This is a genomic window from Pectobacterium quasiaquaticum (assembly GCF_014946775.2).
GTDB lineage: Bacteria > Pseudomonadota > Gammaproteobacteria > Enterobacterales > Enterobacteriaceae > Pectobacterium > Pectobacterium aquaticum.
In genome coordinates, this window is the sequence record NZ_CP065177.1 from 3,225,020 (window position 1) to 3,282,690 (window position 57,671).

54 protein-coding genes, 1 other RNA gene and 1 pseudogene (1 of these 56 cut by a window edge) are annotated in these 57,671 nt (G+C 50.7%); 23 read left to right on the forward strand and 33 right to left on the reverse strand.

The genetic code is table 11. From position 1 onward, the window contains the following. The first annotated feature begins 148 nt into the window (after positions 1–148). Together tomB and IG609_RS14765 are read left to right on the forward strand one after the other, a co-directional pair. Entirely contained in the window at positions 149–517 is a 369-nt protein-coding gene (gene tomB / locus IG609_RS14760) for an Hha toxicity modulator TomB (protein ID WP_193397543.1), read from the forward strand. Between the two features lie 52 nt (positions 518–569). Further along, positions 570–773 carry an HHA domain-containing protein gene (locus tag IG609_RS14765; protein WP_005976087.1) on the forward strand — a complete coding sequence of 68 codons (204 nt, stop codon included), beginning with the start codon at positions 570–572 and terminating at the stop codon, positions 771–773. 461 nt (positions 774–1,234) lie between these two features. Here the strand turns inward: IG609_RS14765 and ffs are convergent. Further along, an RNA gene (ffs, locus tag IG609_RS14770) (signal recognition particle sRNA small type) lies at positions 1,235–1,331 on the reverse strand. Positions 1,332–1,516: 185 nt separating this feature from the next. Here ffs and IG609_RS14775 point away from each other — a divergent pair. Further along, positions 1,517–1,837, forward strand: a complete 321-nt coding sequence (locus IG609_RS14775) for an MGMT family protein (protein ID WP_010282239.1) — start codon at positions 1,517–1,519, stop codon at positions 1,835–1,837. Positions 1,838–1,856: 19 nt separating this feature from the next. On the opposite strand, the gene IG609_RS14780 is transcribed toward IG609_RS14775, so the two are convergent. After that, positions 1,857–2,438: a YbaY family lipoprotein gene (locus IG609_RS14780; protein ID WP_193397544.1), complete on the reverse strand. Its 582-nt coding sequence runs from the start codon at positions 2,436–2,438 to the stop codon at positions 1,857–1,859. A gap of 210 nt (positions 2,439–2,648) precedes the next feature. On the opposite strand from IG609_RS14780, the gene tesB reads away from it, so the two are divergent. Beyond that, positions 2,649–3,512 (forward strand): acyl-CoA thioesterase II, encoded by an 864-nt coding sequence (gene tesB / locus IG609_RS14785; protein WP_193397545.1) that lies wholly within the window; start codon positions 2,649–2,651, stop codon positions 3,510–3,512. Positions 3,513–3,663: 151 nt separating this feature from the next. Here the strand turns inward: tesB and amtB are convergent, their stop codons facing one another. The 5 genes from amtB to IG609_RS14810 form a co-directional block, all read right to left on the reverse strand. Then, positions 3,664–4,950, reverse strand: a complete 1,287-nt coding sequence (gene amtB, locus IG609_RS14790; protein WP_167469165.1) for an ammonium transporter AmtB — start codon at positions 4,948–4,950, stop codon at positions 3,664–3,666. Positions 4,951–4,989: 39 nt separating this feature from the next. After that, entirely contained in the window at positions 4,990–5,328 is a 339-nt protein-coding gene (gene glnK / locus IG609_RS14795) for a P-II family nitrogen regulator (protein WP_002208627.1), read from the reverse strand. Positions 5,329–5,688: 360 nt separating this feature from the next. Beyond that, positions 5,689–7,467 carry a SmdB family multidrug efflux ABC transporter permease/ATP-binding protein gene (locus IG609_RS14800; RefSeq protein ID WP_193397546.1) on the reverse strand — a complete coding sequence of 593 codons (1,779 nt, stop codon included), beginning with the start codon at positions 7,465–7,467 and terminating at the stop codon, positions 5,689–5,691. After that, complete coding sequence (locus IG609_RS14805) at positions 7,460–9,229, reverse strand: SmdA family multidrug ABC transporter permease/ATP-binding protein (RefSeq protein ID WP_193397547.1); 1,770 nt, start codon at positions 9,227–9,229, stop codon at positions 7,460–7,462. The genes IG609_RS14800 and IG609_RS14805 overlap by 8 nt, the downstream gene beginning before the upstream one ends. A gap of 77 nt (positions 9,230–9,306) precedes the next feature. After that, a complete protein-coding gene (locus IG609_RS14810) occupies positions 9,307–9,768 on the reverse strand; it encodes an Lrp/AsnC family transcriptional regulator (protein WP_193397548.1) in 462 nt (153 codons plus the stop codon). Between the two features lie 335 nt (positions 9,769–10,103). Between IG609_RS14810 and IG609_RS14815 the strand changes: the two genes are divergently transcribed. After that, positions 10,104–11,180, forward strand: coding sequence for a PLP-dependent cysteine synthase family protein (locus IG609_RS14815; RefSeq protein ID WP_193397549.1), 1,077 nt, complete (start codon positions 10,104–10,106; stop codon positions 11,178–11,180). Between the two features lie 159 nt (positions 11,181–11,339). Next, positions 11,340–12,035 carry a 7-cyano-7-deazaguanine synthase QueC gene (queC, locus tag IG609_RS14820; protein WP_193397550.1) on the forward strand — a complete coding sequence of 232 codons (696 nt, stop codon included), beginning with the start codon at positions 11,340–11,342 and terminating at the stop codon, positions 12,033–12,035. 94 nt (positions 12,036–12,129) lie between these two features. On the opposite strand, the gene IG609_RS14825 is transcribed toward queC, so the two are convergent. From IG609_RS14825 to bolA, 9 genes are all read right to left on the reverse strand, one after another. Then, on the reverse strand, positions 12,130–12,528 hold the full coding sequence (locus IG609_RS14825) for a YbgC/FadM family acyl-CoA thioesterase (protein WP_193397551.1): 399 nt from the start codon (positions 12,526–12,528) through the stop codon (positions 12,130–12,132). Between the two features lie 105 nt (positions 12,529–12,633). Next, entirely contained in the window at positions 12,634–12,999 is a 366-nt protein-coding gene (locus IG609_RS14830; RefSeq protein ID WP_193397552.1) for a helix-hairpin-helix domain-containing protein, read from the reverse strand. A 138-nt stretch (positions 13,000–13,137) separates the two neighbouring features. Further along, a complete protein-coding gene (gene ppiD, locus IG609_RS14835) occupies positions 13,138–15,018 on the reverse strand; it encodes a peptidylprolyl isomerase (protein ID WP_193397553.1) in 1,881 nt (626 codons plus the stop codon). A 270-nt stretch (positions 15,019–15,288) separates the two neighbouring features. Beyond that, complete coding sequence (gene hupB, locus IG609_RS14840) at positions 15,289–15,561, reverse strand: nucleoid-associated protein HU-beta (protein WP_005976031.1); 273 nt, start codon at positions 15,559–15,561, stop codon at positions 15,289–15,291. 194 nt (positions 15,562–15,755) lie between these two features. Further along, positions 15,756–18,140, reverse strand: a complete 2,385-nt coding sequence (lon, locus tag IG609_RS14845) for an endopeptidase La (RefSeq protein WP_102116768.1) — start codon at positions 18,138–18,140, stop codon at positions 15,756–15,758. A 191-nt stretch (positions 18,141–18,331) separates the two neighbouring features. Continuing rightward, positions 18,332–19,606, reverse strand: coding sequence for an ATP-dependent protease ATP-binding subunit ClpX (clpX, locus tag IG609_RS14850; protein WP_102116769.1), 1,275 nt, complete (start codon positions 19,604–19,606; stop codon positions 18,332–18,334). A gap of 163 nt (positions 19,607–19,769) precedes the next feature. Next, positions 19,770–20,393: an ATP-dependent Clp endopeptidase proteolytic subunit ClpP gene (gene clpP / locus IG609_RS14855; RefSeq protein ID WP_102116770.1), complete on the reverse strand. Its 624-nt coding sequence runs from the start codon at positions 20,391–20,393 to the stop codon at positions 19,770–19,772. Positions 20,394–20,908: 515 nt separating this feature from the next. Then, positions 20,909–22,213 (reverse strand): trigger factor, encoded by a 1,305-nt coding sequence (tig, locus tag IG609_RS14860; protein WP_193397554.1) that lies wholly within the window; start codon positions 22,211–22,213, stop codon positions 20,909–20,911. Positions 22,214–22,528: 315 nt separating this feature from the next. Further along, on the reverse strand, positions 22,529–22,843 hold the full coding sequence (bolA, locus tag IG609_RS14865) for a transcriptional regulator BolA (protein WP_193397555.1): 315 nt from the start codon (positions 22,841–22,843) through the stop codon (positions 22,529–22,531). Positions 22,844–23,225: 382 nt separating this feature from the next. Here bolA and IG609_RS14870 point away from each other — a divergent pair, with 382 nt between their 5' ends. The 8 genes from IG609_RS14870 (at position 23,226) to IG609_RS14905 (ending at position 32,171) form a co-directional block, all read left to right on the forward strand. After that, positions 23,226–23,804 carry a lipoprotein gene (locus IG609_RS14870; RefSeq protein WP_193397556.1) on the forward strand — a complete coding sequence of 193 codons (579 nt, stop codon included), beginning with the start codon at positions 23,226–23,228 and terminating at the stop codon, positions 23,802–23,804. Between the two features lie 59 nt (positions 23,805–23,863). Then, positions 23,864–25,351: a muropeptide MFS transporter AmpG gene (gene ampG, locus IG609_RS14875; protein WP_193397557.1), complete on the forward strand. Its 1,488-nt coding sequence runs from the start codon at positions 23,864–23,866 to the stop codon at positions 25,349–25,351. Between the two features lie 421 nt (positions 25,352–25,772). Beyond that, on the forward strand, positions 25,773–26,735 hold the full coding sequence (gene cyoA / locus IG609_RS14880) for a cytochrome o ubiquinol oxidase subunit II (RefSeq protein WP_193397558.1): 963 nt from the start codon (positions 25,773–25,775) through the stop codon (positions 26,733–26,735). Positions 26,736–26,739: 4 nt separating this feature from the next. Beyond that, the gene (cyoB, locus tag IG609_RS14885) at positions 26,740–28,731 is read left to right on the forward strand and encodes a cytochrome o ubiquinol oxidase subunit I (RefSeq protein WP_193397559.1); all 1,992 of its coding nucleotides are present in this window, start codon (positions 26,740–26,742) and stop codon (positions 28,729–28,731) included. After that, the gene (locus tag IG609_RS14890) at positions 28,721–29,335 is read left to right on the forward strand and encodes a cytochrome o ubiquinol oxidase subunit III (protein WP_193397560.1); all 615 of its coding nucleotides are present in this window, start codon (positions 28,721–28,723) and stop codon (positions 29,333–29,335) included. Before cyoB ends, IG609_RS14890 begins: the two co-directional genes overlap by 11 nt. Continuing rightward, the gene (locus IG609_RS14895) at positions 29,335–29,667 is read left to right on the forward strand and encodes a cytochrome o ubiquinol oxidase subunit IV (protein WP_010282099.1); all 333 of its coding nucleotides are present in this window, start codon (positions 29,335–29,337) and stop codon (positions 29,665–29,667) included. Before IG609_RS14890 ends, IG609_RS14895 begins: the two co-directional genes overlap by 1 nt. Before the next feature lie 14 nt (positions 29,668–29,681). Next, positions 29,682–30,572, forward strand: a complete 891-nt coding sequence (cyoE, locus tag IG609_RS14900; protein WP_010282097.1) for a heme o synthase — start codon at positions 29,682–29,684, stop codon at positions 30,570–30,572. 234 nt (positions 30,573–30,806) lie between these two features. After that, positions 30,807–32,171, forward strand: coding sequence for an MFS transporter (locus IG609_RS14905; protein WP_193397561.1), 1,365 nt, complete (start codon positions 30,807–30,809; stop codon positions 32,169–32,171). Between the two features lie 55 nt (positions 32,172–32,226). On the opposite strand, the gene IG609_RS14910 is transcribed toward IG609_RS14905, so the two are convergent. Then, on the reverse strand, positions 32,227–32,718 hold the full coding sequence (locus IG609_RS14910) for a YajQ family cyclic di-GMP-binding protein (protein ID WP_010282093.1): 492 nt from the start codon (positions 32,716–32,718) through the stop codon (positions 32,227–32,229). A 188-nt stretch (positions 32,719–32,906) separates the two neighbouring features. Between IG609_RS14910 and panE the strand changes: the two genes are divergently transcribed. After that, positions 32,907–33,815: a 2-dehydropantoate 2-reductase gene (gene panE / locus IG609_RS14915; protein ID WP_180786185.1), complete on the forward strand. Its 909-nt coding sequence runs from the start codon at positions 32,907–32,909 to the stop codon at positions 33,813–33,815. Next, positions 33,778–34,368 (forward strand): protein deglycase YajL, encoded by a 591-nt coding sequence (gene yajL / locus IG609_RS14920; protein ID WP_010282087.1) that lies wholly within the window; start codon positions 33,778–33,780, stop codon positions 34,366–34,368. Before panE ends, yajL begins: the two co-directional genes overlap by 38 nt. Positions 34,369–34,407: 39 nt before the next feature. On the opposite strand, the gene thiI is transcribed toward yajL, so the two are convergent. After that, on the reverse strand, positions 34,408–35,856 hold the full coding sequence (gene thiI / locus IG609_RS14925) for a tRNA uracil 4-sulfurtransferase ThiI (RefSeq protein ID WP_180786186.1): 1,449 nt from the start codon (positions 35,854–35,856) through the stop codon (positions 34,408–34,410). Positions 35,857–36,108: 252 nt separating this feature from the next. On the opposite strand from thiI, the gene xseB reads away from it, so the two are divergent. The 3 genes from xseB to dxs are packed head-to-tail and all read left to right on the forward strand — an operon-like array spanning position 36,109 to position 39,149. After that, positions 36,109–36,357 carry an exodeoxyribonuclease VII small subunit gene (gene xseB, locus IG609_RS14930; RefSeq protein WP_193397562.1) on the forward strand — a complete coding sequence of 83 codons (249 nt, stop codon included), beginning with the start codon at positions 36,109–36,111 and terminating at the stop codon, positions 36,355–36,357. Continuing rightward, positions 36,354–37,265, forward strand: coding sequence for a (2E,6E)-farnesyl diphosphate synthase (gene ispA / locus IG609_RS14935; RefSeq protein WP_193397563.1), 912 nt, complete (start codon positions 36,354–36,356; stop codon positions 37,263–37,265). Before xseB ends, ispA begins: the two co-directional genes overlap by 4 nt. A gap of 18 nt (positions 37,266–37,283) precedes the next feature. Beyond that, a complete protein-coding gene (gene dxs, locus IG609_RS14940) occupies positions 37,284–39,149 on the forward strand; it encodes a 1-deoxy-D-xylulose-5-phosphate synthase (protein ID WP_193397564.1) in 1,866 nt (621 codons plus the stop codon). A gap of 68 nt (positions 39,150–39,217) precedes the next feature. Here dxs and pgpA read toward each other — a convergent pair whose 3' ends face one another. The 6 genes from pgpA to nrdR all read right to left on the reverse strand — a co-directional run bounded on the left by pgpA (position 39,218) and on the right by nrdR (position 43,431). Next, a complete protein-coding gene (gene pgpA, locus IG609_RS14945) occupies positions 39,218–39,754 on the reverse strand; it encodes a phosphatidylglycerophosphatase A (protein ID WP_010299080.1) in 537 nt (178 codons plus the stop codon). Further along, on the reverse strand, positions 39,729–40,709 hold the full coding sequence (gene thiL, locus IG609_RS14950) for a thiamine-phosphate kinase (RefSeq protein ID WP_193397565.1): 981 nt from the start codon (positions 40,707–40,709) through the stop codon (positions 39,729–39,731). The genes pgpA and thiL overlap by 26 nt, the downstream gene beginning before the upstream one ends. 68 nt (positions 40,710–40,777) lie before the next feature. Next, positions 40,778–41,197: a transcription antitermination factor NusB gene (gene nusB / locus IG609_RS14955; protein WP_010282066.1), complete on the reverse strand. Its 420-nt coding sequence runs from the start codon at positions 41,195–41,197 to the stop codon at positions 40,778–40,780. Between the two features lie 18 nt (positions 41,198–41,215). Continuing rightward, positions 41,216–41,698, reverse strand: a complete 483-nt coding sequence (gene ribH, locus IG609_RS14960; protein ID WP_102116785.1) for a 6,7-dimethyl-8-ribityllumazine synthase — start codon at positions 41,696–41,698, stop codon at positions 41,216–41,218. Between the two features lie 111 nt (positions 41,699–41,809). Beyond that, positions 41,810–42,946, reverse strand: a complete 1,137-nt coding sequence (gene ribD, locus IG609_RS14965; protein ID WP_193397566.1) for a bifunctional diaminohydroxyphosphoribosylaminopyrimidine deaminase/5-amino-6-(5-phosphoribosylamino)uracil reductase RibD — start codon at positions 42,944–42,946, stop codon at positions 41,810–41,812. Between the two features lie 35 nt (positions 42,947–42,981). After that, entirely contained in the window at positions 42,982–43,431 is a 450-nt protein-coding gene (gene nrdR / locus IG609_RS14970) for a transcriptional regulator NrdR (RefSeq protein WP_005975999.1), read from the reverse strand. A 218-nt stretch (positions 43,432–43,649) separates the two neighbouring features. On the opposite strand from nrdR, the gene IG609_RS14975 reads away from it, so the two are divergent. Beyond that, positions 43,650–44,219 carry a SadB/YajI family lipoprotein gene (locus IG609_RS14975; RefSeq protein WP_193397567.1) on the forward strand — a complete coding sequence of 190 codons (570 nt, stop codon included), beginning with the start codon at positions 43,650–43,652 and terminating at the stop codon, positions 44,217–44,219. Between the two features lie 75 nt (positions 44,220–44,294). Here IG609_RS14975 and secF read toward each other — a convergent pair whose 3' ends face one another. The 5 genes from secF to queA form a co-directional block, all read right to left on the reverse strand. Continuing rightward, a complete protein-coding gene (secF, locus tag IG609_RS14980) occupies positions 44,295–45,206 on the reverse strand; it encodes a protein translocase subunit SecF (protein ID WP_226374150.1) in 912 nt (303 codons plus the stop codon). A gap of 72 nt (positions 45,207–45,278) precedes the next feature. Further along, on the reverse strand, positions 45,279–47,126 hold the full coding sequence (secD, locus tag IG609_RS14985; RefSeq protein WP_193397569.1) for a protein translocase subunit SecD: 1,848 nt from the start codon (positions 47,124–47,126) through the stop codon (positions 45,279–45,281). 27 nt (positions 47,127–47,153) lie between these two features. Then, positions 47,154–47,486 carry a preprotein translocase subunit YajC gene (gene yajC, locus IG609_RS14990; RefSeq protein WP_010282033.1) on the reverse strand — a complete coding sequence of 111 codons (333 nt, stop codon included), beginning with the start codon at positions 47,484–47,486 and terminating at the stop codon, positions 47,154–47,156. 109 nt (positions 47,487–47,595) lie between these two features. Then, the gene (gene tgt / locus IG609_RS14995; protein WP_039485440.1) at positions 47,596–48,741 is read right to left on the reverse strand and encodes a tRNA guanosine(34) transglycosylase Tgt; all 1,146 of its coding nucleotides are present in this window, start codon (positions 48,739–48,741) and stop codon (positions 47,596–47,598) included. Between the two features lie 96 nt (positions 48,742–48,837). After that, positions 48,838–49,905 (reverse strand): tRNA preQ1(34) S-adenosylmethionine ribosyltransferase-isomerase QueA, encoded by a 1,068-nt coding sequence (queA, locus tag IG609_RS15000; RefSeq protein ID WP_193397570.1) that lies wholly within the window; start codon positions 49,903–49,905, stop codon positions 48,838–48,840. A 179-nt stretch (positions 49,906–50,084) separates the two neighbouring features. Between queA and IG609_RS15005 the strand changes: the two genes are divergently transcribed. The 3 genes and pseudogenes from IG609_RS15005 (at position 50,085) to IG609_RS15020 (ending at position 52,645) form a co-directional block, all read left to right on the forward strand. Further along, positions 50,085–50,666 carry an acyl carrier protein phosphodiesterase gene (locus tag IG609_RS15005; RefSeq protein WP_193397571.1) on the forward strand — a complete coding sequence of 194 codons (582 nt, stop codon included), beginning with the start codon at positions 50,085–50,087 and terminating at the stop codon, positions 50,664–50,666. Between the two features lie 335 nt (positions 50,667–51,001). Beyond that, on the forward strand, positions 51,002–51,604 hold the full coding sequence (locus tag IG609_RS15010) for a peroxiredoxin C (RefSeq protein ID WP_010299049.1): 603 nt from the start codon (positions 51,002–51,004) through the stop codon (positions 51,602–51,604). 223 nt (positions 51,605–51,827) lie between these two features. Continuing rightward, positions 51,828–52,645: pseudogene (locus IG609_RS15020) on the forward strand (mechanosensitive ion channel family protein). A gap of 231 nt (positions 52,646–52,876) precedes the next feature. On the opposite strand, the gene proY reads toward IG609_RS15020, so the two are convergent. From proY to IG609_RS15040, 4 genes are all read right to left on the reverse strand, one after another. After that, on the reverse strand, positions 52,877–54,253 hold the full coding sequence (gene proY, locus IG609_RS15025; protein ID WP_102116793.1) for a proline-specific permease ProY: 1,377 nt from the start codon (positions 54,251–54,253) through the stop codon (positions 52,877–52,879). Between the two features lie 141 nt (positions 54,254–54,394). Next, positions 54,395–55,714: a branched-chain amino acid transport system II carrier protein gene (brnQ, locus tag IG609_RS15030; RefSeq protein ID WP_193397572.1), complete on the reverse strand. Its 1,320-nt coding sequence runs from the start codon at positions 55,712–55,714 to the stop codon at positions 54,395–54,397. A gap of 472 nt (positions 55,715–56,186) precedes the next feature. After that, positions 56,187–57,293: a cobalamin-independent methionine synthase II family protein gene (locus IG609_RS15035; RefSeq protein WP_193397573.1), complete on the reverse strand. Its 1,107-nt coding sequence runs from the start codon at positions 57,291–57,293 to the stop codon at positions 56,187–56,189. 242 nt (positions 57,294–57,535) lie between these two features. Further along, positions 57,536–57,671, reverse strand: the end of a protein-coding gene (locus IG609_RS15040) for a PstS family phosphate ABC transporter substrate-binding protein (protein WP_193397574.1). It continues 803 nt past the right edge of the window; only the last 136 of its 939 coding nucleotides appear in the window; the start codon falls outside the window, past its right edge; the stop codon is at positions 57,536–57,538.

Below are 57,671 nucleotides of genomic sequence, written 5' to 3' on the forward strand. Positions count from 1 at the left end.
GAACCAATCACAATGGTTCAACGCCCTGTCTGTAACAACATGAATACGAAACAACGTTAACGTTTTATCTTTTAAGCTTCATCAGTCTACCTGTTTACCAGGTGTTAACCGCAGTAACACTGAATAACGGCTTAACGGAGGGATTGATATGGATGAGTACACACCAAAATATTATGATATTGCCCAACTCAGATTCTTATGTGAAAATCTGTGTGACGAAAGCATAGCAACGTTAGGTGATAGCAGTCACGGCTGGGTCAATGATCCGACATCTGCGATCAATCTCCAATTAAATGAACTTATTGAGCATATCGCTACGTTTATTCTCACATTTAAAATAAAATACCCTAACGAAAGTGAGCTTTCAGAGCAGGTTGAAAAGTATTTGGATGATACTTACGTCTTGTTTAGCAACTATGGAATTAATGATGCTGAACTGCGACGTTGGCAGAAGTCCAAAGCAAAATTATTCGGAATGTTCTCAGGGGAGAACATCTGTATGCCTGCTAAAACTTAAGCAATAATTTATTTAAATTTTTAACCACCAGGTACTGCTTGCATAGGCCATTATGAAAAAAATCGACTATTTGATGCGTTTGCGTAAATGCACAACTATTGACACTCTCGAACGCGTTATTGAAAAAAACAAGTATGAACTCTCCAATGATGAACTGGAGATGTTCTTTTCCGCAGCAGATCATCGTCTGGCAGAACTGACGATGAACAAACTCTACGACAAAGTCCCTACAGCAGTATGGCGATACGTTCGTTAATTACTAACGAAACGCATACAAAAACTGACATTAAACACACTGCGCCGATAATATTATCGGCCTTTGTTTTTATTATCTTTTTAGCGTATTAATTGCGTAAGACTTGTAACAAATTGTATTCTTTATATTAAGTAAAAATGAATTATTCCTCACATCCCATACTTATTTCCTCAGCACTCATCGCTTATAACAATCGCATCAATCGTATCCACGCATAGTATATCCCGTGATGAAAATAGAGGATGTAATAATTACCGCAATGATTACTCGCTAAGTAAAGATGCACAATAATGCTCTCTAAGAAGCAGCGATCGGAAAATGACACCGATCGAGCAAAGAATGGCGGTTCAGCATTTATGTATGCCAGCAACCGAGTTTATGGCAGAGAATGTCGTTTATGTGCAGGAGATGAAGACCAGCCTGGCGATGAAGCGGCTACCGAGGGCACAAATTGGTGGAGGCCCTGCCAGCTACATCCCGGCACACACGTCTCCTGCTGCGGCTGCTTCCTTCCGGACCTGACCGAATCCACAGGTTAGTGTTGCGGGAGAACCGACAGGGCCTCCATTGACGACTTTATAACAGCTTGCATATGATAACCGCAACGTGTCACAAAGCGGTTGGCATTATCGGCGATGAGATAGGCAATTGCAAGCTAACCCACACTAACCGTTGTTTTCTTACCCACCTCACTATGCCACTATGATACTCAATCGGTTTAGGAACAGCAGGAACATCCGCTGATGTCAGAAGAAAACGATAATTTCCGCCAGCGCGTTTTTCAAATCGTTGCGGCAATCCCTTACGGAAAAATAGCGACCTATGGCGACATCGCACAGCTTGCTGACTCGCCCAGAGCATCCCGACAAGTCGGTGGGGTATTAAAACGTCTGCCAAAAGACAGCAAACTCCCCTGGCATCGGGTAATCAACCGTAAAGGCGAAATATCGCTGGTTGGTGGAGACTATGTGCGTCAAAAGTCAGCGCTACAGGCGGAGGGCATTATTTTCAATCGTCAGGGAAAAGTTGATCTTGCGAAATACCGCTGGCAATACGCGCCATAACAGCGCGTATCCAGATGAATTACCAGATGGTCTGTGGTGCCGTAGATGACTGGCTAGGCTGCCCCTGAAGCATATGAGGGCTCTGATTCGTCGGGTTAGACATCATTGATCCCTTATTTTTCGCCGGTAAGGGAACTGAGGGGACAGGTACTAACACTAAATCGGCGTTATTTACCCCGTTGCTAATAACCGGTAAGACGTTCTCCGTCACCATCACGATCCGATTATCGATTGCAATCGCAGCGCTGAGTAAGATACGTGCATTGGGCTGGATATCAGTTGGGTTATACGGTAGCTCGAATTGGAAAGGTGCCTGCTTTCCTTCTGTACGCGTCACACGCTGGGTAATCACTTTTGAAGGCGCATCCGCCAGCGATGCATCAGACACGGTAACGGTCAAAACGGCGTTGTGAGGTAGCGCAATCCGCTGACGAATATTCACCGTACCCGTTACCACAGGCATTGCGACAGCCGGACGCTGTGAGGAAACACTGGTGACAGGTGCGCCTGTCTGAGGAGAAACGCCATAATCACTCCTCTGTGCACATGCAGCCAGAGTCATCGATAACGTGATACCACCTAAGATATGCCATAATTTCATTCGGTCAGTCTCCTTTATTATTGTCAGACTACCGGTATCGAAAACCGGCATTCATAAATAGTATGATTCAACCAACACAATAATGATGGTGCAATATTCTGATATTTCCCTGAAATCCACATATTTATTGCAGTAAAATCTACAAAATTAGATTTTATATATTAAAAACAAACAAGTAACTAGCCATTCGCATCCATTGGGGCCGATACCATGAGTCAATCACTACAACATCTTCTCGACCTCCTGCATTTAGAGAAGCTCGAGGAAGGGCTATTTCGCGGACAAAGCGATGATTTGGGGCTGCGTCAGGTCTTTGGCGGGCAGGTTGTCGGCCAGGCCATGTCGGCCGCCAAACAGACTGTCCCTGTCGAGCGCAACATTCATTCATTCCACAGCTACTTTTTGCTACCCGGCGATAGCCAGAAACCGATTATTTATGACGTTGAAAACCTACGCGACGGCAACAGCTTCAGCGCCAGACGCGTTAGAGCTATCCAGAATGGTCGCCCTATTTTTTATATGACCGCCTCATTCCAAAGTCATGAAGAAGGGTTTGAGCACCAAAATGTGATGCCAAACGTCGCACCACCTGAGGATCTGAAATCTGAGCAGGAAATCGCACAAGGCATGCAGCACCTTCTGCCGCCCCGCTTTCGCGATAAATTTATTCAGGCCAGCCCGATTGAGATGCGCCCAGTTAAATTCCATAACCCACTAAAAGGCGAAGTGGACGAGCCAGTGCGACACGTCTGGTGCCGTGCCAGCAGCCCGCTACCGGACGATAAACGTATTCACCAATATCTGCTCGGCTATACGTCTGACTGCAATTTCCTACTCACAGCCTTGCAGCCTCACGGCATTGGCTTTTTGGAACCCGGTATGCAAGTCGCCACAATCGATCACTCTATGTGGTTCCATCGTGATTTCCGGCTGGATGACTGGCTGTTATATACCGTCGAAAGCACGTCTGCATCCGGTGCCCGTGGTTTCGTTCGTGGGCAATTCTATACCCGGGAAGGCGTGCTGGTTGCATCCAGCGTGCAGGAAGGCGTCATACGTCGCCGCCAGCCGTAAAACCTGCGGCAGCCTCGTAACGTAAAAGACTACCGCCGAAAGAGGTGGTTTAAAGCTGATAATAGTTTAAAGCTGATAATAAAACAGGCGTGGAGTTTCCCCACGCCTGCCTACTGTACTCACACGATCTTACTGATTAATTTACGCGATCTTATTGGTTGTAAGCACTCTCGCCGTGGCTGTTGACGTCCAGACCTTCGCGCTCTTGATCTTCAGGTACACGCAGGCCAACAACCATATCCGCGATCTTGAAGGCGACAAATGCCACCACGCCAGACCACACCAGACAAATAATCACGCTAAACAGTTGCACCCAAACTTGGTGTGCCATCGTCACGCCTTCCGCATAGCCAGTACCACCCAGTGATGCTGAGGTAAATACGCCAGTCAGGATACAGCCAACGATACCGCACACGCCGTGAACACCGAACACATCGCACGGGTCATCCACACGCAGCCATCTTTTCAGTACCGTCACGCCCCACAGACCTGCAACGCCACCGGCCAGACCGATGATCAATGCACCGCCGACGCCAACCGTACCCGCTGCAGGCGTGATTGCCACCAGACCAGCGATACAACCAGAGCATGCGCCCAGAAGAGAAGGCTTACCACGTACCATCCACTCACCGCCAACCCATGCTAGAATTGCAGCAGCAGTCGCGACAACGGTGTTCAGGAAAGCCAGAGCAGCGATACCGTTCGCAGCACCGGCAGAACCGGCATTGAAACCAAACCAGCCGATGTACAGAATCGCCGTACCGATAAATACCATGGGCAGGTTATGCGGTTTGAAGGCTTCTTTGCCAAAACCAGCACGTTTACCCAGCAGGTAAGCCCCCACCAACCCAGCAACCGCAGCGTTGATGTGAACCACCGTACCACCAGCGAAGTCCAACGCACCATCCGCAGCAAGATAGCCACCGCCCCATACCATGTGCGTCATCGGCAGGTAGGAGAACGTCAGCCACAGCGCAACGAAGATCAGCACCGCAGAGAAACGAATACGCTCAGCAATCGCACCGACAATCAGCGCGACGGTGATGCAGGCAAAGGAAGCCTGATAGGCCACATGTACAAATTGATAATAGGTGCCGCTGATGGACTCAATCCCGATGCCTTTCAGCATAAAGGTGCTGAAACCACCGAAGAAAGCATTCCCTTCACTGAACGCTAGGCTATATCCGTAAACCACCCACAGGATACAAACCATCGCGAACGTTACGCTCACCTGTGTCATCATGGACAGAACGTTCTTAGAACGAATCAGGCCGCCGTAAAACAGTGCAATGCCCGGTATAGTCATAAAGAGTACCAGCGCGGTACAAATCATAATAAAAGCGTTATCCGCTTTATCAATCGTCGGTGTCGCAGCCATTGCCCAGGACGGGAGTAATGCCGCCACACCGAGACCTAATGAAGAGAGTCGTTTTTTCATTTTCATCCATCCCTATTTACGTATCTACGCTAGGTGTTGTTAAAGTGCGGCTTCGTCAGTTTCACCCGTACGAATACGGATAACTCTTTGCAACTCGGCGACAAAAATTTTGCCGTCACCAATTTTCCCGGTATACGCGGCTTTGCTGATGACATCGATCACTTCATCCAGTTGATCGTCTGCAATTGCGATATCAATTTTTACCTTGGGTAAAAAGTTAACGCTGTACTCCGCGCCGCGATATAGCTCCGCATGCCCTTTCTGACGACCAAATCCTTTCACCTCAGTGACGGTGAGTCCCTGGATGCCGACAGAAGATAACGCTTCACGTACATCTTCCAGCTTGAATGGTTTTATCACCACAGTAACCAGTTTCATTTATCTTCCCCCTAGCCATTACGTTCAGGCTTTCGCCCGTCACTTGTTCGATTACATGCTCTATGAAGTCGGTCTACGTCATGACTAAAGCAAAGAGTGTGCCATAAATTATTTATCTGACATAAATCAGGAAAGAGAACGCGATTAACGATAAGAAAGGGCAAAAGGAAAACAGTATGGGAAAGAAATGCAGGAAGATTTGGGCAAAAACCGCACCAATACAGTGCATGAAGAGTGTTTTCAGTGCAACTCGGGGGGGAGCCAGAATCACGATGCTTATTGATGGTGCGAAGCCACGAATAGACTGTCGGTCTGCACCACACAAGGCGGTGCAGACCGAGATACTATCCCAGATCAGTCTCAGTGCGCAGGACAAGCCTCAGTGCTAGTGGCTGCAAGATCCTCTCCGGCAAGTTGCAATTGATACATTTGATAATAGCGCCCCTGCTGTTGCAGCAGTTGCTCATGCGTTCCCCGCTCAACGGTTTGCCCATGATTGAGAACCATAATCGTGTCGGCCTCAACGATAGTGGAAAGCCGATGGGCGATGATAATTAAGGTCGTTTGTTCCCTGATAATGCGCAGCGCCTTTTGTACCGCCTGCTCCGTACCCGAATCAATATTCGCCGTCGCTTCATCAAGAATCAGGATTTTAGGCGTTTGCACCAGTACTCGCGCAATCGCCAGCAGTTGCTTCTGTCCAGTAGACAGGTTATTCCCCTGTTCACCAATGCGCGTGTGCAATCCTTCAGGAAAAGCCCGAACCAGTTCGGCAAGCTGCACCACTTCCAGCACGTGCCAGACGGCCTCTTCGCTGATATCACGCCCCAGCGTTACATTCACAAACATGGATTCCGCCAGCACAACTGGATCCTGTTGCACCATTGCCACATTTTGGCGCAACACCGCATGGGAGAGCGTCGACAGCGGACGGCCATCAAGCTGAATCTCACCCTCATCTGGCGCGTAATACCCCATAAGCAAACTGGCTAGCGTACTTTTCCCACTGCCGGTATGCCCTACCAGCGCGACGAATCCGCGCTCTGGTATCGTCAGAGAAATATTCTGTAGCACACGTTTTTCTGTGCCATACGAGAAAGAAACTTCATCAATATCGACGCGCCCAGTCGCCAGAGGACGCTCATCATCGCCATAGCGCTGCTTTTTGCCATCCATCAATTCAAAGATACGCTCACCAGCGACGACCGCCTGCTGTAACATGGACTGCTGGGTTGTCAGTTCAATCAGAGGTTCATTCAGACGGCCCAAATAGTTGATAAACGCGTACAAGACCCCGACGCCAACCGATCCCATTGAGCTGAAACCGAATTGGATTAACAAGCCACACAGCACCATCGCGGCAAACAGGCTCAGTAGCGGCCGCAACAGGAAACCTTCTAGACGCAGGGCCTTCATCCGCGCTTTATAATGTTCATAGCTGGCTGCGCCCAGTTTCTTGCCAAAGCGAGCCTGCTGACGAAACTGCTGAATAACGCCCATGCCATTAATTACTTCATTGAAACCATCATTAATGTCGGCCAGATAGCTCCGCACCTTGCGCACAATCGGCGTACTAAAACGATGGTACAGCACCATAACTGTCGCAACCGCAGGGAAAATCATCAACGCAACCAGCGCCATCTGCCAGTTCAGACTGAACATCGCCACCAACATGGCACCAACCAGCGCCGCACTGCGTAATACCGTTGACACCACCATGACGTACAGGTCTTTAACCACCTCGGTGTCATTGGTGACGCGTGAAATCAGTTGCCCAACGGGTTGCGTATCAAATGTACTCAACGGCTGGCGCAACGCCGCATCCATCACATCAATGCGCAGTTGCTGGACGACACCGACCGCAACGCGGTTGAACAGCAGCGTCTGAAAATAGTGTAGAGAGGCCGCCAGAATTTGTAGCAGGATATAGGCCATTGCCAAGCCAGCCGCAATCGCCAGCGGAAAGTGGCCTTTTGCCACCAGATCGTCAATAAAATAGCTCACCAATATAGGGCCGGAAACTTCTGCGGCGGCAGCAACCCACAACATCACGACACCTGACATCAGCGGTTTTCGCCAGGGGGAACCATAGGCCAGCAGACGTTTCAGGGTTGGCCAAAACTGTTGAGGGCTATTCATTTTTCGTTCCTTCCAACTGCGGCACATCATCCAGCGCCGCCTCCAACTGTTGATAACGGTGCATATCCCGATACCAGCCGGGTTGTGCCGCCAGCATCCGATGTGTGCCACGCTGCACCGTTTGTCCTTGCTGCAACACCACGATTTCATTCGCTTCGGTTAAGGCTGACAGACGGTGTGCACTGATGATCAGCGTCCGCTTTTCGCCCCATGTTTTGAGATTCTGCAAAATCTGGTGTTCCGTTCGTCCATCAACCGCAGACAGCGCATCGTCCAGCACCAGAATTTCAGCATCCAGCAGTAATGCACGGGCAATCGCGATCCGCTGTTTTTGACCGCCTGATAACATTACGCCGCGCTCTCCGACCTCCGTCTGATAACCCTGAGGCAAACGCAGAATGTCGTCATGAACGCTGGCAAGGCGTGCCGCCTGTTCAATCTGTTGTTGGGTAGCATCAGGCCGACCCAGTGCGATGTTTTGCGCCACCGTATCGGAAAACAAAAAGGGCATTTGCCCCACAACGGCAAAACGGCTCCGAAGTTCATCTAACCGAATCGCGCTCAATGGACGATCGTGATAACGAATCTCTCCCGACTGAGCATCGAAATGACGCAATATCAACGCCAGCAGCGTACTTTTCCCCGACCCGGTCGGCCCACACAGCCCCAGCATATTGCCCGGTGCCAGCGTAAACTGAATATGTTGTAAAGCATCACGAGTAGTATCTGGGTAGCGAAACGCAGAGATATTCACGTCCAGCACGCCCCGCTCGGCAGGCAAGGATTCCTCACCGTCTTTCACCACGAGATCTTCCGCAAGCAGTTGACGAATACGGCTATATGCCGCACTACCACGCTCAACAATATTAAACATCCAGGCCAGCGCCAACATCGGCCAGATCATTAACCCCAGGTACATGACAAAGCTGGTCAACAAGCCTAACGTCAGCGAGCCGTTAATCACCATCCAACTGCCGCCGCCAATCGCCAGCAAATTCGACAGCCCGACGGCAATATAAATGGTGGGATCAAAGCGGGCATCAACGCGGGCAACATGCATATTTTTGGCACCAGCATCCGCCGCAACCTGTGCAAAACGCGCGGACTGATAGTTTTCCAACCCGAAGGCTTTAATCATCCGAATGCTGGTCAAGCCTTCCTGCGCCTGATCGTTAAGCGAAGAAAACGCGGCCTGTGCTGATTTAAAACGGTTATGCAGTTGGGTGCCGTAGCGTTTGATGAAAATCGCCATGACCGGCATCGGAAGTAGCGCCAACAGGGTCAGTTCCCAACTGATTTGAGTACACATGACAACCAGTACGGCACACCCCATCACCATTGAATCGACCAGTGTCAGCACGCCCTCTCCGGCGGCAAAGACCACGCGATCGACATCGTTAGTCGCACGCGCCATCAGATCGCCGGTTCGGTGACGTTGATAAAATGCCGGATGCTGACGGCTCAGTTGGCGGTAAAAATCCTCTCGTAACTCAACCGCCAACTGGTATGACGCTCCAAACAGAAACACGCGCCACACGTAGCGCAGCAGATAGACCATGACGGCGGTCAGCAGCATCACGCCAATCCACTTCATCATTTCAGTCATCGACATGCCGTGCTGCGTCACACCATCGACAATTACGCCGACCAGTTTAGGGGGCAGCAATTGCAGAATAGCAATCGAAATCAATAGCGCCACAGCACCCAGATAACGCCGCCATTCACGGCGAAAATACCAACTCAGTTGAGCAAACAGTCTCACGCGGTTTTCATTCCAATAGCCAGAGGATCATGACAGACTCAGACAAGTGATTATACAAAAGACGGATATACGATGAATCACAGGGATAAGGGCAATGCCGTGGTATGTTTGATTCGTTCCATAGCAAAGCTAGATGTTACATCGACCAGTCCGGGAATACCATTCACCAGCCGCTTATAGAAATCATCATAGCTTTTCATATCAGCAACCTGAACCTGCATCAGGTAATCGTATTCGCCAGCCATACGATAGAAAGCCAGCACCTCCGGCATGTCAGACACTACGCGGGTGAAAGTCTGATACCAGTCGCGGTTGTGCTGTTGCGTCTTCAATAAGACAAACGCCGTCAGCCCTAACCCTAGGCGTTCATTATCCAACAGCGCCACCCGAGCCCGAATGACCCCTTCTTCTTCCAGACGCTTCAGTCGTTTCCAACACGGCGTGGATGTCAGATTAACCGCCTCGGCCAGCGTCTGTAGCGAAAGCGTGCAATCCTGTTGCAGCATATTCAGCAGTGTGCGATCAATTTTATCTAACATAGTTTTACCCAATATAGCGCTGCCGATAGAAAAATTTCCCCACTCTCTCTCATTAAGAGAGAAAAGTAATGTTCTTCCCGCCCAGAATCATGGTGATAGCATTATTGGCAACATCGACATAGCGATGACCTTACCGACCCTCGTTGCGCCCCCCCGCTGTTATCATAATTTTAAAGATAGCAACTCGCCATTCGCCTCAGTAGAAAAAAATCTACATATAAATAACAAAAGGGTAAATAATTCCCTTAAATTAGCCAAAAAGAGATAAAAAGATAACTTTTTTATCCTAAAAACTCGTTACTCTATTCACATCACTGTCTAACCGAGTTTTTATCATGACCAATGCCTGGGTTAAAAATGCCATCAGCGCTATCGAAGCAGATTTTCAGCGTTCGGCTGATACGCATCTCATCCGACTGACACTGCCAGATTATCCGGGTATCTATTTTTACCTCAAAGATGAAAGCACACATCCCAGCGGCAGTCTGAAGCATCGTCTGGCACGTTCTTTGTTTCTCTACGGACTGTGCAACGGTTGGATTAAAGAAGGCACGCCGATTATTGAAGCGTCATCCGGCAGCACGGCCGTGTCAGAAGCCTATTTTGCACGTTTGCTTGGCCTGCCGTTTATCGCCGTCATGCCTTCCTGCACCGCAAAAAGAAAAATCGAGCAAATCGCTTTCTATGGCGGGCGCTGCCATTTTGTCGAACAGGCGGGACAAATCTATGCGGCATCTGAGCAGCTCGCGCAAGAGATGAACGGCCATTATATGGATCAGTTCACCTACGCAGAACGCGCTACCGACTGGCGCGGCAACAACAATATTGCTGACAGCATTTACCGCCAAATGGCACGTGAACCGCATACCGTACCGGATTACATTGTGATGAGTGCAGGAACGGGCGGTACGTCAGCAACGCTCGGTCGCTACATTCGCTATCAGGGGCTGGATACACAACTGGTCGTCGTCGATCCAGAAAACTCCGTCTTCTACGACTGTTACCAACAGCGGGATCGCTCCATTACTGGCCCGTGCGGCAGTCGGATCGAAGGTATTGGCCGTCCGCGTGCCGAACCGTCTTTTATTCCTGACGTCATTGATAGCATGATCAAAGTGCCGGATGCCGCCAGCATCGCCACACTGTACTGGCTGGAAAGCGTGTTAGGCCGCAAAGCAGGCGCGTCTACCGGCACCAACGTTTGGGGAATGCTGCAACTGGCCAAAGAGATGGTGAACCGAGGCCAAAAAGGTGCGCTCGTGACTCTGCTCTGCGACAGCGGCGAACGCTATCTGGACACCTACTACAACAGCCGTTGGGTAGAAAAAAATATCGGCGACATAAGTCCTTATCTCAATGAGCTAAACAATCCAGAGATATATCAGCTTTCGCCAGAATCCAGCTTGACGTGAGGCTCGCCTACGCAGCACGCTGTCCCAGCGCTGAATGCGGGCTACTTTTCAGGTAACGTGATTTTTCAGATAACCGAGTTTTTCAGGTAAAATAACGGCTTTACACCGCAGTGCGTTGCAGACGTATTGCGGTTAACGTCGCGTTAAGGTGAATGAAAAATGAAGCGTGCTGTTGTCGTTTTTAGCGGTGGACAAGATTCCACGACCTGCCTGATTCAGGCCCTGCAAGATTATGATGACGTCCACTGCATCACCTTCGATTATGGGCAACGCCACCGCGCGGAAATCGATGTCGCTCGGGAACTCAGCCAGAAACTGGGGGCAACGGCGCATAAGGTTCTGGACGCCGGTTTGCTCAACGAACTCGCCACCAGCAGTCTGACGCGCGACAGTATCCCTGTTCCCGATTACGACGCCAATGCACAAGGCATCCCCAACACCTTTGTTCCAGGAAGAAACATCCTTTTCCTGACGCTCGCCGCAATCTACGCCTATCAGGTTGGTGCAGAAGCCGTGATTACCGGTGTATGTGAGACTGATTTTTCCGGTTACCCAGATTGTCGCGATGAATTCGTCAAGGCACTGAATAAGGCTATTGTTTTAGGTATTGCCCGCGATATCCGTTTTGAAACCCCGCTGATGTGGCTTAATAAGGCAGAAACTTGGGCGCTGGCGGATTATTACCAGCAACTTGATACCGTTCGTTACCACACGCTAACCTGTTATAACGGCATCAAGGGTGATGGGTGTGGTCAGTGTGCCGCCTGTCATTTACGAGCAAACGGGCTCTCACAATATCAAAACGACTCCACTGCCATCATGGCATCGCTGAAGCAGAAAGCAGGATTACGCTGAGACTTCACGTCGCTACGCAGAACTCTACATGCAGAACCATCACGCCATGTAAAAAACAGGCCACACCGTACAGGTAGTGGCCTGTTGCTTCATGTTAACGGCGAATCTCGTTTAGGTGTTCCAGCAGTTCTCCCTCCAACAGCAGTGCTTTTTGCGTCAATAAATCGATGCAGACAAACGTCAGCGTGGCATCGGCCACGTCGCCTTCATCAGACACTCGGGTTATCTTCTGGCTGAGCACGCCACTTTTCGTATTCATCTGTAGTAGCTCGCTATCAATACGCAGCACGTCACCGAGAACGGCAGGCTTGCGATAGTTGATATTGATGTTCACTACGACAAAAGCGACATTGTTGCTATGCATCCAGCCAAAAGCAGGCAACGTTTCCAGCCATTGCCAACGCGCCTCTTCCAGAAACTCCAGATAGCGCGCGTTATTAACATGCTGATAAACATCAATGTGATAACCACGAACGGTAATGAAAGTCTGCATAGCGATAATACTCCTGTGACAACACCAATAACTGGTATGACCTGATAATTAGCCTAGCAGAGGTTCGCAGCCCAGAGGAAGTGCACGACTGGGCTGCGACTGACATCACAGTTTTAAGCGAGAGAGATTTCGTTCAACCAACGCAGCCCCAATTCCCGGGACCTCAGTTAATTGATCGATCTGAGTAAAAGGACCATTTTGCTCGCGATAGGTCACGATCGCTTCCGCCTTTTTAAGGCCGACACCGTTCATTATTTCCGCCAAATCAGCAGCGGTTGCTGCATTAATGCTTACCTTATCCTCATCACCATCAGGAAGCGTTGCTTTTTCCGCTTTCTGATCTGCTGGCGCAGACTTCACCGCTGTTGCCGTACTGTCGGCGGCTTTAGGTGCCGCCTGACTCAGTAATGGCAACCCAGACAAGCTCATCCCAATGATTAAGCACAGTGCTTTTATTCCTGATTTTTTCATGCTGTTTCCTCCTTGTGTGTGACAGCACGGCTACCTTGCCGCAGACTCATCAACACCGCAAACAGCAGAATTTAAATGTGGAAAAGGCCGCGAAAGCGGCCTTTTGTTGTTGCAACGATTTGCAAATTTTTGCGGAGCTTATTGCTGTTCTTGCGCCGCATTGCCCATCTTGATTTTCGCTTCACTGCGTAAGCTGGACAGCAGAGAATCAAACAGCGCGCCCAGAGAACCTTGCTGAACCTGGCTAGCAAACTGTGTTTTCTGCTCATCGTTTAGCTGATGTGGCGTCACGCTATCCAGCGCGACCAGCACGACATTACCGGCTTGATCCTGAGTAATAGCATAAGATGGCTTATCTTTCTCCGGATGTGGCATAGCAAAGATTGCTTCGGCCGTTGCATCACCCTGAGAGATAGAAGACATCGTTTTTGCCTCGCCAAAGCTCAGGCCCGCAGCTTTAAGCGCATCATCTTTACCTTGCTTCAGTTCAGCCAGAATTTTTTCAGCGTCTACTCGAGTCTGCTGTTCAGCCTTCTGACGTTTCAGCGTCTCTACGATCTCAGTACGAACCTGATCCAGAGGGCGAGTACTTTCAGACTTGTGCTCAGTGATACGCAGAACGAAAGCACGATCGCCGTCGACGTTAATCACATCGGAGTTGTTGCCCGCAGCACCGTTTTCGCCCAACAGCGCACCGCTAAAGATAGCCTGCGTTACTGGCTGGAAGTTCAGCGCAGCGGGAACTTTCTCACGCGTAAACCAGTCGGTCTGCGTGGCTTTCACACCAGCAGCTTCTTCTGCTGAAGCCAGAGACTCGTTGTCATTGCTGGCCGCTTCGCTGACTTTTTGTTGCAGCGCATAGTAACCATCCTGCGCTTTCTCGTGCTTCACTTTCTCAGCGATCTCGGCACGCACTTCGCTCAGCGGTTTGACCTGCTGCGGCTGAACATCATCCAGACGTACAATCAGATAACCAACAGAGGATTTAATCGCTTCGGAAACCTGACCTTTCTCCGTCAGTTTTGCCTGCTTCAGCTCATCAATCATGCTGTTTTCGTCCATCCATCCCAGATCGCCACCGTTGCGGCGCGAGATAACGTCCGTTGATTTTTCTTTCGCCAGCGTAGCGAAATCACCACCTTGCTTCAGCGCATCCAGAATAGACGCTGCATCGGCCTCATTCTTCACCTGAATAACGCTGAATTTTTTGCGCTCAGGTTGGGAATAGTCGCTCTTGTTCTGCTCGTAGAAATCGTTGATGGCAGCATCGTCTACTTTCACTCCGTCCATGATGCTTGCCGCATCCAGCGTGATATAGCTGACTTTGAATTCTTCTGGTGCGATGAAATTCCCTTTGTTTTGATCGTAATAACTCTGGACTTCATCGTCAGCAACCGTCTGGGCTTTCGCCTTGGCAGCAATATCAATGGTTGCGACACGGACAACGCGATCTTGTGCAGCCAGTTTCACCAGATTATCGATCTCCTGCGGCAGCAGGAATGCAGTATTGCCAAAGCCGCGAATCAACTGCTGTGAAGTCAGTTGTTTACGCAGCATCTGAGCATACATATCCGGTGTGACGCCAAGGCGACGAACCTGATCCAGATACTTTTCATTATCAAAACGGTTGTTGGTCTGAAACGCGGGAACGTCAAAGATCGCCTGTTTGATTTGCTCATCACTGATGTTCAGTCCCAGCTTGTTGGCATACTGGTCCAGCAAGGTTTCATCAATGAGTTGGGAGAGTGCCTGCCTACGTAATTGCTGCATGTAACCGTCATTACTCGCCAGAAGAGAGAAATTCTCCCCCAAGGCTTCCTGTTGACGACTGCGTTCGTTCTGTACCGCCTGCTCAAGCTGTGCGCGGGTAATATCCTGCCCGTTCACCTTTGCAGCGTAATCTCCTGAACCACCAATAAGATAATCACCAACGCCAGTTAGAACGAATGATGCGATGATCAAAGCAAGAATAATTTTGAGCACGACGTTATTCGCGGCCGTACGTAAATTGTCCATCATAATGTGACAACACTCCGCTGTAGAATGGATAAAACTCCCTGCGCTGGCCGGAGCCATGCATCCTTGCGATTGCTATAGCCCAATACAAGGCTAGGGCGCACTTAAGCTTATTGCCCGCCACGTTCTGCCATGTGTCGGGTATGTAAAATCCTATATAAATAAAAGGCACATCATAAAATGATGCGCCTCGTATCTTACCCTACCAATATCATTGCGTCAGGTATTGTTTGGCACCCAAAGTGGTTATCCGCCAAACCTGTGACGTAATAATCAGTTAACGGCGTCTTTCAGCGTTTTACCAGCACGGAATCCTGGTACTTTCGCCGCAGGGATACTGATTTCCTTACCCGTTTGCGGGTTACGGCCGGTACGAGCAGCACGTTCACGCACTGAGAAAGTACCAAAACCGACCAAAGCAACATCATCCCCTTCTTTCAGGGATTCGGTAACGGAACCAATAATTGCATCCAACACACGCCCTGCTGCCGCTTTGGAAATATCAGCATCTGCGGCAATTTTGTCGATCAATTGTGACTTGTTCACTCTGTCATCCCCTCTGGAATTCTCTTATCGCGCTTCAATATCCCAAGACGCGACACGTGACTTATTATCAATACTGTCATGCCTAGCCAGTTATGGCTAAAACTAACAGTGCACTAACTTAGCGGTACAAAAAAAAGCTGGCAAGCACGATTTCACTCACCAGCCCTGATTTTCTCAAGGGTTTTTGCGACAGGTCACTCTTTTACCTTGGCTTTGGGCTTGGCTTTAGGCGTCGAGACCACCTGCATGCCAGAAGGCGCATTCAGCAATGCGAGTGCCAAGACTTCCTCGATACGTTTCACTGGATGGATTTCCAGATCGGCAATCACGTTCTGTGGGATATCTTCCAGATCGCGCTTGTTGTCGTCAGGAATCAAGACCGTCTTGATACCACCACGGTGTGCAGCCAGCAGTTTCTCTTTCAGACCGCCAATCGGCAGCACCAGACCACGCAGGGTAATCTCGCCCGTCATCGCTACATCTGCACGCACCGGGTTCCCAGTCAAACAAGAAACCAACGCGGTACACATCGCGATACCCGCACTCGGACCATCTTTCGGCGTCGCACCTTCTGGAACGTGAACGTGGATATCACGTTTCTCGTAAAAATCAGCATTGATGCCTAATTTTTCTGCACGAGCACGAACCACAGTAAGCGCAGCCTGGATCGACTCCTGCATAACTTCACCCAATGAACCGGTATAAGTCAGCTTACCTTTGCCCGGTACGCAAGCAGTCTCAATCGTCAGCAGATCCCCGCCAACTTCCGTCCAGGCCAGTCCAGTCACCTGACCTACGCGATTTTCATCATCCGCACGGCCATAGTCAAAGCGCTGTACCCCAAGGAAATCCTTAAGGTTATCGCCCGAAATCTGGATATGCTTAGTGGATTTATCCATCAACAGCGTTTTTACTGCTTTACGGCACAGCTTGGAGATTTCACGCTCGAGGCTACGCACGCCAGCTTCACGCGTGTAATAACGGATAATGCCAACAATCGCGCTGTCTTCTACCGACAGCTCGCCATTTTTCAGCGCATTACGTTCGATCTGTTTTGGCAGCAGATGCTGTTTGGCGATATTCAGTTTTTCGTCTTCGGTATAACCAGAAAGACGAATGACTTCCATACGGTCAAGCAACGGTGCCGGGATGTTCATCGAGTTAGACGTCGCAACAAACATCACATCGGACAGATCGTAGTCAACTTCCAGATAGTGATCGTTAAACGCCACGTTCTGCTCAGGATCGAGCACTTCCAGTAGGGCAGAAGCGGGATCGCCACGCATGTCAGAAGACATCTTGTCGATCTCATCCAGCAGGAATAGCGGATTTTTCACACCAACTTTTGCCATCTTCTGGATCAGCTTGCCGGGCATTGAACCGATATAAGTACGACGGTGCCCGCGGATTTCTGCTTCGTCACGCACGCCTCCCAGCGCCATGCGCACATACTGACGTCCAGTCGCTTTAGCGATAGACTGGCCGAGCGAGGTTTTACCCACGCCAGGCGGCCCCACCAGACACAGGATCGGCCCCCTGATCTTGCTGACACGGCTCTGTACTGCAAGATATTCGAGGATGCGTTCTTTTACGCGATCCAGACCATAATGATCGGTATCCAGCATTTCCTGCGCTTTCAGCAAGTCTTTCTTCACTTTGCTGCGTGCATTCCACGGTACCTGCACCATCCAGTCGATATAGCTGCGCACCACTGTCGCTTCCGCTGACATCGGTGACATCATTTTCAGCTTTTGTAATTCTGCTTCGGCTTTCTCACGCGCGTCTTTCGGCATTTTCGCCGCTTCAATCTTGCGTTTTAACGCTTCAAGTTCATCCGGTGCGTCATCCATCTCACCCAGCTCTTTCTGAATAGCTTTCATTTGCTCATTCAGATAGTACTCACGCTGGCTTTTTTCCATTTGCTTCTTAACGCGGCCACGAATCCGTTTTTCTACCTGCAACAGGTCGATTTCGGATTCCATCATCGCCATCAGGTACTCCAAACGTTCAGTAATATCGAACATTTCAAGTACAGACTGCTTATCAGCCAATTTCAGCGGCATGTGCGCAGCAATGGTGTCGGCCAAACGCGCAGCATCATCAATGCTGTTCAGAGATGTCAGCACTTCCGGCGGGATCTTCTTGTTCAGCTTGATATATCCCTCAAACTGATTGACCGCCGTGCGCATAAGCACTTCTTGCTCACGCTCATCAATCGCTGGGGAATCAAGATATTCTGCGTGTGCAGCGAAATGTTCACCGCTGTCAGAAAGCGTCGTAATACGCGCACGCTGTAACCCTTCGACCAGCACTTTTACCGTGCCGTCCGGCAGTTTCAGCATTTGAAGAATTGAAGCTACCGTCCCTACCGAGAAAAGATCGTTAATACTTGGCTCATCCGTTGAGGCTTCTTTCTGTGCCACCAGCATGATCTTCTTATCATGATCCATTGCGGCTTCAAGGCACCGAATCGATTTCTCCCGACCAACAAACAACGGAATGACCATGTGCGGATAAACCACCACATCGCGCAATGGCAATACGGGGATTTCTATGCGTTCGGAACGCTCAGGGTTCATAGAGCTCTCTCTTAGTTTCGTTTCCGCCAGGTTATGGGAATCTCGTGAAACGCGGTTTTCACGGGTTTCATCAAATAGGTATTTGAGTATATGGGGATAAATGTCTCACATTCAACGACCAGCATGCGTGTAAAAAGAAATGGGGGATAAAATCCCCCATTTTTATTTTTTGATACGGCCAAATTGATTGATTATTCGCCGGACGCCTGCTGTGTCTCAGGTTTGCCATAGATCAGCAATGGTTCGGACTGGCCCGCAATAACAGATTCATCAATGACGACCTTATCTACACTTTCCAGTGATGGCAGGTCATACATGGTATCTAGCAGAGCAGCTTCAACGATAGAACGCAGACCACGTGCACCGGTTTTACGCGCCATCGCTTTCTTAGCAATCGCCGTCAGCGCTTCATCGCGGAATTCCAGCTCAACACCTTCCAGATTGAACAGCGCCTGATACTGTTTGGTCAACGCATTCTTCGGCTCACGCAAAATCTGAATCAGCGCATCTTCACTCAGTTCTCTCAGCGTAGCAACGACTGGCAGACGACCGATAAACTCAGGAATCAAACCGAATTTAATCAAATCACCTGGCTCAACCTTGCCTAACAGTTCGCCTTCTGTCGCTTTATCTGCAGTACCTTTAACCGTTGCGTTAAAGCCAATGCCACGTCCCGTGTCAGTACGCTGCTCGATCACCTTGTCCAGACCCGCGAACGCACCGCCACAGATAAAGAGGATCTTAGAGGTATCAACCTGCAAGAACTCCTGCTGCGGATGCTTACGGCCACCCTGCGGTGGAACCGCTGCGATAGTCCCTTCGATCAGTTTCAGCAGAGCCTGTTGAACGCCTTCACCAGATACATCGCGGGTGATCGATGGGTTGTCTGACTTACGAGAAATCTTGTCGATTTCATCGATGTAGACAATGCCACGCTGCGCTTTCTGCACATCGTAATCGCACTTCTGCAACAGCTTCTGAATGATATTCTCAACGTCTTCACCGACGTAGCCCGCTTCAGTCAGCGTAGTCGCATCCGCCATAGTGAACGGAACGTCCAAGAAACGCGCCAGCGTTTCAGCCAGCAGAGTTTTACCACTCCCCGTAGGACCGATCAGCAGAATGTTACTTTTACCCAGTTCGATCCCGTTGCTGCTGTCACCATTACGCAAGCGTTTATAGTGATTATATACCGCAACGGCCAACACCTTCTTGGCCTGCTCTTGACCGATGACGTAGTCGTCAAGGTGGCGGCGAATTTCGTGTGGCGTCGGCAACGCACTGCGCTCACGGTGGGGCGCTACTTCCTTAATTTCTTCGCGAATAATGTCGTTACACAAGTCAACACATTCATCGCAGATATACACCGACGGCCCGGCAATCAGCTTACGCACTTCATGCTGGCTTTTGCCGCAAAAAGAGCAGTACAGTAACTTTCCTGAACCGTCTTTGCGCTTATCTGTCATGAGTTAAACCTCTTCTTCGTCTTTTGCCCGCAGGCCAACCACAGCGATATTGCTACAACGAACGCCGATACTTATAGCCAATACGCGTAAAATAACCCCGCACAACAGACTATCGGTCGAACACTGATTTTTAGCTACACCAGACCGCTAATATGGCGGTGTGTTACCCACGGTTAGTGAATACGGAGTCTACCAGACCGTATTCTACTGCCTCACTGGCAGAGAGGAAACGATCGCGCTCTGTGTCTCTCTCTATCGCTTCAAGAGGTTGCCCCGTGTGTTGCGCCATCAGCTCATTCATTTTGGCTTTCACTTTCAGTATTTCTTTGGCATGGATTTCAATATCCGTTGCCTGCCCCTGGAAACCACCCAATGGCTGATGAATCATAACGCGCGAATTAGGCAGACAAATACGTTTGCCTTTGGCACCCGCCGTCAACAGGAACGCGCCCATTGAACAAGCCTGTCCCATACAGATCGTACTAACATCCGGCTTGATAAACTGCATGGTGTCGTAAATGGACATACCCGCAGTAATCACGCCACCTGGAGAGTTAATGTACAGATAAATGTCTTTCTCTGGATTTTCAGCTTCCAGAAACAGCATCTGTGCCACAACCAGATTCGCCATATGATCTTCCACCTGACCAGTCAGGAAGATTATCCGTTCTTTTAGCAGACGGGAATAGATATCGTAAGAACGTTCCCCACGCGAGGTCTGTTCAACCACCATCGGCACTAACGCCATATGAGGTGCTTGTCTTTCTTGTTCGCCACTGTATGACATTCACGTCTCCTAGATAAAATGCGTCCGGCACTCTTGTTACGTTGTTCAAGCATTGCATTCAATTCTACTAGAGATAGGGGGGGATGACTATGGAACCCTATCCCTTCACTGCTGAACAACCTATACGGCCGAGAATCCTTACCTGCTGTGCCTACTTTTCCTCTTCAGTGAGTGGGGGCACACGCATTGTATTTCAAGCTTACACTATCAATCGTTCTCTATTAAAGAGCCAATTATTTTATTCTTAACACCTTATCGGCACAGCAACGCTGCAGTTTAACTCGTTGCCTGACCTAACAAATTCCCTGCCTGAGTTAATTACCTAGCTTAATAGTAGTGCAATTTCAGGCGGTCATTCTCGTGTGTCCCCTGACAGGAACATCAGATACGACGTAGCCCCAAACGATCATCAGTATTGTACAAAGCACCAAGCAAAAAGCCCGCGCCATAAGGCACGGGCTTTTGATAGGGAAGTATCCCCGCTACGCAATAAACAATGTTGATATCAACAAGGTTTATGCTGTAGTCGTTTGATTCATCAGTTCGTTGAAGCTGACAGACTTCTCAACGACTTTCGCTTTAGCAAGCACGGTTTCTACCGCTTGCTCTTCCAGAGCGACGTTACGCATGTTGTTCAGCAGCTCTTTGTTTTTACTGTAGAACTCGATAACTTCCTGCGGATCTTCGTAAGCAGAAGCCATCTCTTCGATCAGCGCATTAACGCGTTCTTCGTCAGCTTTCAGCTCATTGGTGCTGATAACTTCACCCAGCAACAGACCGATAACAACACGACGTTTAGCTTGCTCTTCGAACAGCTCACGCGGTAATTCCTGCGCTTGCTTCTCGTTGCCGCCAAAACGCTGTGCAGCCTGACGACGCAGAACGTCGATTTCGCCATCGATCAGTGCAACTGGCACGTCGATTTCGTTGGCGTTGATCAGTCCGTCAAGAACCTGAGTTTTCACACGGTTACGCACCGCGCCTTTCAGCTCACGTTCCATATTTTTACGAACTTCAGCACGCAGACCTTCCTGAGAACCATCAGCCACACCGAAACGCTTGATGAATTCTTCAGTCAGTTCAGGCAGCTCACGCTCTTCAACTTTCTTCAGGACGATAGCGAACTGAGCCGCTTTTCCTTTCAGGTTTTCAGCGTGGTAATCTTCTGGGAAGTTCACGTCAATAGTGAATTCTTCACCCGCTTTGTGCCCAACGATGCCATCTTCAAAGCCTGGGATCATACGGTTCTGGCCCATTGCCAGAACGAAGTCGGACGCTTTTCCGCCTTCAAAGACTTCACCGTCGATAGAGCCAGTGAAATCGATCGTTGCACGATCTTCGGCTACCGCAGCGCGGTCGGTTTCTTTCCAAGTCGCCTGTTGCTTGCGCAGCGTGTCCAGCATGGTATCAACATCAGCATCAGTTACTTCAACAACTGGTTTTTCAACTTCGATTGCATCCAGACCTTTCAGTTCGATTTCTGGGTATACGTCAAACTCAACAGAGTAAGTGAAATCGCCACCTACAGCATATTCGCCAGGGATGTAGTTAGGCGCGCCAACCGGATTAATTTTTTCTTTGATGATCGCGTCAACAAAGTTGCGCTGCATCAGGTCACCCAATACGTCCTGACGCACAGAGGCACCATAACGCTGAGCAACAACATTCATCGGCACTTTGCCTTTACGAAAACCGTCAATACGTACTTTTTTGGCCGCGTTGACCAGCTCGCTCTTCACCGCACTCTCAATGATGTCAGCAGCAACGGTAATCGTTACGCGACGTCCCAGACCTTGAGTGGTTTCAACTGAAACTTGCATCTTGTTACCTCAAAAAATCACAGTGATCGGTCAACCCCAAAACTATTCTCGCGACGAAAACTCTCACGACAGCAAGGCTGATTCAGAACTGGCACCAAGGCACACAGGCTTAAATACACCTCGCAGAACCGAGAAATTGCCAACCCCGTCCCTGTAGTCAGAAGCGTCCCGAATACATTCAGGAAAAATAGACGCAGCATTATAGCGATATAGAGGGGATGAGTCGAGAACGGCGGGAAGACTATTACAGCAACGGATTCACACTTTTGTCAGTAACCCGCCCTGAATATGTCAGGAACGGGCCATATTAACGACTTAAGAAAGAATGCCAGCGCCACCGCAAGGCGGTGAGGAGGGGACAGCATTTTGCAAGCTGGCCCACTCTTTTATCGTATACGTATGTAGCGCGAGTGCATGCACCGACCCCGCCAGTTCCGCAGCCAGTACAGCATAGACTGCGCGATGCCGCCCAATCACACGTTCGCCCGTAAATTTATCGCTGACCAGCACAACTTTAAAATGACTTTCTGCGCCCGCAGGCACGTTGTGACGATAGCTCTCATCAGTCACGTCTAAATGAGCGGGTTCAAAACCTACACGCAGCTTTTCTTCTATCGTTTCACGCATCATACGGCTACCCTTTCGGCTTGGGGAAAATTTGATATCAACGCGACATTGCTGCCATTCACCGATGCCCGAATCACTTACTTGACGGGGGATTCCCTATCTTTCCACTTTCATACAACTCGAATGATTTAGGGTATAACCTTAACGTTTTTCAACCTGTTATGCGTAAAGGTGACATAACAAAGAAGAAAAGGGGTCGCGAAGGGTGGATATATCATCGGCGGTCTTGATGTGATAAAAACGGTTTTTCCAGGTCAACGGCATGAAAAAGATGAATTTCAGGACAATTTACCTGCTATCGGCTCTTTTTCCTGCCAGTAGCGATGATATGATATCAACAATATTTGTCAGCTCACCACACTAAATCATTACAGAGAAAATACGAATGTTAAAAAAATTATTTTTCCCTCTTCTGGCCATCATTCTGCTTGCAGGATGTGCTGCAAAAAGTAACACACTGAACATCACCCCAAAAATTAGCGTGCCTTCCCAGGATCCGACCCTGATGGGCGTAACGATTAGCATCAATGGTGCAGACCAGCGCGCCGATCAGGCTTTGGCGAAAGTGAATCGCGATGGGCAACTGATTACGCTGACACCTTCCCGCGATCTGCGTTTCCTGTTGCAAGAAGCGTTGGAAAAGCAAATGACCGCGCGTGGTTATATGATCGGAACCGGCGGCCCAGTCGCCTTGCAGATCGTGGTTAACCACCTGTACGCCGATGTCTCTGAAGGCAACCTGCGTTACAACATCACGACCAAAGCAGATATCTCCATCATGTCTCAGGCAGCAAATGGCAACAAGCAAGTGAAAAACTACCGCTCAACCTATAACGTTCAGGGTGCTTTCACTGCGAGCAACGAAAAAATCACCGATGCAGTTAACACCGTGTTAGGCGATGTCATCAACGACATGGCACAAGACACCAGCGTAAGCAGCTTCGTCAAAGAAAACGCCCGTTAATTTCTGTACGCCGCTTCCCTTGCTCCTGAACGCTCACGGAGCAAGGGAAAGGACTCTTCATGTTTAGTCGCATCATTGCTTTGTTCAGCCAACGTAATTCGCTTTTTATGCTGTTGCTTGGCTTCGCTTCTGGTTTACCACTGGCATTGACCTCCGGCACCTTACAAGCCTGGATGACTGTCGAGAATGTCGATCTGAAAACCATTGGTTTCTTCTCTTTGGTTGGTCAAGCCTACGTATTCAAATTCCTGTGGTCCCCGCTGATGGACCGCTACACCCCACCGTTTCTCGGCCGACGCCGCGGTTGGCTGATACTCAGTCAACTTCTGCTGATTGCTGCCATTATTGGTATGGGGTTTATGAACCCGGCTCGCGATCTCTGGTGGCTGGCTGTACTGGCGGTTCTGGTCGCGTTCTGCTCCGCTTCTCAGGATATTGTTTTTGATGCCTATAAGACAGATTTACTTCCCCCTGAAGAACGCGGGACGGGGGCCGCCACTTCGGTATTAGGTTATCGTCTGGCCATGCTGGTTTCAGGCGGACTGGCGCTGTGGATTGCCGATCGCTATTTCGGCTGGCAGGCCACCTATTGGTTAATGGCAGGATTAATGCTGATCGGTGTGTTCGCGACCCTGTTAGCACCGGAACCACTGAATAGCCAACCAGCACCACGCAGCATGGAACAAGCGATTGTTGCCCCCCTGCGCGATTTCTTCGCACGCAACAACGCCTGGCTCATTCTTCTGCTTATCGTGTTATACAAGCTCGGTGACGCCTTTGCGGTCAGCCTGACAACAACCTTCCTGATACGCGGCGTTGGTTTCAATGCGGGTGATGTCGGGCTGGTTAATAAGACGCTTGGACTCCTCGCCACCATCGTGGGAGCCATTTACGGTGGATTATTGATGCAGCGGCTCTCCCTGTTCAGAGCGCTGATGCTGTTTGGTATTATTCAGGCCGTGTCCAACGCGGGGTACTGGTTGCTCGCTATCACCGCCAAAAATCTGTTCACCATGGCTACCGCTGTTTTTCTGGAAAATCTCTGCGGCGGTATGGGGACAGCAGCATTCGTCGCACTATTGATGACGCTGTGTAATAAGTCGTTCTCAGCCACACAGTTTGCTCTGCTTTCCGCCCTTGCCGCCGTCGGGCGGGTTTACGTTGGCCCTATCGCAGGATGGTTTGTCGAATCCTATGGCTGGGCATGGTTCTACCTGTTCTCGATTTTTGCCGCGTTACCGGGCCTGGCCATCCTGCTGATCTGCCGTGAGACGTTGGAGTTCACCCAGAAAACCGACACCTTTCAGTTACGCACAAACTTCCAGAATTATTACAACAAGGCCATACATGTGCTGGGATTGGGTGCGATCGTGCTGGTATTGTGGATCATACTGCTGATCAGCAATGCGCTGGAATGGTCCTCATTGCCTATGTTGGCAGAATGCCTGCTTGCCGCAGGCGGCACTCTCGCTCTGCTGGGCATTTTCTTCGGTAGCTTGCTGGACTATCTGTCACTCCGGCGCGCGTCCAAACAGTCCACGCACTAACGATATTCGCTCAGGCAGCGCTTATCCGCTGCCTGAACCTATTACACGGTTACTTTATTTAAAAAATTTTCATAATTATCTTGCTAGAGGGCATTTTATTTCCTCGTAAAACCCGTCAAAACTAATTTCACTCGTTATCAAAAACATAGATTGAGCAAAATTTTCACCAAACTAAAAATAGAAAATAAGCGTTATGATACGTTGTAATTTCTTATTATCCATCCATACTCTTATCTGGGTAGCCACTTAATTTGCTGTTTTTCAATACCATTTTTATTTTGGCTATCTTTGTGACATTAAGGGCAAAAAACAGCAACAATCGGCTGACATAACCTTAATCATGTTTACAGTACAGTAACCTTCCCGTAAAATGACCGTTCGCTTAAAATGACAATAGAGCCCTTGTTATTGAGGTCGCTAGATGAGACTCAAGAAATACAATACAATTTTTGGGATGCTGTCTTTATTTGCAGCCACTGCTCTGCTGAGCGGTTGCGATATGGCGCTGATGAACCCCAAAGGAGAGATCGGGTTAGAGCAAAGATCGTTAATACTGACTGCCATCGGGCTGATGTTGATCGTTGTGATTCCCGTTATCGTTATGACGATAGCTTTTGCCTGGAAGTTCCGCGCTTCCAATCAAAAGGCAAAATATACCCCGAACTGGTCACACTCCAATAAGATAGAAGCAGTAGTTTGGACTGTACCCATTATCATCATCGTCATTCTTGGCACGATTACTTGGAAGACGACGCACTCACTTGATCCCTATAAGCCACTGGTGTCGGACGTCAAACCTATCAATGTCGAAGTTGTTTCGCTTGACTGGAAATGGCTGTTTGTTTACCCAGACTTGGGCATCGCGACAGTTAACGAACTGGCTTTCCCTGCCAACGTACCTGTTGCGTTCAAGATTACATCCGACTCCGTGATGAACTCCTTCTTCATCCCTCGTCTTGGCGGACAGATCTACGCTATGGCTGGAATGCAGACGAAGCTACACTTAATCGCTAATGAACCGGGCAAATATGACGGTATCTCTGGCGGCTATAGTGGTAAAGGCTTCTCTGGTATGAAGTTCACCGCGATTGCTACACCAACTCAACAAGAGTTCGATCAGTGGGTTGCGAACGTTCGGTCGTCCCCTAAGACACTGAATACCATGGATGAATTCAACGCCTTGGCTAAACCAAGTGAATTCCATCCTGTCGAATACTTCTCCAGTGTCCAGCCGGATTTGTTTAATAATCTTATTCGCAAATTCACAGGCAGCGGCATGAACATGCAACATCATGGTGAAGGCATGAAGCACGAAGAAAACATGCAACACGGTGAGGGTATGAACATGGGCGAGCATAGCTCGCACAAAGGAGCCGAGGGATAATACGATGTTCGGAAAACTTACACTCGATGCGGTTCCGTATCACGAACCCATTATTATGGTCACCGTGGCGGCGATCATCGTTGGCGGCCTTGCGCTGCTAGCGGCAATAACCTATTTCGGCAAGTGGAAATGGCTGTGGGCCGAGTGGTTCACCTCAGTAGACCACAAGAAAATCGGTATCATGTACATCATCGTCGGTCTGGTGATGATGATACGTGGTTTTGCCGATGCCATCATGATGCGCGGCCAGCAGGTTCTGGCTTCTGCCGGGCAAGAAGGCTTCCTAAACGCTCACCACTACGATCAGATTTTCACCGCGCACGGTGTGATCATGATCTTCTTCGTGGCGACACCGTTCGTCGTTGGTCTGATGAACCTTGCGGTTCCTTTGCAGATCGGTGCGCGTGACGTTGCTTTCCCCTTCCTGAACTCCCTCAGCTTCTGGCTGTTTGTAGCTGGCGTTATCTTGATCAACCTCTCTCTTGGGGTCGGTGAGTTCGCGCAAACGGGTTGGGTGGCTTATCCGCCGCTGTCAGGGAAGGAGTACAGTCCGGGCGTCGGGGTCGATTACTGGATATGGAGTCTACAGATATCCGGTATCGGTACCACGCTGACAGGTGTTAACTTCTTCGCGACGATTCTGAAGATGCGCGCACCGGGCATGACGCTGATGAAAATGCCAGTATTTACCTGGACAGCACTGTGTACCAACGTGCTTATCATTGCCGCATTCCCAATCTTAACCGTTACCATTGCGCTGCTGACGCTTGACCGTTACCTCGGCACCCATTTCTTTACCAATGATATGGGTGGCAACATGATGATGTACATCAACCTGATTTGGGCATGGGGTCATCCTGAGGTTTACATTCTGGTGCTACCAGTCTTCGGTATTTACTCCGAAGTGGTTGCGACTTTCTGTAAGAAACGTCTGTTTGGCTACACCTCACTGGTGTGGGCAACCATTGCGATTACGGTTCTGTCGTTCATCGTTTGGCTGCACCACTTCTTTACCATGGGATCCGGCGCGAACGTCAACGCCTTCTTTGGTATAGCCACCATGATTATTTCAATCCCGACTGGGGTTAAAATCTTCAACTGGCTGTTCACGATGTATCAAGGACGTATTGAATCTAACTCCGCGATGCTGTGGACCACAGGCTTCATCATCACCTTCACTATCGGTGGGATGACTGGGGTTCTGCTTGCCGTACCAGGTGCGAACTTTGTCCTGCACAATAGTTTGTTCCTGATTGCTCACTTCCATAACGTGATCATCGGCGGCGTGGTGTTCGGTTGCTTCGCGGGTATTACTTACTGGTTCCCAAAAGCCTTTGGCTTCACCCTGAACGAAACCTGGGGTAAACGCGCATTCTGGTTCTGGATTATCGGCTTCTTCGTTGCCTTCATGCCGTTGTATGTCCTCGGCTTCATGGGAATGACACGTCGTCTGAGCCAGCAAATCAACCCTGAGTTCCACGCCTTACTGGTTGTGGCTTCCATCGGTGCTGCATTAATCGGTATGGGTGTACTGTGTCAGGTTATGCAGTTCTACGTCAGTATCCGTGACCGTAACCAGAACCGCGATCTGACGGGCGACCCGTGGGGTGGACGTACGCTGGAGTGGGCAACTTCTTCTCCTGCACCGTTCTATAACTTCGCTATCGTGCCACACATCAACGATCGTGATGCATTCTGGGAAGCGAAAGAGAAAGGTGAAGCTTACAAGCGCCCTGCCAGCTATGAAGAGATTCACATGCCGAAGAACACTGGCGCTGGTGTAATTATCTCTGCATTCAGCCTGGTATTCGGTTTCGCCATGATCTGGCATATCTGGTGGCTGGCAATTCTCGGCTTCGCAGGCATGATTGTGACCTGGATTGTGCATAGCTTTAATGAGGACGTGGATTACTACGTGCCGGTTAAAGAAATTGAGCAAATTGAGAATCAGAATTTTGATCAACTCAGTAAGGCAGGCGTGAAACATGTCAACTGAAACTCTGACTAACCACAATACTGCCCATGCCGAGCATGGGCACCACGACGCAGGAGCCAACAAAGTATTCGGCTTCTGGGTCTACCTGATGAGCGACCTGATCATTTTCGGGTCACTGTTCGCAACCTATGCGGTACTGGTTAACGGTACTGCGGGTGGCCCAAGCGGGAAGGACCTTTTCCAACTGCCTTTCGTGCTGGTGGAAACGTTCGCGCTGTTGTTCAGTAGTATTACCTACGGCATGGCAATGATCGCCATGAATAAGGGAAACAAATCTCAGGTTAATACTTGGTTAGGCGTGACTCTCCTGTTCGGTCTGGTGTTTATCGGGATGGAAATCTATGAATTCCATCACCTGATCGCTGAAGGATATGGCCCAGATCGCAGCGCGTTCCTGTCTGCCTTCTTCGCACTGGTCGGCACCCACGGGTTGCACGTAACGGGCGGTTTGATCTGGTTGGTCATCATGATGATTCAGGTGTCCAAGCGTGGCCTAACTGCAACCAATAAAACGCGTCTGATGTGCCTGAGCCTGTTCTGGCACTTCCTCGACGTGGTATGGATCTGTGTCTTCACCGTTGTTTATCTGCTGGGGGCAATGTAATGAGTCATTCAACAACCGATCATTCAGGTGCCAGCCACGGCAGCGTGAAGTCATATGTGATAGGTTTTGTTCTGTCGGTGATTTTGACAGTGATTCCTTTCAGTATGGTCATGAGTGGCACAGCTTCACATAGTGCCATTCTTTTCACGGTGGTGGGATGTGCAGTGGTTCAGATTCTGGTGCATCTAGTGTACTTCCTGCACCTGAATACGTCCTCAGAAGAGCGCTGGAACGTGGTGGCTCTTGTGTTTGCCGTCCTGATTATCGCTATTGTCGTCGTGGGCTCCATCTGGATTATGATGAGCGCACACCACAATATGATGATCCAGTAACAGAGCCGTAAAAGATGATTAAGCAATACCTGCAAGTTACTAAACCAGGAATTATTTTCGGAAATCTGATTTCCGTTATCGGTGGATTTCTCCTTGCGGCCCAAGGCCGCATTGATTATCCCCTGTTTTTCGCCACCCTCGTGGGTGTGTCGTTAGTCGTTGCATCTGGCTGCGTGTTTAACAACGTCATTGACCGCGACATCGACAAGAAAATGGAGAGAACCAAAAATCGGGTTCTGGTAAAGGGACTGATTTCGCTGAAGGTAACACTGGTTTACGCATCGCTGTTAGGTATTGCGGGCTTTGCTCTGCTCTACATCGCGGCTAACCCGCTGGCCATGTGGCTGGCGGTGATGGGCTTCGTCGTGTATGTCGGTGTATATAGCCTGTACATGAAGCGGCATTCTGTTTATGGCACGCTGATTGGCAGCCTGTCCGGCGCGGCACCACCGGTTATCGGTTATTGTGCCGTCAGCAACCAGTTCGACGCAGGCGCGTTGATTCTGCTGCTGATCTTTAGCCTGTGGCAGATGCCGCATTCCTATGCGATTGCGATTTTCCGCTTCAAGGATTATCAGGCCGCCAACATCCCGGTCCTGCCCGTTGTGAAAGGCATCTCCGTTGCGAAGCATCACATCACGCTGTACATCGTGGCGTTTGCGGTAGCGACTCTGATGCTGTCTCTCGGCGGCTATGCTGGCTATAAATATCTGATCGTTGCCGCAGCAGTGAGCGTCTGGTGGTTGGGTATGGCGCTGTCAGGCTATAAAAATGCGATTGATGACCGCGTGTGGGCAAGAAAACTGTTTGTTTTCTCCATTGTCGCGATTACGTCACTGAGCGTCATGATGTCCGTGGATTCAATGGCACCCGCGCATGAAATCATGCTGACCTACCTGCGTTAATCACAAGCAGCGTTACCTGCATTAATAAAAACAGGTGGCTCGTCCGCCTGTTTTTTATGACCGCCTTCCAGCACACCGCCCTTCGTATTGTCGCAAAGACGTTGAAAAACGTTCCCTGGTTTTTTCTTTTCCCCTCTCCTTACTTCCTCCTCTACCAAATCACGTCACAAACCTATCGTTTACTGTTTGGTCAATAACACACTAAAATAGCGCCAATTGTTTTTCGAGGTACACATGAACGATAATAAAATGACCTCTGGCGAATTACGCGCCACATGGGGCTTGGGAGCCGTTTTTTCACTACGCATGCTTGGCATGTTCATGGTGTTGCCTGTCCTGACGACTTACGGCATGGCCTTACAGGGGGCCAGTGAAGCGCTGATCGGTATTGCCATTGGCATTTATGGCCTGATGCAGGCTATTTTCCAGATTCCCTTTGGTTTGGTCTCCGATCGTATCGGCAGAAAACCGCTGATCGTCGGGGGGCTGCTGATATTTGCACTCGGCAGCGTCATCGCCGCACTAAGCGACTCCATCTGGGGCATCATCCTTGGTCGGGCATTGCAGGGCGCTGGCGCGATTTCTGCCGCCGTCATGGCGCTGCTTTCCGACCTGACGCGTGAGCAGAACCGAACTAAAGCCATGGCGTTTATCGGCGTGAGCTTCGGCGTCACCTTTGCTATCGCCATGGTCGTTGGGCCTATCATTACCCATGCCTTCGGTTTACAGGCGCTCTTCTGGGGCATCGCCCTTCTGTCACTCGCAGGTATTGTCATTACCCTGACGCTGATTCCTTCCGCACCTGAGCACGTTCTGAATCGAGAATCGGCGATGGTGCGCGGCAGTTTCCGCAAAGTGCTCAGCAATAGCCGCCTGCTGAAACTGAACATCGGCATCATGTGTCTGCATATTCTATTGATGTCGAGCTTCGTCGCCCTCCCCCGCGTCATGGAATCCGGAGGGTTAGCACCGCAGGATCATTGGAAAGTCTATCTGACCACGATGCTGATCTCTTTTGCCGGCGTTGTACCTTTCATCATTTATGCGGAAGTGAAAAGACGAATGAAGCAGGTCTTCATCGGCTGCATCGTGGTGCTGATCGCTGCGGAGGTTGTCTTATGGGCGGCAGGTAACCATCTTTGGCAAATTATCATCGGCGTACAGCTGTTCTTCCTGGCCTTCAACGTCATGGAAGCGCTGCTGCCATCGCTGATTAGCAAGGAATCACCAGCAGGATATAAAGGCACCGCGATGGGCGTTTATTCCACCACGCAGTTTATCGGTGTGGCAATTGGCGGGAGCCTCGGCGGCGGCCTGTTTGAGCTTTATGGCGCGTCTGCCGTCTTTATGGCTGGCGCGGCCATTGCGGCCATCTGGCTACTCGTCAGCTTCACCATGCAAGAGCCGCCTTATCTCAGCAGCCTCAGAATTACACTGCCTGATTTAGCGCTGCGCGATAGTGAATTAGAACAGAAAATACGTACCCAACCCGGCGTTGCAGAAGTGGTCGTCGTACCGGATGAACAGAGCGCCTATGTGAAGATCGACAACAAAAAGACCAATCGGCAGCAGCTAGAACAGTTGGTAGGACAGAACTAAATAGAAAGGCCAGCTTTTGCTGGCCTTTCGGTTCATCGGCGGCTGACTAAAGGTATCAATCGCGGAAGTTGGTAAACTGGAACGGCTGCCCCAGATTTCCGCCACGAATCAACGCCATCACGCCCTGCAAATCATCACGTGACTTACCGGTGACGCGAACCTGTTCACCCTGAATCTGCGCCTGCACTTTCAGCTTGCTGTCTTTAATCAGCTTGATGATTTGCTTCGCCAGCGTCGTTTCAATACCTTGCTTCAGCTTCGCTTCCACGCTGTACGTTTTTCCGCTGTGTTCCATTTCTTCTGGGATTTCCAGCGAACCGCCTTCAATACCCCGCTTAACCAGCTTTTCACGCAGAATATCAACCAGCTGTTGTACCTGAAAATCAGACTCGCTGGCCACTTTGATACTCTGTGATTTCTCATTCAGTTCAAAGCTGGCCGGAACATTACGAAAATCCCAACGGGTGCTCAGATCGCGCGTCGCATTTTCCACCGCGTTACGAACTTCCTGCATATCAATTTCCGAAACAATATCGAAAGATGGCATAATTCGCTCTCCTGACAAATTTGGCTGGCGAGCATAATAACCGCTCTTCTGCGATAAGCAAGATGCCAGACACAATCCCGATTTTTACTCGGCATCCGGCAAACAGGCCGAATAACACAAGATCGTGACATGAATGATAGCCTATCATGGCAGAACGACAGCGCCCGCATCAAATAGGGGAGACGTACATGAAAATCACCGTTCTTGGCTGTGGCGCGCTAGGTCAACTTTGGCTCGCCGCGTTGCATCAGCAAGGGCATGATGTCCAGGGATGGCTGCGCATTCCGCAACCGTATTGTCCAGTCAATGTCACTATGCTGGACGGTCAGCACTGTAATCTCAACCTGACAGCGAACGACCCCGATCACCTTGCCCAAAGCGAACTTCTGCTGGTGACGCTAAAAGCCTGGCAGGTTTCCGATGCCATTACCGTGCTGTTGCCGCAGCTCAACCCACAGTGCACGATTCTACTTTTACACAATGGGATGGGCACGCGGGAAGAATTACCGTCGTTGCAGCAGCCACTGGTGCTCGGCATCACCACCCACGCCGCCCGACGCGACATCAATAACGTCGTACACGTTGCGGCAGGCACAACGCATATTGGCACATTTAACGGTGACAGCAGTCAAAGCCATTTAGCTGAAGTACTGCATCAGGCTTTGCCTGATGTGGCCTGGCACACCAACATTAGCGCCACCTGCTGGCTGAAACTGGCGGCTAACTGCGTTATCAATCCGCTGACGGTGAAATATCACTGCACTAATGGTGAGCTTTCTGCCTACCCGGAACTGATTGTGTCACTTTGTCAGGAAGTGGCCAGCGTCATGGAACGAGAAGGCTTCCATACATCACGAGATAGTCTGCTGCTCTACGTGAATCAAATTATTCAGAACACGGCGGCAAACACCTCATCGATGTTGCAGGACATCATCGCCCAGCGGCATACCGAAATTGATTACATTACCGGGTATTTACTGCACCGTGCGCGTCTCCACGGCCTGACGCTCCCCGAAAATGCTCGTCTGTTTGACTACATTAAGCAAAAGGAAAATGATTATGACCGCATCGGCACTGGTGTGTCTGGCACCTGGTAGTGAAGAAACTGAGGCCGTCACGACCATCGATTTGCTTGTCCGGGCAGGTATTCAGGTCACGCTTGCCAGCGTAGCCAGCGATGGCAATCTGGAAATCGTCTGCTCGCGTGGAGTAAGGCTACTGGCAGATGCCCCACTGGCTACCGTCGCCGATCGGCCTTTCGATGTGCTGGTGTTACCGGGTGGACTGCAAGGTGCGGAGTGCTTCCGCGATAGCCCAATACTGGTGGAATGCATTCGACAAGCGCATCTGGAAGGGAAAATTGTCGCTGCGATGTGTGCAACGCCTGCGCTGGTACTGGAGTATCACCAATTGTTCCCCGTGGGAAATATGACGGGTTATCCGGCGTTTAAGGATAAGATTGCGCCAGAAAAATGGATGGAAAAGCGCGTCGTCTACGATCCGCGTGTGAATCTGTTAACCACGCAGGGGCCAGGCACCAGCATGGATTTCGCTTTGAAGATCATTGATTTGCTGCTGGGAAAAGAAAAAGCCGCCGAAGTCGCCGCACAGCTCATCCTGCCACCGGGAATTCATAACTATCGCGATTAACGTCGATGAAAAAGGCGCTTGCGCGCCTTTCTGTATTAATTACGGACGGTATACCTTCACATTGGTAAAACCTTGCTCACGCAGGTATAGCGCCTGCAAGCGGCTCATCACGCCACGCTCGCAGTAAAGCAGATAGGTTTTGCTCTGATCCAAATCGCCAAACTGCGTACCCAGCTTGTAGAACGGTAAGGATTTGATTTCGACCTGATCAAGTTCAATCGGCTTATCGTCCTGCTCATCCGGCGCACGGATATCCAGCAGCACGTCGGTTGGCGCAAACGACGCGACCGTTTCCACTTCAACCACGTCTTGCTTGGTCTGCTCGGCGATCTCACGGATATCAATATTCCGAGCTTCACTCACCACGCGATCCAAGATAGCAAAATCGAAGTGGCTTTCTTCGGCCTCAATCTTCGCTTTCACCGCCTTCACCGTCGGGCTTTTCGAGATTACACCACAGTATTCCGGCATCGTTTTGGCGAAATCTTCTGTTCCGAGTTCACGAGCCTGTTTGATAATGTGTTCTTTATCATGAGAAATCAGCGGACGTAGAATCAGCGTGTCAGAGGCATTATCGATCAAACGCAGGTTGGTTAGCGTCTGACTGGACACCTGCCCTAACGCTTCGCCCGTCACCAGCGCCTGAACACCGTAACGCTCAGCAACTTTGGAGGCCGCACGTACCATCATGCGCTTCAGCACGACGCCCATCTGGCCATCGTCGACCTTCTCGAGAATTTCACCCACGACAGGATCGAAGTCGATAGCAATAAAGCGCACCCGATGCGAGCTACCAAAGCGGTTCCACAGATAATGTGCGACCTGTTTCACCCCAATCTCATGTGCTGCACCGCCAAGGTTGAAGAAGCAGTAATGCACACGACATCCGCGACGCATCAACATATAGCTGGATACGCCGGAATCGAAACCACCGGAAATCAGTGACAGCACATCTTCCTGCGTACCAATCGGGAAACCGCCGATACCTTCATAGCGCCCCTTAATCAGCAGCAGACGGTCCTGCTCGATTTCCAGATGCACGGTGACCTGCGGTGCAGTGAGGTTGACTCGCGCCGTTTCAATGTGCTGGTTCAAACCACCGCCGACGTAGCGTTCTACGTCCTGTGAGCTGAATTCATGCTTACCGCGGCGTTTCACTCGCACACAAAACGTCTTGCCTTCCAACCGCTCACGGTACAGCGCCAGCGCTTGTTCAAAGATATTGTGCACGTCGGTATAGGCGTGATCTTCAACTTCCAGAATATGGTGAATGCCGGGAATTCTTGTCAGCGCATCACGAATCGCCTCACGCTGGCTTTCGTCTTTGGCCCGAACTTCGATATGATCCCAGTGACGGACAACCGCCAGCGTTTCATCATAGTGTTTTAATACGTTGCGAATGTTTCCGGTTAGAATCTTGATAAAGCGCAACCGCACAGATTGGCTCTTGATGGTGATTTCCGGGAACAATTTAATGATAAACTTCATGGTGGCTGTCGTTACTTGGTCAGAAAGGCGTAAATAAATTTACCCTGAGCACTAAAATCACGTTATCGGTAAAATCAGCCAGAACAGGGATGATTTTACCAATAGCATCCAGGGCGCGGAGTATATCATTATATGAAGATATACTGTGCGCTTTAACCGTATAATTGTTGCGCATCCACGGATGACCACACGCAACACCACGCTCTGCCGCCACAAGCCAACGGCGTATAACACCAGGATTCTGAAACCACTATGCCTAAGAAGACCGAGCAGCCAGTCAGCTTTGAAAGCTCGCTGAACGAACTGGAAAAAATCGTTACCCGCCTCGAATCAGGCGAACTGCCGCTAGACGATGCGCTAAATGAGTTCGAGCATGGCATCCAGCTCGCTCGCCAGGGTCAGCAAAAACTGCAACAGGCAGAACAGCGCGTACAAATCCTGCTGAGCGACGATCCCGAAGCGCGGCTGTCACCGTTTACGCCGGATAACGACTCGCTATGACCGATTTCAGCACGAAACTGAATGCACATTACCAACGCACTAATCGTATGTTGGGGCATTTCATCGCCGACCTCCCCTTTCAGCGTAGTCCACTGGTCAATGCGATGGAGTATGGCTCACTCTTAGGAGGCAAACGCCTGCGCCCGTTTCTGGTTTATACTACTGGCGAACTGTTTGGCATGCCGTTGGAGAGTCTGGATGCCCCTGCTGCGGCAGTCGAATGTATCCATGCTTATTCATTGATTCATGACGATCTACCGGCGATGGACGACGACGATTTACGCCGTGGGCAGCCGACCTGCCACATCAAATTTGGTGAAGCTAATGCCATTCTGGCAGGTGATGCATTGCAAACGCTGGCGTTCTCCATTTTGACCGATGCACCGATGCCACAGGTCTCTGACCGCGATCGGCTGGCGATGCTCTCAGAATTGGCTCACGCCAGCGGGGTTGCAGGCATGTGCGGTGGTCAGGCTTTCGATCTGGAAGCGGAAGGTCATCAGGTCGATCTGGCCGCATTAGAGCGGATTCACCGCCACAAAACCGGTGCCTTGATTCGCGCGGCAGTCCGACTAGGCGCGCTAGCAGCCGGTGAAACAGGCCGCGATGCGTTGCCCCATCTGGATCGCTACGCTAATGCGATTGGGCTCGCTTTTCAGGTTCAGGACGATATTCTCGATGTTGTTGGCGATAGCGCGACGACAGGCAAACGTCAGGGTGCAGACCAGCAGCTAGGTAAAAGCACCTATCCCAGTTTACTGGGGCTAGATAACGCACGAAAAAAAGCACAGGAGCTCTATCAGGAATCACTGGCATCGCTTGACGACCTCGTCGCATCCAGCTCAATTCCCCTGAATATTGCCCCACTACAAGCGCTGGCGAATTTCATCGTTGAACGCGATAAGTAATTACCTAATGAGTCTCTAATGAGTTTTGATACCGCGAAGTACCCTACATTGGCGTTAGTGGAAACACCGGATGAACTTCGGTTGTTGCCGAAAGAGAGCTTGCCAAAGCTGTGCGATGAGCTGCGCCAATATTTGCTGGACAGCGTCAGCCGTTCAAGCGGCCATTTTGCTTCAGGGTTAGGGACGGTTGAATTAACGGTTGCACTGCATTACGTCTATAACACCCCTTTTGATCATCTGGTGTGGGATGTCGGCCATCAGGCTTATCCGCACAAGATCATTACCGGTCGTCGCGATCGTATTTCAACGATCCGTCAAAAAGGCGGCTTGCACCCTTTTCCGTGGCGCGATGAAAGCGAATATGATGTATTAAGCGTCGGGCATTCATCCACCTCAATCAGTGCCGGGCTGGGCATGGCCGTTGCGGCCGAGCGTGAAGGCAAAGGCCGCCGTACCGTTTGTGTGATTGGCGACGGCGCAATTACCGCGGGCATGGCTTTTGAGGCGATGAACCATGCGGGCGACATCAAATCCGATCTGCTGGTTGTGCTGAACGACAATGAAATGTCGATTTCAGAAAACGTCGGCGCACTGAACAACCATCTGGCGCAACTGCTATCCGGCAAGCTCTACGCCAGCCTGCGCGAAGGCGGTAAAAAGGTTTTATCCGGCCTACCGCCTATCAAAGAGCTGGTGAAACGCACCGAAGAACACCTTAAAGGCATGGTCGTGCCGGGCACGTTATTTGAAGAGCTGGGTTTTAACTATATCGGCCCAGTTGACGGCCACGACGTTCAGGCGCTGGCGCATACGCTGAAAAATATGCGCAGCCTGAAAGGCCCGCAGCTCCTGCATATCATGACGAAGAAAGGCAAAGGTTACGCTCCTGCTGAGCAGGATCCGATCAGTTGGCACGCGGTGCCGAAATTCGATCCGGCCAGCGGTACATTGCCGAAAAGCAAAGAAGGTGCCAAACCCACCTATTCCAAAATCTTCGGTCAATGGCTACAGGAAACGGCCGCCAAAGACAGCAAGCTGATGGCAATCACACCTGCAATGCGCGAAGGTTCTGGCATGGTGCAATTCTCCCGCGACTACCCACAGCAATATTTTGACGTCGCGATTGCCGAACAGCATGCCGTCACGTTTGCTGCCGGTCTGGCTGTCGGTGGCTACCATCCTGTCGTCGCCATTTACTCGACGTTCCTGCAACGTGCCTACGATCAGGTCATCCACGATGTGGCGATCCAGAATCTACCGGTTCTGTTTGCTATCGATCGCGGCGGTATTGTCGGGGCGGATGGACAAACGCATCAGGGCGCGTTCGATCTCTCTTTCTTACGCTGTATCCCGAATATGATCATCATGACGCCCAGCGATGAAAATGAGTGTCGCCAGATGCTGCACACGGGCTATCACTACCAGAAAGGCCCTACGGCAGTACGCTATCCGCGCGGAAACGGTACGGGTACGGAGCTGACGCCACTATCAGAACTGCCAATCGGTAAAGGCGTGGTGCGTCGTCAGGGAGAAACGATCGCGATTCTGAATTTCGGTACGCTGTTGCCGGAAGCCCAGATTGCGGCAGAGAAGTTAAACGCCACCCTCGTCGACATGCGTTTTGTTAAACCGCTGGATGAAGCGTTACTTGAAGAGCTGGCGCAGTCTCACAGTACGTTTGTGACGTTGGAAGAGAATGCGGTCATGGGCGGCGCAGGGAGCGGCGTGAATGAGTTCCTGATGGCGAAACGCCTTGCTGTCTCGGTGCTGAACATTGGGCTACCGGACGTCTTTATCCCACAAGGTTCTCAGGAAGAAATCCGTGCCGATCTGGGTCTGGATGCCTCTGGCATCGAGCGCAGAATCGCGCAGTGGATGGAATAAGCCGCTAACGATAACTGGGGCACATGGCCCCAGTTCAATAATGTCAGTCGCTCAATAACACAATAGCGTCAGAATATCGGCCAGTGATAGCCGATGAAGTAGATAATACCCGCAGAGATCACCCCTGCGACAATATCATCGATCATGATCCCCATGCCGCCATGCACGTTGCGATCGAACCAGCGAATCGGCCAGGGTTTCCAGATATCCAGACAGCGGAAGACGACAAACCCAGCTGCCACCCATTGCCATTTATCCACCGGGATTGCCATCAGGGTAATCCACATGCCGACAAATTCGTCCCAGACGATGCTACCGTGATCGTGAACGCCCATATCTTTCGCGGTCTGATGACACAGGTAAACACCGATACAAATGCTCAGCATGACCAACAGCGAATACAATTCAAGCGGCAGGAACGACATGAGGTACCACAGTGGAATCGCCGCCAGCGATCCTACCGTGCCCGGCATCCAAGGAGACAGACCGCTGCCAAACCCAGTCGCCAGCAAGTGCCACGGGTTACTCAGCCGTAAGCGGCGTTTTGCCACTTCAGCACCTTTCGCCTTGTTCGCAGAGTCAGTTTTGCTCGCTAAAATGGTCATACCCCTTCCAGTTCAGCTCGGTCGCTTTATTCTCTCTGAAAAAGCGTAACCCTTCAGAGGAAGGCCCGATTTGCCCAATGCAGGTGTAGTCAGCGCCGAGATGCCCCAAGGCCAGTTCCAGCGCCCCACGGTTAATTTCCGGCACGGTGAAGCACAGCTCATAGTCTTCGCCGCCAGATAGCGCCCAACGCAACGCCTGTTCTTCATCGACGCAGCCCCGTAGCCAATCAGATTGTGGGATCGATTCCAGATTAATACGCGCACCGCACTCGCTAGCTTTAAGTATATGCTGCAGATCGGAGATGAGGCCGTCGGAAAGATCAATGGCCGAGCTGGCCAGATCGCGCAACGCCTGACCTTGCAGAATTCTCGGCTGAGGACGAAGGTGACGTTGGATCAATCTCTGACGCGCCTCTTCATCATCAACGTGCAGGGTATTCTGGAGGATAGCCAGACCCGCCGCGCTGTCGCCTAATGAACCAGTAACATAAATCCAGTCACCAATTCTGGCTCCGCGACGCGTCAACGCCCGACCTGCTGGCACCAGACCGTGGATAGTCAGCGTCAGGCTCAACGGGCCACGCGTCGTATCCCCGCCTACCAATTGCATGCCATAGTAATCAAGCAGCTCAAACAAGCTGTCGCTGTACGCGGATAGCCACTGGCTATTGTTTTTAGGTAGGGTAATGGCCAGAGAAAGCCAGGCAGGATCGGCGCCCATTGCCGCCAGATCGCTTAAATTGACCGCCAGAGATTTGTAACCCAGATCGGCGGGATCGATATCAGGTAGGAAATGAACACCAGATACCAGCGTGTCGGTACTCACCGCCAGCATCTGCTTATCTGCCACCGTCAGTAACGCGCAGTCATCACCGATGCCCAGCTCGACATCGCGACGTGAACTTCGGACCCGATTAAAATAGCGGGCAATAAGGTCAAACTCGCCTTCAACCATAACCTTTCCAGCCAGCCTATCATTCAAAAGCGATCAGGGCCGGATATCCGGCCCTGATTCGATTCGTTTTACTTCTTGCCTTTCCGTACACTCGGAGCAGCTTTATCTAGCACGCCATTCACAAACTTATGGCTATCTTCGGCACCGAAGATTTTAGCCAGTTCGATGGCCTCGTTAATCGCCACCTTGTAAGGAACGTCTTCGCGCTTGCTCAGCTCAAACATCGCCAAACGCAGAATCGCTTTTTCAACCTGTCCCAATTCCTCAATTTGACGAGACAGGAAAGGTGCCATCAGTTGATCAAGCTTCTCAGCCTGAGTGGCAACACCCGCCAGCAATTCACGGAAATAGGTAATGTCGACATCTTTGACATCCTGCTCGCTCAGGAATTGGTGTTCAACATCGGCAATATCATTTTTAGATAACTGCCAGGAGTAAAGCGCTTGAACCGCACATTCACGAGCGCGGCGACGAGCAGCAGGTTTCACGGAATTCCCCTTACTTAATCAGGCTGACTTAATCGCCTTCAATACATTAATCATTTCTAGCGCGGTCAAAGCAGCTTCAGCACCTTTGTTCCCCGCTTTCGTACCGGCACGCTCAATCGCCTGCTCAATGCTTTCCGTCGTTAGAACGCCGAAAGCGACAGGGATTTCACTGTCCATCGCAACAGAGGACAGGCCTGAGCTACATTCACCAGCAACAAATTCAAAATGCGCTGTTCCACCACGGATGACCGTTCCCAGAGCAATAACGGCATCATATCCGCCATTTTTCCCACTTTTGGTCAGCGCACGAACCGTCAATGGCAGTTCGTAAGCACCCGGCACCCAGACAACGGTGATGTTTTCGTCTTTAACCTGACCGATGCGTTTCAATGCATCAATCGCACCGTCCAGCAGGCTGTCGTTAATAAAATGGTTAAAACGCGCAATCGCAATCGCTACACGGGCATCAGGAGTAGCAACAACACCTTCAATAACGTTCATAGCTTTCCTTGTATCTGGTCTTTATGGCCCGCTAGGGGGGCGGATTCTATCATAATTTTTGCTGGCACGTATCCGGTTTTGTCGGACCTACACCAGCTATTTACATACACATCAGAATTTAGGTTTCAGGCACAATCGCAAATCTGGGCCAATCTGGCGAACGTCTACGATATCAAACTCTGGTGCCTGAGACAGCCGATCCAGTCCAGGTAAGAGGCACAGCGAACGGGCATTTTCACCCAACAATTTGGGGGCAAGATAAACGATAAGTTCATCAACAACGCCAGCATTAAGTAGCGCACCAGCCAGACTGGCTCCGGCTTCGACCCAAACAGAGTTAATCTGCCGTCTCCCCAGCACCATCATCAGCGCAACCAGATCAACGCCACCATTGTGCTGCGGTAGCATCACTTGTTCAACGCCCTGCGGCCACACTTGTTCGTCCGCCTGCACGCGTGCCAGCCAGGTCTCACCCAGTTGGTTAACAATCCGATGCTGTGGCGTGACGCGCTGCTGGCTGTCCACAATCACCCGCACGGGCTGCCTGAGATCCGCTTCTGAATAGCGTTTCTGCACATCGCCCCCCAGCTCTGACCAGCGGACGGTGAGAGAAGGATTGTCAGCTAGCACTGTCGCACTGCTGCTCAGAATCGCTGCGCTCTGCGCACGAAAACGCTGCACATCCTGCCGCGCCAGCGGTGAGGTGATCCACTGGCTTTCTCCCGACGCCATTGCAGTTCGCCCATCCAAAGATGCCGCCATTTTGAGCTGCACGTAAGGAAAGCCTGTCCGCATACGTTTCAGGAAGCCTACATTCACTTTCTCTGCTTCAGCCATCATCAAGCCATGGCTAACGGCAATCCCCGCTTGCTGTAAGCGATGCAAACCACGACCCGCCACCTGTGGATTCGGATCCTGCATCGCAGCAACCACGCGGGAAACACCAGCCGTAATCAATGCATCGGCGCAAGGCGGCGTTCGCCCATGATGGCTACAGGGTTCCAACGTGACATAAGCCGTCGCACCACGCGCACGTCCCCCCGCCATTCTCAGCGCATGCACCTCTGCGTGGGGTTCGCCAGCACGAAAATGATAGCCTTCACCTACAATTTCGCCATCACGAACAATCACACAGCCAACATTGGGGTTGGGTGCTGTCGTGAAACAACCACGGCGCGCCAGCTCTAACGCACGCGCCATATATAATTCATCCTGCGGCAAGTGGCCGTTTTCCTGAAAAACGCTCATTCCCGAACCTCTTATCCCCGTCGCGTTGACGCGACTTAATCCTGCAAACGCGCAATCTCTTCGCCAAATTCGCGGATATCTTCAAAGCTGCGATACACCGATGCAAAGCGGATATAAGCCACTTTATCCAGCTTTCTCAACGCTTCCATCACCAGATTCCCCACCATCTTGGTGGTAACCTCACGTTCTCCGGTAGCACGAAGATGAGATTTAATGTGATTAATCGCCATTTCGACGTCATCAGAACTGACTGGCCTTTTTTCCAGCGCTTTCAGCATGCCGCTGCGCAATTTATCCTCATTAAAAGGCTCGCGCACTTCATTGCTTTTGATGACTCGCGGCATCACCAGTTCAGCCACTTCAAACGTGGTGAAGCGTTCATGACAAACCAGACACTGCCGACGACGACGGACTTGCGAACCTTCGCCAACCAGACGGGAATCAATGACTTTGGTATCAACAGCGGAACAAAACGGGCAATGCATGATGTGTCCTGACCAGTAATCCTTAACGTAGCGACAGTTTACCCTGAATTAACGGACTAACCAAAACTCCTGATCCGCGTTGCGAAGGGTTTCGCATCTCTTCCCGTAATAGGATGAAAAAAGCTGTCTCACCTATGACTTAGGCTTAATCGCAGCTAAACTCAGCAACAGGGATCAACGGATCAATAAATAAAAACATCGAAAGGGGAACCACAGATATGAGAACCCGATATCGCGTACTGACCTTCCTGCCAGCGCTACTTTTGCTCGCGGGATGTTCTGAACAGCGCCAGATGCCCAAATTGCAGAACCAGATAGGCCAACTCAATCAGCAATTGCAAACGCTGACCGATCAGGCCACAGCATTAGAGCGACAAAATGCGTTGAATTCCCTGTCCACCTCCGGCATTTATTTACTGCCTGCGGCGCAAACTAGCACCGTGCTAGAAAGCAGTATTGGTAGACTCAATGTGTCGTTGCGCAATATCGAGACGGAAGCAAACGGAACAAGCGCGTTGTTGCACATTCGCACGCTTGATGCGAAGGGGCTACCAACCTTTGGCGCACAGCTTGATTGGGGGAGGCTCGACCCCGTGAGCGGGAAACCTTTAACGGGCGACACGCAAACACAGTCGTTTGTCGTTTCTCCCACACTATTACCAAAAGCCGAGGCGATTATTGAATTGCGCCTGAGCGGCCTGTCGCCGGAAGAACTCGGCTTTGTTCGTTTGCATCAGGTTCAGGAAATACAGAGCCCACCGCCCGTTGCCACAACCGAATCTCCCTAATTAACGCATTTCCTCACGCACAAATGCAAAAAACCCCGCGGCGACGCGGGGTTTTTCATATTTACAGTCAGCAGATTAAGGCAGGATAGACGGTTGGTCCGCCCCTTCTTTTTCCACTTTCTGAACGATCAGGTTTTCACGCTTCATACCCAGTTTCAACGCCAGAGCGGAAGAAACATAGATAGAAGAAATCGTACCGATGATCACACCGATAAACATCGTCAACGAGAAGCCATGCAACAAGGCTCCACCGAAAACCATGAGGATCACAATCATCGCCAGCGTGGTCGCTGATGTGATGATGGTACGATGCAACGTCTGCGTCAGAGAGATGTTGGTAATTTCGTAAGGTGTGCCACGACGAACCTTGCGGAAGTTCTCACGAATACGGTCAGACACAACAATCTTATCGTTAAGTGAATAACCAATTACCGACATCAGCGACGCAATGATCGTTAGGTCAATCTCAATAGAGAACAGAGACAACAGACCCATCGTGATGATCACATCGTGCCCCAAAGCCAGCACGGACCCCATCGCAAGACGCCATTCAAAACGGAAACCGATATAAATGAGGATAGCAATCAGCGCAGACATCAGCGCCAATGCGCCCGCCTGTGCCAAATCACTCCCCACGCTCGGCCCGACGAATTCAATACGTTTCACCGTCGCATGCTGCTGGAAGGTATCATTCACCACCTTCAGCACTTTGTTACCGAGTGCTTCGTTCTCGCTGCCAGAAACGGGTGGCATACGTACCATCACGTCACGGCTGCTACCGAAGTTCTGCACCTGCGGCTCTGAAAACCCGGAGGTCTCTAATGAACTACGCAGGACATCGAGATCGATCGGTTTCTCAAGGTTAATCTCAATGACCGTACCACCGGTAAAGTCAAGCCCCCAGTTAAAACCACGACCCCCCATAATCGCGATAGAAGCAATGATCAGCAGGCCGGAAATGATAAATGCCAATGTGTCCCAGCGCATGAAATCATAGACTTTACGCCCATGGTTTAGTTGTTCAATGTTGTATTCCTGTTCCTGTGCCACAACGCACTCCTAGATAGACAGCTTGTTGATACGTTTACCGCCGTAAAGCAGGTTAACGATGGCACGAGTACCGACGATCGCCGTAAACATTGAGGTCGCAATCCCAATCGCAGTCGTGATAGCAAACCCTTTGATAGAACCGGTACCAACCGCATACAGGATGATGACTTTAATCAACGTCGTGACGTTCGCATCAACAATCGAACTGAATGCACCTTTGTAGCCCTCATGAATGGCCTGTTGCACGGAGCGGCCATTGCTGAGTTCTTCTTTGATACGTTCATTAATGAGTACGTTAGCATCGACTGCAACCGCCAGCGTAAGCACGATACCCGCGATACCCGGCATGGTCAGCGTTGCCCCTGGTAGCAGCGACATCACACCGACAATCAACACGAGGTTAGCAACCAATGCACTGGTCGCGATAACACCAAACTTCTTGTAGAAGAAGACCATAAAGAGGATCGATGCGATCAAGCCCCACAAACAGGCTTCCAGCCCCTGAGTGATGTTTTGCATCCCCAGCGTTGGTCCAATGGTACGTTCTTCAACAATCTGGATCGGTGCAATCAGCGCCCCCGCACGCAACAGCAGAGAAAGCTGACGCGCTTCGTTCGGGTTATCAATACCAGTAATACGGAAGCTGTTACCCAGACGCGACTGAATCGTCGCGACGTTGATCACTTCTTCGTGTTTTTCCAATATCGAACGGCCAGTCGCATCTTTCTTGCCGCTGTCTTTGTATTCCACAAAGAGTGTCGCCATCAGCTTACCGATACTGTCTTTGGTGAAGTTGGACATGGTGTTGCCACCCGCGCTGTCCAGAGAAATATTCACCTGAGGCTGGTTGTATTCATCCGTACTCGATGTCGAATCGGTAATATGGTCGCCCGTCAGAATCACACGCTTGAACAACACCACAGGTGAGCCGTCACGCATGTTCTTCACTTCAGAGTCGCCCGGCACACGGCCGTTCGCCGCTGCGGTTGCATCAGCATTACTGTTTACCAGACGGAATTCCAGCGTAGCGGTTGCACCAAGAATTTCTTTCGCGCGCGCCGTGTCCTGAATACCCGGCAACTCAACGACGATGCGATCGGCACCCTGACGCTGTACCAGAGGCTCAGCAACACCCAGTTGGTTCACACGGTTACGCAGGATATTGATGTTCTGCTGTACGGCGTATTCACGTGCTTCACGCAGACGTTCGTCAGACATCACTGCGCGTAGCAGGTTGCTGTCGCTGCTGCTGAGAACCAAATTACGGTGACGAGTCGTCAGATAGTTGATGCCCTCATCACGCGTTTGAGCATCACGGAAACGAATTTCGACACCGTAATTATCAATTTTACGCACGGAGGCATAAGGAATGTTCTTCTCACGCAGATCGCTGCGCAAAGAGTCCATGGTTTGTTCTTGTAGTTTACCCAGCGCCGTATCCATATCCACTTCCATCAGGAAGTGAACGCCGCCGCGCAGGTCAAGCCCCAATTTCATCGGTTCAGCGCCCAACAACCGCAGCCAGGTTGGCGTAGCAGGTGCAAGGTTAAGTGCAACGACGAACTTTTCGCCCAGCTCATTAACGAGCGCTTCACGCGCGCGGAGCTGAACATCAGGGTTAGAGAAGCGAGCCAGAATTGCACCATTTTCCAATGCAATCGACTTACTGGTAATGTTCTGTTCTTTTAAAACATTCTGGACTTGGATCAGCGTCGTTTCGCTGGCGGCGGTTCCCCGCGCGCCAGTAACTTGTACCGCCGGATCCTCACCATATAGGTTAGGAAGTGCGTAGAGCAGGCCGACGAACAACACCACGACCAGCATCAGGTACTTCCACAAAGGATAACGATTTAACACGGCAGTTCCCTTCGGGAAAATCGGAAATTACAGGGCCTTAATCGTGCCCTTCGGCAGCACGGCAGCCACGAAATCACGTTTGATAACCACTTCATTGGTCTCGTTCAACGCAATCGCAATATAGCCAGTTTCGGACACTTTGGTTACGCGACCAACCAGACCACCGGTCGTTAATACTTCATCGCCCTTGCCGATAGAATCCATTAACTTTTTGTGTTCCTTGGCGCGTTTTTGCTGAGGACGCAGGATCATAAAGTAGAAAATCAGACCAAAAACGGCCAGCATAATAACCAGAGAGTACGGGCTTCCCTGAGCCGGAGCGCCAGTTGCAGCTACAGCATCGGAGATGAAAAGACTCATTTAAATATCCTCTTTTTTGTCAAAAGATAAGCTATCAAAAAGATAAGTTATCAACCTTACAATCATGAAAACGCTTCACAGCAAAATGCAATTCATAGCAAACGGGCTGTCAGTTGCTTGTGGCAACGTCTTTTTCAGCAAGCGGCGGAATGGGTTTGCCTATCCGTTGGTAAAAATCCACCACAAAGTGCTCTAATTTACCCTCTTCAATGGCCTGACGTAAACCCGCCATTAAACGCTGATAATAGCGCAAGTTATGAATGGTATTGAGTCGTGCGCCGAGTATTTCGTTGCAACGGTCAAGATGATGCAAGTAGGCGCGGCTATAATTGCGACACGTGTAGCAATCACAGTGTTCATCCAGCGAGCTAACGTCATCTTTATGCTTCGCATTACGGATTTTCACTACGCCATCCGTCACGAAGAGATGCCCGTTACGTGCGTTGCGCGTTGGCATCACGCAGTCAAACATATCGACACCACGGCGGACACCTTCAACCAAGTCTTCTGGTTTGCCAACGCCCATCAAATAGCGTGGTTTATCTTCTGGAATCTGCGGGCAAACGTGCTCCAGAATACGGTGCATATCTTCTTTCGGCTCACCTACCGCCAAACCGCCCACAGCGTACCCATCAAAGCCAATGTCTACCAGACCTTTTACGGATACATCACGTAAATCTTCGTAAACACTTCCTTGGATAATACCGAACAGCGCATTTTTATTCTCCAGCTCATCAAAACGCTGACGGCTGCGTTTCGCCCAGCGCAGTGACATCTCCATAGAGCGCTTGGCGTAATCCCAATCAGCAGGGTACGGCGTACACTCATCAAAGATCATGACGATGTCGGAACCGAGATCGTGCTGAATCTCCATCGATTTTTCTGGGCTCAGGAAAATCGAATCCCCGTTGATCGGGTTACGGAAATGCACGCCCTGTTCGGTAATCTTGCGAATATCGCCGAGGCTGAACACCTGAAAACCGCCGGAGTCCGTCAGAATCGGGCCGTGCCAGTTCATGAAATCGTGCAGATCGCCGTGCAGTTTCATGATTTCCTGACCGGGACGCAGCCACAGATGGAACGTATTGCCGAGCAAAATCTGTGCGCCAGTTTCTTTCACTTCTTCCGGCGTCATGCCTTTCACCGTGCCGTACGTCCCCACGGGCATAAAAGCCGGGGTTTCCACTACGCCACGTTCAAAAATTAATCTGCCGCGTCGCGCACGGCCGTCCGTTGTTTGTAATTCGTACTTCACTTAGCCTCCGGCATCAGAAAAACAGTCTGATGGTAATGATGTATTAACGCCTGACAGAACGTGGTCTGTGGCGTTCCTATTATGTCGAAAATAGGTTTACCCTACTTTTTCCTGTTCGGCCATCGGGTTGTGCGTAATAAACATCGCATCACCGTAGCTGAAAAAACGATATTGCTCTGCCACCGCCTGACGGTAAGCAGACATCGTGTTCTGGTAACCGGCAAAGGCCGACACCAGCATGATTAACGTCGATTCGGGTAAATGGAAATTGGTCACCAGCGCATCAATAATGCGGTAGTGATAGCCCGGATAGATGAAAATTTTGGTATCGCCGAAGAACGGTTCGATCGCCGCGTTCTGGCTGGCCTGTGCGGCACTTTCCAGTGAACGTACCGAGGTGGTGCCAACGGCGATTACGCGATTTCCCCGCGCTTTGCACGCCAGAACAGCATCAACGACGTCCTGCGGCACTTCGGCATATTCGGCGTGCATGATGTGATCTTCAATCGTATCGACGCGTACAGGCTGGAAAGTCCCCGCCCCGACGTGCAGCGTAACGAACGCCATGTCGATGCCCTTCTCGCGCAGCGCGGCCAACATCGGCTCATCAAAGTGCAAGCCCGCCGTCGGTGCCGCTACAGCGCCTGGACGCTGGCTATACACCGTCTGATAAAGCTCGCGGTCAGCGTCTTCATCCGGCCTGTCGATATACGGTGGTAACGGCATGTGGCCGATATCATTCAGGATCGACAGAACATCGCGAGCATCATCGAAATGCAGCTCGAATAGCGCATCGTGGCGAGCGGCCATTGTAGCTTTGACGCTTTCGTCATCGCCCAGCAGCAGTTCCGTACCCGGTTTTGGCGCTTTTGACGCCCGAACGTGCGCGAGTACCCGATGGTCATCCAGCACACGCTCGACCAGTACTTCCAGTTTGCCGCCGCTGGCTTTACGGCCAAACAGACGAGCAGGAATCACGCGCGTATTGTTGAACACCAGCAGATCGCCGGGATTCAGTTTATTCAGCAAATCGGTAAACACACCGTGCGTCAGATTTCCCGTCGGCCCGTCCAGCGATAACAGGCGGCAACCACTGCGTTCCGCTTGTGGATAATGGGCAATCAATGATTCAGGAAGTTCAAACGAAAAATCGGCAACACGCATGGCAATTCACTTAGCTGTAATACATTAAAAATGGGCGGCCTAGTCTAGAGCCGCAAGCGCATGGCTGCAAGAAATAAGCACCTGAGTCGGTGAATGCATCACAGCCAAAGTCGGCGGCTTCCCACTTTGCCATGTAAGAGGACGTGCATAATAAAAGAAGAAACGGATATACTACTCCAATGAATTTTCTTGCTCACCTCCACCTGGCCACGCTGGCCGACAGCTCCCTATTAGGTAATCTGATGGCGGATTTCGTACGCGGCAACCCGCAGGACAGCTATGCTGACGAGATCGTCGCGGGTATTCGTCTGCATCGTCGCGTTGATTCGCTGACCGACAGCCTGCCGGAAGTCAAACAGGCGCGTCAGTATTTCAGCGATGAATTCCGCCGTGTTTCGCCGATTACGTTAGATGTGCTGTGGGATCACTATCTTGCGCGTCACTGGCTACAGTTGGTGCCGGAGACGCCCTTACAAGCCTTTATCGACAGCGCGCAATCACAAATCGAGCCGCATCTGGCGCAAACGCCAGAACGCTTTCAGAACCTGAATCGCTATCTGTGGCCGGAACGCTGGATGACCCGTTATGCAGAGCTGCCGTTTATCGCCGATGTGCTGCACAGAATGTCGGTACGCCGTCCGAAACTGGCTGCGCTGTCCGGCTCTTTTCAGGATATCGAGCAGCACTATCACCAATTTGAAACACTCTTCTGGCAGTTTTATCCACGAATGATGCAATTAGCGAAAGCGCAGCAGCTGTAAGATCGCGACTTTTCCGTTTTTCTACGCGGCGTATACCCTAAATAATTCGAGTTGCATGAAGGCGGCAAGCGCACGAATCCCCAGGAGCTTACTCAAGTAAGTGACTGGGGTGAGTAAGAGTAGCCAACGCACAAGCAGCTTGAAGTATGACGGGTATTGTCCTTTCCATCAAAAGGGTTAATCTAGCCTCTTGAAAGGAAATAGCGATGAGTTCAATAGACAGAAACTATCTCATTGATTGGTCTCTTTGCCTGTATTCACTCAGACAGAATCCCTATACTGATCGCTGTTTTTTTATATCATCCGATCATTAACCGCTATCTACAGGAGTAATTATGGTCCTGGTAACTCGTCAAGCCCCAGACTTCACCGCAGCTGCCGTTTTAGGCAGTGGCGAAATCGTCGAAAATTTCAACCTGAAGAAGCACATCAACGGTAAAGCTGCCGTGATCTTCTTCTGGCCGATGGACTTCACCTTCGTTTGTCCGTCAGAGCTGATTGCTTTCGATCACCGCTATGCCGAATTCAAGAAACGCGGTGTAGAAGTGGTTGGCGTTTCCTTCGACTCCGAGTTTGTTCACAACGCATGGCGTAAAACCCCAGTGGACAAAGGCGGCATCGGCGAAGTGCAATACGCGATGGTTGCTGATATCAAGCGCGAAATCCAGAAGGCCTACGGCATTGAGCACCCAGAAGCGGGTGTTGCACTGCGTGGTTCTTTCCTGATCGACAAAAACGGCGTCGTTCGTCACCAAGTGGTTAACGATCTGCCGCTGGGTCGTAACATCGATGAAATGCTGCGTACCGTTGACGCCCTGCAATTCCACGAAGAGCACGGCGAAGTGTGCCCAGCACAGTGGGAAAAAGGTAAATCAGGTATGGGTGCGTCACCAGACGGCGTAGCGAAATACCTGTCTGAGAACGCAGACAAGCTTTAATTCCTCATCCTGCCGACATGGCAATATGATGACCAAGCCAGTTGCTATGCAACTGGCTTTTTCTTTGCCCGCCATTTATCCCTCTGTTCTTCTTCACCTCTCACCGTCTCTTCCCGGCGATATCTTAAATAATACAAAAGGTTGACTAGGGGCGCTAAATACTTAGCCTTAAAGCCACATCGTGTTAATGCACGACAGATTCATTGGAATAAAAGGAGAACGCATGCAACAAAATCTCGCGCTATGGCTGAGAGAAGCTGGAATACAACACGCTAGCCTCATTGCGTTACTGATTGTTCTTGGGCTGATATTGCTCATTTCTGCCGTCATCCACCTGATTTTTCATCAGGTTGTGCTGAAAAGAATGGTACTGCGCTCACTCAATAAGCAGGGGAAAACCGAGGGACACGGGTGGAAGCAGGCGCTGACGGGGCCGTTATCGATATCGGGCTGACAACGGTAAAAGTGAGAAACTGGGACAATACCGTCACCACCATTCCCACCTACGCGTTAGTCTCCGATTCTTTTAAGAACTGGCGTTCGATGTCCGAATCTGGGGGCAGGCGCATCAAGCGCAGTATCAATATCGATACCACCAGCGTGCATTTTATGACGGAAGACGAGCAGGCGCGATTGCTGCGCAGCAAGCTGCTGTCGCCTTATATTCAGAACAAGAAGAGTGAACTGGAGCAACATAATGCACAGTCCGACTCCGACCTGACATCACCGCTGAACGGCCGTCGTCTGACGAATTTAGGCACGTTCCGCGCCTACCTTCAGGTATATCTGCGCACGCATCCGGGTATTCATAAAGGGATGACGCTGATGGTACGGCAGCTTGCGCCAACGTCAGAAGGGGTACCGCTGGAGATTTATGCGTTTACCAACACGACCGCCTGGGTCGATTACGAAAGCATTCAGTCTGATATTTTCGACCATATCTTTGCGATCTTACCGGAGTTCGATCTCCGCATTCATCAAATCCCAACCGGCCACGATATGCGGATCATGGCGCAGCAAATGACTACGCCGAAAGCGTAAAAATAGGCACAAAAAAATGCTCCAATGGAAGCGCAGAGGTTGCTAATAAAGTCCGTAGAGCGGGAGTAACGAATAGATCGTAAAGTCGCCGTAAACACGTCATGTGCGCTCGGCTTGCGCCATATATGGCGCAAACGCTTTACTCTTCTATTCCATTACTCCCGTTTTCGTTCGGCAAATAGGCTAGTCAACGGACAGTCTGAGCGCTCCCTCTGATATCAATCGACTAACTTAATTCTGTGCCGCTACCGCGTTCTGACGCTTCTTCTTCCAGACATAGCCCACTAAAAGCAACAATATCCAGATGATACCGACATACAGCGACACGCGCGTGTCCGGGAAGTAGCCAATCAAACCAATGATGAAGAACAGGAAGACGATACCGAAAACGGAGGTTACGATGCCGCCGCGCAGTGGGAACGCCAGCGCCTTCACTTCATCCGGGCTCAGACGACGGCGGAAAGCGATCTGAGAAAACAGAATCATGATCCATACCCACACCGTCGCAAAAGTGGCCAGTGAAGCAATCACTAGGAAAACTTTGCCGGGCATAATGTAATTCAGGTACACCGCCACCAGCAGCGCCATCATCATCACGACAACCGTGACCCACGGAATACCGTGTTTGGAAATACGGCTAAACACCTTCGGCGCATGCCCCTGCTCCGCCATCCCGTGCAGCATACGGCCGACGCCGAATACATCACTGTTAATCGCCGACAGCGACGCGGTAATCACAACAAAATTCAGGATACCTGCCGCCGCCGTAATACCCATATGCTGGAACGTCAGCACGAATGGGCTGCCGTTAGTACCAACCTGATTCCATGGGTAAATCGACATAATCACGAACAGCGTACCGACATAGAACACCAGAATACGCCACGGCACAGAGTTAATCGCGCGAGGGATAGACTTCTGCGGATCTTTGGCCTCACCGGCGGTAATCCCGATGATCTCCACGCCACCGTACGCAAACATCACCAGTTGCAGCGACAGAATCATCCCCATCACACCGTTACTGAAGAACCCGCCATTGCTCCAGAGGTTGTGGATCCCCGTTGGTTCCCCCCCGTTGCCAATACCCCAGATGATGATGCCGATCCCAGCTGCGATCATGATGATAATGGTGGCGACTTTAAAGAAAGAGAGCCAAAACTCCAGTTCACCAAAGGCTTTCACATTCATCAGGTTAATGGCACCGATGATAAGCACCACGCTCAGAACCCACACCCAGTGCGGCACGGCAGGGAACCAGACGCCCATGTAGATACCAAACGCGGTCACATCGGCAATGGCGACAATCAGCATCTCAAAGCAGTAGGTCCAGCCGGTGATATACCCCGCTAATGGCCCGAGATAATCCTGTGCATAGCGGGAAAACGAGCTGGACTGCGGGTTGTGCACCGACATTTCGCCCAGTGCGCGCATGATGATATACGCGACAACCCCGCCGATCAGATAAGCCAGTAACACACTGGGGCCAGCCATTTGGATCGCACTCGCGGAACCATAAAACAGACCGGTTCCGATCGCCGAGCCAAGGGCGATAAAGCGGATATGCCGCGTGCTTAACCCACGCTTGAGCTTGGAGGATGGTTGTTCCATTGATAAGCAACCCTGTCTTATATAAAGAAAAACATTACAAAAAGAAAAACCACAGGCAAAGACCTGTGGTGCATAAACCCAACCTTGTGCTGGAGCAGTACGCTATCCCTACCACCCCAGCGCTATCAGGCATTAACGATATTATTGATGTACCGTCACTTCCTGACGGCCACAAAGTCTGTCGTAAATTACCGCAACCAGTAAGATCAGCAGTGACGGAGGCAGCCAGGCCAACCCTTGCTCGCTCAGCGGCAGGTTGAGGCTCCACTCTGGCAACAGCGATTTGAAAGCCGACGATTTTATACCATCAATCATGCCAAATAACAGACTAACTAACATGACGGGGGCCACAATACGTGAAGCGCTATTCCACCAACGCAGCGTAAAGCTCAATAAAACCAGAATGATACACGGTGGATAAATCGCCGTCAGTACAGGAATGGAAAGTTGAATCAGATGGCTCAAGCCCAGATTAGACACCACCATCGAGAACGTTCCCAACACAAACACCAGCGTGCGGTAAGACAACGGCAGGTATTGCGCAAAGAATTCCGCACAGGCACAGGTCAGCCCCACCGCCGTCACCAGACACGCGATGAAGATTAACAACGCCAGGAAGCTGCTTCCCATGTTACCGAACGAATGTTGCACATAGGCGTGGAGAATTTCTGCGCCGTTCTGCGCCTGCGGCACCAGTTCACCACTGACGGAACCGAGCTGGAACAGGCTCAAATAGACTAATGTCAGACCGATCCCCGCAATTAATCCTGCCCACATGGTGTAACGCGTCAGCAGCACGGAGCTGGTCACTCCACGCGAGCGCGCCGCATTCACGATAACAATACCAAATACCATTGCGCCCAACGTATCCATCGTCAGATAGCCGTTGACGAAACCATTAGAGAACGGCAGTTGCTCATACGTTTCTGTCGCTGGGATAGGCGAGCCGGCAGGCCACAGCATCGCAGCAATGCCCAGAACAGCCAGCGCAATGATCTTTAACGGTGCCAATACATGGCCGACCGTATCCAGCAGTTTGCCGGGATACAGGGAAATCGCGATCACAATAGCAAAATAAATCAGGCTATAAATCAGCAGCGGAGAGGCTCCGTTGCCGACCAAAGGAGCAAGGCCGACTTCAAACGACACGGTTGCCGTGCGCGGCGTGGCGAACAGTGGCCCAACGGCCAAATAGCACACGGTAGCCAGAACAACACCAGCCTTTTTACCAATCGGCGAACTCAGCGCGTCAACGCCACCGCCAACCCGTGCCAATGCGATCACAGTCAACACCGGTAGGCCAACTGCCGTCAGCAGAAAGCCGAGCGCTGCAGTCCAAACCTGCTCTCCCGCCTGCAATCCCACCATCGGCGGGAAAATAATATTTCCTGCCCCCACGAACAAAGCAAAGGTCATAAAACCTAATGCCACGATATCTTTGGAAGTTAAACGATGACTCATAGTTATGTCGTGTTGCCTGTATCAAATCGATAAAAGAAAACGGTGTCGTTTATCGCCGCCAGAAAACATTCGCAAACGGGTAACCCGAAGAATGAGCCAACGCTCTGACGACGCGAAAGATGGCGAGCATAGAGGAGTTATTTTTTGCACAGCCATATTGGGTGCTAAGTAAAACGTTTATAGCGTAAAAAGACAAGCAGAGATCCAAAAACCAGAGCATCAAGCCTAATTATGCCAAAAAATAAGAATATAAATTGGTTTATCCTTATTTGCATAACACATGATTTGCGCATTTATCGATATTTCAATGCAATAAAACTGACAAAAACCGTCATAAAATGCGTTGTTCGATCATAAAAAACCTATTTCACAGAACGTCGCGGGTAGGGAGCAGAAGAATGAGCACAAAAAAGCCGGATCAAATGATCCGGCTTTTGTTTATCCATTACAGTGATACGGTGATCTCTAGTTGTCACCACACGCGATTGGCGATATCCACGACAAGCTTCAGCTTATTCCACTGCTGCTCTTCCGTCAGGCTATTGCCCTCTTCCGTTGAAGCAAAGCCACACTGCGGGCTCAGGCAAATCTGGCTGAGATCGACATATTTTGCCGCTTCCGCGATGCGCGCCTGCACGACTTCTGCCTCTTCCAGCTCACCGTTCTTCGTCGTGATCAGCCCCAGCACCACCTGCTGATGGCCTGGCTTCACAAAACGCAGCGGCTCAAATCCACCGGCTCTCTCGGTATCATATTCCAGGAAGAACGCATCAACATTCACTTCGCCAAACAGAATTTCTGCCACAGGCTCATACCCGCCTTCAGAAATCCAGGTTGAGCGGAAATTACCGCGACAGACATGTAAACCGATAACCAGATCCGCAGGCTTATCAGCCAGCGCTTTATTCAGCACATCAGCATAGGTCCGCGCCAGCTGTGCCGGATCTTCGCCACGTTCACGGATCTGGCGTTTTTGATCGTCAGAGCACAGGTAGGCCCATACGGTGTCATCCAGTTGCAGGAAGCGACAGCCTGCGTCATAAAATGCGTGAATCGCATCGCGCCAGGTTTGTGCCAAATCGTCGAAATAGTCCGCCAGATCCGGATAAACCGTCGCATCAATCGCTTTGCGGCCGCCGCGGAAATGCATCACGCTAGGGCTTGGAATCGTCATTTTAGCGACAGCATCGCCAGAAATGCTGTTCAGATAACGGAAATGATCGAGCATCGGATGCTGGGGATTGAAACTCACTTTATCCACGACGCGAATCGCATGGGATTTGGTCTGAATACCGTTGAATTGAATACCGTGATCGGCTTCGTAGCGCTCCACACCGTTCAAATCGGCAAAGAAGTCGAAATGCCACCAGGCACGACGTAGTTCACCATCCGTCACAACCTGCAGGCCCGCTTCACGCTGCTTTTCTACTACTCGCAGAATCTCACGATCTTCAATGCTACGCAGCGCAGCATCATCAATCTCGCCCGCCTGATGCTGAAGACGTGCTTCCTTAATCGCTGCTGGACGCAAGAAACTGCCGACGGTATCGGCACGGAAAGGGGATAAGGTATTCGCCATATGTCGCTCCTGACATGTTGCCAGCACCGCTCTTCGGGAAAGAAGTGTACTGACAGATAGTTTCAATATGAAATATTTGCCCAGAGGGATAGTTACATTTAATCTTATTTAGCCATCTGGACGTCTAAATTTAAAACTATCCTGTCACGTGGCGAATCACAGGGCAATAGAAGAATTTTCACGTCACATGAAGAAAGTTCACATGACGTGAAAACATCACAAATTCGTAGTGGAAAGGGGAATTATTGCGGCAGGCCAATCTGCTGACGCGCCTGACGACGCGTGTCTTCCGGCAGCGGTAAATAACCATCCTGATTCACCAGCGACTGCCCCGTTTCGGACAGCACACGATCTAAAAATGCCGCCGTCAGCGCTTCC

What these genes read in the sequence shown, in the direction of transcription:
- IG609_RS14765 (WP_005976087.1), top strand. Translation starts at nt 570, where the DNA reads ATGAAAAAAATCGACTATTTGATGCGTTTGCGTAAATGCACAACTATT.
- panE (WP_180786185.1), top strand. Translation starts at nt 32,907, where the DNA reads ATGAAAATCACCGTTCTTGGCTGTGGCGCGCTAGGTCAACTTTGGCTC.
- IG609_RS15035 (WP_193397573.1), bottom strand. Translation starts at nt 57,293, where the DNA reads ATGGCGAATACCTTATCCCCTTTCCGTGCCGATACCGTCGGCAGTTTC.
- IG609_RS15005 (WP_193397571.1), top strand. Translation starts at nt 50,085, where the DNA reads ATGAATTTTCTTGCTCACCTCCACCTGGCCACGCTGGCCGACAGCTCC.
- ribD (WP_193397566.1), bottom strand. Translation starts at nt 42,946, where the DNA reads ATGAGCGTTTTTCAGGAAAACGGCCACTTGCCGCAGGATGAATTATAT.
- yajL (WP_010282087.1), top strand. Translation starts at nt 33,778, where the DNA reads ATGACCGCATCGGCACTGGTGTGTCTGGCACCTGGTAGTGAAGAAACT.
- ribH (WP_102116785.1), bottom strand. Translation starts at nt 41,698, where the DNA reads ATGAACGTTATTGAAGGTGTTGTTGCTACTCCTGATGCCCGTGTAGCG.
- secF (WP_226374150.1), bottom strand. Translation starts at nt 45,206, where the DNA reads ATGCGCTGGGACACATTGGCATTTATCATTTCCGGCCTGCTGATCATT.
- queA (WP_193397570.1), bottom strand. Translation starts at nt 49,905, where the DNA reads ATGCGTGTTGCCGATTTTTCGTTTGAACTTCCTGAATCATTGATTGCC.
- clpX (WP_102116769.1), bottom strand. Translation starts at nt 19,606, where the DNA reads ATGACAGATAAGCGCAAAGACGGTTCAGGAAAGTTACTGTACTGCTCT.
- ppiD (WP_193397553.1), bottom strand. Translation starts at nt 15,018, where the DNA reads ATGATGGACAATTTACGTACGGCCGCGAATAACGTCGTGCTCAAAATT.
- nrdR (WP_005975999.1), bottom strand. Translation starts at nt 43,431, where the DNA reads ATGCATTGCCCGTTTTGTTCCGCTGTTGATACCAAAGTCATTGATTCC.
- IG609_RS14910 (WP_010282093.1), bottom strand. Translation starts at nt 32,718, where the DNA reads ATGCCATCTTTCGATATTGTTTCGGAAATTGATATGCAGGAAGTTCGT.
- pgpA (WP_010299080.1), bottom strand. Translation starts at nt 39,754, where the DNA reads ATGACCATTTTAGCGAGCAAAACTGACTCTGCGAACAAGGCGAAAGGT.
- xseB (WP_193397562.1), top strand. Translation starts at nt 36,109, where the DNA reads ATGCCTAAGAAGACCGAGCAGCCAGTCAGCTTTGAAAGCTCGCTGAAC.
- IG609_RS14815 (WP_193397549.1), top strand. Translation starts at nt 10,104, where the DNA reads ATGACCAATGCCTGGGTTAAAAATGCCATCAGCGCTATCGAAGCAGAT.
- IG609_RS14870 (WP_193397556.1), top strand. Translation starts at nt 23,226, where the DNA reads ATGTTAAAAAAATTATTTTTCCCTCTTCTGGCCATCATTCTGCTTGCA.
- IG609_RS14800 (WP_193397546.1), bottom strand. Translation starts at nt 7,467, where the DNA reads ATGAATAGCCCTCAACAGTTTTGGCCAACCCTGAAACGTCTGCTGGCC.
- IG609_RS14895 (WP_010282099.1), top strand. Translation starts at nt 29,335, where the DNA reads ATGAGTCATTCAACAACCGATCATTCAGGTGCCAGCCACGGCAGCGTG.
- IG609_RS14890 (WP_193397560.1), top strand. Translation starts at nt 28,721, where the DNA reads ATGTCAACTGAAACTCTGACTAACCACAATACTGCCCATGCCGAGCAT.
- yajC (WP_010282033.1), bottom strand. Translation starts at nt 47,486, where the DNA reads ATGAGTCTTTTCATCTCCGATGCTGTAGCTGCAACTGGCGCTCCGGCT.
- IG609_RS14830 (WP_193397552.1), bottom strand. Translation starts at nt 12,999, where the DNA reads ATGAAAAAATCAGGAATAAAAGCACTGTGCTTAATCATTGGGATGAGC.
- cyoA (WP_193397558.1), top strand. Translation starts at nt 25,773, where the DNA reads ATGAGACTCAAGAAATACAATACAATTTTTGGGATGCTGTCTTTATTT.
- IG609_RS14810 (WP_193397548.1), bottom strand. Translation starts at nt 9,768, where the DNA reads ATGTTAGATAAAATTGATCGCACACTGCTGAATATGCTGCAACAGGAT.
- brnQ (WP_193397572.1), bottom strand. Translation starts at nt 55,714, where the DNA reads ATGAGTCATCGTTTAACTTCCAAAGATATCGTGGCATTAGGTTTTATG.
- lon (WP_102116768.1), bottom strand. Translation starts at nt 18,140, where the DNA reads ATGAACCCTGAGCGTTCCGAACGCATAGAAATCCCCGTATTGCCATTG.
- tesB (WP_193397545.1), top strand. Translation starts at nt 2,649, where the DNA reads ATGAGTCAATCACTACAACATCTTCTCGACCTCCTGCATTTAGAGAAG.
- IG609_RS14780 (WP_193397544.1), bottom strand. Translation starts at nt 2,438, where the DNA reads ATGAAATTATGGCATATCTTAGGTGGTATCACGTTATCGATGACTCTG.
- IG609_RS14975 (WP_193397567.1), top strand. Translation starts at nt 43,650, where the DNA reads ATGAGAACCCGATATCGCGTACTGACCTTCCTGCCAGCGCTACTTTTG.
- clpP (WP_102116770.1), bottom strand. Translation starts at nt 20,393, where the DNA reads ATGTCATACAGTGGCGAACAAGAAAGACAAGCACCTCATATGGCGTTA.
- dxs (WP_193397564.1), top strand. Translation starts at nt 37,284, where the DNA reads ATGAGTTTTGATACCGCGAAGTACCCTACATTGGCGTTAGTGGAAACA.
- IG609_RS14775 (WP_010282239.1), top strand. Translation starts at nt 1,517, where the DNA reads ATGTCAGAAGAAAACGATAATTTCCGCCAGCGCGTTTTTCAAATCGTT.
- tomB (WP_193397543.1), top strand. Translation starts at nt 149, where the DNA reads ATGGATGAGTACACACCAAAATATTATGATATTGCCCAACTCAGATTC.
- IG609_RS14905 (WP_193397561.1), top strand. Translation starts at nt 30,807, where the DNA reads ATGAACGATAATAAAATGACCTCTGGCGAATTACGCGCCACATGGGGC.
- glnK (WP_002208627.1), bottom strand. Translation starts at nt 5,328, where the DNA reads ATGAAACTGGTTACTGTGGTGATAAAACCATTCAAGCTGGAAGATGTA.
- thiL (WP_193397565.1), bottom strand. Translation starts at nt 40,709, where the DNA reads ATGGTTGAAGGCGAGTTTGACCTTATTGCCCGCTATTTTAATCGGGTC.
- cyoB (WP_193397559.1), top strand. Translation starts at nt 26,740, where the DNA reads ATGTTCGGAAAACTTACACTCGATGCGGTTCCGTATCACGAACCCATT.
- amtB (WP_167469165.1), bottom strand. Translation starts at nt 4,950, where the DNA reads ATGAAAAAACGACTCTCTTCATTAGGTCTCGGTGTGGCGGCATTACTC.
- IG609_RS15010 (WP_010299049.1), top strand. Translation starts at nt 51,002, where the DNA reads ATGGTCCTGGTAACTCGTCAAGCCCCAGACTTCACCGCAGCTGCCGTT.
- ispA (WP_193397563.1), top strand. Translation starts at nt 36,354, where the DNA reads ATGACCGATTTCAGCACGAAACTGAATGCACATTACCAACGCACTAAT.
- cyoE (WP_010282097.1), top strand. Translation starts at nt 29,682, where the DNA reads ATGATTAAGCAATACCTGCAAGTTACTAAACCAGGAATTATTTTCGGA.
- IG609_RS14825 (WP_193397551.1), bottom strand. Translation starts at nt 12,528, where the DNA reads ATGCAGACTTTCATTACCGTTCGTGGTTATCACATTGATGTTTATCAG.
- queC (WP_193397550.1), top strand. Translation starts at nt 11,340, where the DNA reads ATGAAGCGTGCTGTTGTCGTTTTTAGCGGTGGACAAGATTCCACGACC.
- bolA (WP_193397555.1), bottom strand. Translation starts at nt 22,843, where the DNA reads ATGATGCGTGAAACGATAGAAGAAAAGCTGCGTGTAGGTTTTGAACCC.
- thiI (WP_180786186.1), bottom strand. Translation starts at nt 35,856, where the DNA reads ATGAAGTTTATCATTAAATTGTTCCCGGAAATCACCATCAAGAGCCAA.
- tig (WP_193397554.1), bottom strand. Translation starts at nt 22,213, where the DNA reads ATGCAAGTTTCAGTTGAAACCACTCAAGGTCTGGGACGTCGCGTAACG.
- ampG (WP_193397557.1), top strand. Translation starts at nt 23,864, where the DNA reads ATGTTTAGTCGCATCATTGCTTTGTTCAGCCAACGTAATTCGCTTTTT.
- proY (WP_102116793.1), bottom strand. Translation starts at nt 54,253, where the DNA reads ATGGAACAACCATCCTCCAAGCTCAAGCGTGGGTTAAGCACGCGGCAT.